At 71.9% G+C, this 56,188-nt stretch carries 57 protein-coding genes; 13 read left to right on the top strand and 44 right to left on the bottom strand.

The window, feature by feature from the left end:
* Positions 1-153: 153 nt before the first annotated feature.
* The 13 genes from AB0G28_RS35930 to pyrR all read right to left on the bottom strand — a co-directional run bounded on the left by AB0G28_RS35930 (position 154) and on the right by pyrR (position 14,803).
* Positions 154-2,253, bottom strand: coding sequence for a primosomal protein N' (locus tag AB0G28_RS35930; protein WP_361099796.1), 2,100 nt, complete (start codon positions 2,251-2,253; stop codon positions 154-156).
* Between the two features lie 105 nt (positions 2,254-2,358).
* A complete protein-coding gene (gene metK, locus AB0G28_RS35935; RefSeq protein WP_361099971.1) occupies positions 2,359-3,561 on the bottom strand; it encodes a methionine adenosyltransferase in 1,203 nt (400 codons plus the stop codon).
* A gap of 93 nt (positions 3,562-3,654) precedes the next feature.
* Complete coding sequence (gene coaBC, locus AB0G28_RS35940) at positions 3,655-4,875, bottom strand: bifunctional phosphopantothenoylcysteine decarboxylase/phosphopantothenate--cysteine ligase CoaBC (RefSeq protein WP_361099799.1); 1,221 nt, start codon at positions 4,873-4,875, stop codon at positions 3,655-3,657.
* Positions 4,868-5,137, bottom strand: a complete 270-nt coding sequence (gene rpoZ / locus AB0G28_RS35945) for a DNA-directed RNA polymerase subunit omega (protein ID WP_005152353.1) — start codon at positions 5,135-5,137, stop codon at positions 4,868-4,870. The genes coaBC and rpoZ overlap by 8 nt, the downstream gene beginning before the upstream one ends.
* Positions 5,134-5,787 carry a guanylate kinase gene (gmk, locus tag AB0G28_RS35950; RefSeq protein ID WP_361099802.1) on the bottom strand — a complete coding sequence of 218 codons (654 nt, stop codon included), beginning with the start codon at positions 5,785-5,787 and terminating at the stop codon, positions 5,134-5,136. Before gmk ends, rpoZ begins: the two co-directional genes overlap by 4 nt.
* Positions 5,784-6,101, bottom strand: coding sequence for an integration host factor, actinobacterial type (mihF, locus tag AB0G28_RS35955; RefSeq protein ID WP_003096398.1), 318 nt, complete (start codon positions 6,099-6,101; stop codon positions 5,784-5,786). The genes gmk and mihF overlap by 4 nt, the downstream gene beginning before the upstream one ends.
* 107 nt (positions 6,102-6,208) lie before the next feature.
* Positions 6,209-7,069: an orotidine-5'-phosphate decarboxylase gene (gene pyrF / locus AB0G28_RS35960; RefSeq protein WP_361099805.1), complete on the bottom strand. Its 861-nt coding sequence runs from the start codon at positions 7,067-7,069 to the stop codon at positions 6,209-6,211.
* Positions 7,066-10,380, bottom strand: coding sequence for a carbamoyl-phosphate synthase large subunit (gene carB, locus AB0G28_RS35965; protein ID WP_361099808.1), 3,315 nt, complete (start codon positions 10,378-10,380; stop codon positions 7,066-7,068). Before carB ends, pyrF begins: the two co-directional genes overlap by 4 nt.
* Entirely contained in the window at positions 10,380-11,501 is a 1,122-nt protein-coding gene (carA, locus tag AB0G28_RS35970) for a glutamine-hydrolyzing carbamoyl-phosphate synthase small subunit (RefSeq protein WP_361099811.1), read from the bottom strand. Before carA ends, carB begins: the two co-directional genes overlap by 1 nt.
* Positions 11,498-11,992 (bottom strand): transporter, encoded by a 495-nt coding sequence (locus tag AB0G28_RS35975; RefSeq protein WP_361099814.1) that lies wholly within the window; start codon positions 11,990-11,992, stop codon positions 11,498-11,500. Before AB0G28_RS35975 ends, carA begins: the two co-directional genes overlap by 4 nt.
* Positions 11,992-13,278, bottom strand: coding sequence for a dihydroorotase (locus tag AB0G28_RS35980; RefSeq protein ID WP_361099817.1), 1,287 nt, complete (start codon positions 13,276-13,278; stop codon positions 11,992-11,994). Before AB0G28_RS35980 ends, AB0G28_RS35975 begins: the two co-directional genes overlap by 1 nt.
* The gene (locus tag AB0G28_RS35985) at positions 13,275-14,207 is read right to left on the bottom strand and encodes an aspartate carbamoyltransferase catalytic subunit (RefSeq protein WP_361099820.1); all 933 of its coding nucleotides are present in this window, start codon (positions 14,205-14,207) and stop codon (positions 13,275-13,277) included. Before AB0G28_RS35985 ends, AB0G28_RS35980 begins: the two co-directional genes overlap by 4 nt.
* Positions 14,204-14,803, bottom strand: a complete 600-nt coding sequence (gene pyrR, locus AB0G28_RS35990) for a bifunctional pyr operon transcriptional regulator/uracil phosphoribosyltransferase PyrR (protein WP_361099823.1) — start codon at positions 14,801-14,803, stop codon at positions 14,204-14,206. The genes AB0G28_RS35985 and pyrR overlap by 4 nt, the downstream gene beginning before the upstream one ends.
* A gap of 246 nt (positions 14,804-15,049) precedes the next feature.
* Between pyrR and AB0G28_RS35995 the strand changes: the two genes are divergently transcribed.
* Entirely contained in the window at positions 15,050-15,538 is a 489-nt protein-coding gene (locus tag AB0G28_RS35995) for a helix-turn-helix domain-containing protein (protein ID WP_003096372.1), read from the top strand.
* A 99-nt stretch (positions 15,539-15,637) separates the two neighbouring features.
* On the opposite strand, the gene nusB is transcribed toward AB0G28_RS35995, so the two are convergent.
* From nusB to AB0G28_RS36010, 3 genes are read right to left on the bottom strand one after another with little or no spacing between them, the layout of a single operon-like run.
* Positions 15,638-16,093: a transcription antitermination factor NusB gene (nusB, locus tag AB0G28_RS36000; protein WP_091308410.1), complete on the bottom strand. Its 456-nt coding sequence runs from the start codon at positions 16,091-16,093 to the stop codon at positions 15,638-15,640.
* Positions 16,093-16,656 carry an elongation factor P gene (gene efp / locus AB0G28_RS36005; protein ID WP_310975012.1) on the bottom strand — a complete coding sequence of 188 codons (564 nt, stop codon included), beginning with the start codon at positions 16,654-16,656 and terminating at the stop codon, positions 16,093-16,095. Before efp ends, nusB begins: the two co-directional genes overlap by 1 nt.
* A 45-nt stretch (positions 16,657-16,701) precedes the next feature.
* Entirely contained in the window at positions 16,702-17,790 is a 1,089-nt protein-coding gene (locus tag AB0G28_RS36010; protein WP_361099828.1) for a Xaa-Pro peptidase family protein, read from the bottom strand.
* A 69-nt stretch (positions 17,791-17,859) separates the two neighbouring features.
* On the opposite strand from AB0G28_RS36010, the gene AB0G28_RS36015 reads away from it, so the two are divergent.
* Positions 17,860-18,375: a B-4DMT family transporter gene (locus tag AB0G28_RS36015; protein WP_361099831.1), complete on the top strand. Its 516-nt coding sequence runs from the start codon at positions 17,860-17,862 to the stop codon at positions 18,373-18,375.
* A gap of 168 nt (positions 18,376-18,543) precedes the next feature.
* Here AB0G28_RS36015 and AB0G28_RS36020 read toward each other — a convergent pair whose 3' ends face one another.
* From AB0G28_RS36020 to AB0G28_RS36060, 9 genes are all read right to left on the bottom strand, one after another.
* Positions 18,544-20,064, bottom strand: a complete 1,521-nt coding sequence (locus AB0G28_RS36020; protein ID WP_361099834.1) for a beta-xylosidase — start codon at positions 20,062-20,064, stop codon at positions 18,544-18,546.
* Between the two features lie 142 nt (positions 20,065-20,206).
* Positions 20,207-21,115 (bottom strand): GNAT family N-acetyltransferase, encoded by a 909-nt coding sequence (locus tag AB0G28_RS36025; RefSeq protein ID WP_361099837.1) that lies wholly within the window; start codon positions 21,113-21,115, stop codon positions 20,207-20,209.
* Complete coding sequence (gene aroQ, locus AB0G28_RS36030) at positions 21,112-21,543, bottom strand: type II 3-dehydroquinate dehydratase (RefSeq protein WP_361099840.1); 432 nt, start codon at positions 21,541-21,543, stop codon at positions 21,112-21,114. The genes AB0G28_RS36025 and aroQ overlap by 4 nt, the downstream gene beginning before the upstream one ends.
* A complete protein-coding gene (aroB, locus tag AB0G28_RS36035; RefSeq protein WP_361099974.1) occupies positions 21,540-22,649 on the bottom strand; it encodes a 3-dehydroquinate synthase in 1,110 nt (369 codons plus the stop codon). The genes aroQ and aroB overlap by 4 nt, the downstream gene beginning before the upstream one ends.
* A 23-nt stretch (positions 22,650-22,672) precedes the next feature.
* Complete coding sequence (locus tag AB0G28_RS36040) at positions 22,673-23,194, bottom strand: shikimate kinase (RefSeq protein ID WP_361099843.1); 522 nt, start codon at positions 23,192-23,194, stop codon at positions 22,673-22,675.
* Complete coding sequence (aroC, locus tag AB0G28_RS36045; protein WP_361099846.1) at positions 23,191-24,378, bottom strand: chorismate synthase; 1,188 nt, start codon at positions 24,376-24,378, stop codon at positions 23,191-23,193. The genes AB0G28_RS36040 and aroC overlap by 4 nt, the downstream gene beginning before the upstream one ends.
* Positions 24,379-24,686: 308 nt before the next feature.
* A complete protein-coding gene (locus tag AB0G28_RS36050; protein WP_361099849.1) occupies positions 24,687-25,328 on the bottom strand; it encodes a zf-HC2 domain-containing protein in 642 nt (213 codons plus the stop codon).
* Positions 25,325-25,837: a sigma-70 family RNA polymerase sigma factor gene (locus AB0G28_RS36055; protein ID WP_361099852.1), complete on the bottom strand. Its 513-nt coding sequence runs from the start codon at positions 25,835-25,837 to the stop codon at positions 25,325-25,327. The genes AB0G28_RS36050 and AB0G28_RS36055 overlap by 4 nt, the downstream gene beginning before the upstream one ends.
* A gap of 10 nt (positions 25,838-25,847) precedes the next feature.
* Positions 25,848-26,216 carry a hypothetical protein gene (locus AB0G28_RS36060; RefSeq protein ID WP_361099855.1) on the bottom strand — a complete coding sequence of 123 codons (369 nt, stop codon included), beginning with the start codon at positions 26,214-26,216 and terminating at the stop codon, positions 25,848-25,850.
* A 105-nt stretch (positions 26,217-26,321) separates the two neighbouring features.
* On the opposite strand from AB0G28_RS36060, the gene AB0G28_RS36065 reads away from it, so the two are divergent.
* On the top strand, positions 26,322-26,759 hold the full coding sequence (locus AB0G28_RS36065) for a Rieske (2Fe-2S) protein (protein ID WP_361099858.1): 438 nt from the start codon (positions 26,322-26,324) through the stop codon (positions 26,757-26,759).
* Positions 26,760-26,886: 127 nt separating this feature from the next.
* Here the strand turns inward: AB0G28_RS36065 and AB0G28_RS36070 are convergent, their stop codons facing one another.
* Entirely contained in the window at positions 26,887-27,342 is a 456-nt protein-coding gene (locus AB0G28_RS36070) for a PTS glucose transporter subunit IIA (RefSeq protein WP_361099861.1), read from the bottom strand.
* Positions 27,339-27,578: a PTS glucose/sucrose transporter subunit IIB gene (locus AB0G28_RS36075; protein WP_072482356.1), complete on the bottom strand. Its 240-nt coding sequence runs from the start codon at positions 27,576-27,578 to the stop codon at positions 27,339-27,341. Before AB0G28_RS36075 ends, AB0G28_RS36070 begins: the two co-directional genes overlap by 4 nt.
* A gap of 243 nt (positions 27,579-27,821) precedes the next feature.
* Between AB0G28_RS36075 and AB0G28_RS36080 the strand changes: the two genes are divergently transcribed.
* The 4 genes from AB0G28_RS36080 to AB0G28_RS36095 all read left to right on the top strand — a co-directional run bounded on the left by AB0G28_RS36080 (position 27,822) and on the right by AB0G28_RS36095 (position 31,035).
* Positions 27,822-28,610, top strand: a complete 789-nt coding sequence (locus AB0G28_RS36080) for a GntR family transcriptional regulator (RefSeq protein WP_361099864.1) — start codon at positions 27,822-27,824, stop codon at positions 28,608-28,610.
* Positions 28,607-29,839 (top strand): PTS transporter subunit EIIC, encoded by a 1,233-nt coding sequence (locus AB0G28_RS36085; protein ID WP_361099867.1) that lies wholly within the window; start codon positions 28,607-28,609, stop codon positions 29,837-29,839. Before AB0G28_RS36080 ends, AB0G28_RS36085 begins: the two co-directional genes overlap by 4 nt.
* A gap of 40 nt (positions 29,840-29,879) precedes the next feature.
* Positions 29,880-30,146 (top strand): HPr family phosphocarrier protein, encoded by a 267-nt coding sequence (locus tag AB0G28_RS36090; RefSeq protein ID WP_013224593.1) that lies wholly within the window; start codon positions 29,880-29,882, stop codon positions 30,144-30,146.
* Between the two features lie 73 nt (positions 30,147-30,219).
* Entirely contained in the window at positions 30,220-31,035 is an 816-nt protein-coding gene (locus AB0G28_RS36095) for a serine hydrolase domain-containing protein (protein ID WP_361099871.1), read from the top strand.
* A 173-nt stretch (positions 31,036-31,208) separates the two neighbouring features.
* On the opposite strand, the gene AB0G28_RS36100 is transcribed toward AB0G28_RS36095, so the two are convergent.
* The gene (locus tag AB0G28_RS36100) at positions 31,209-32,141 is read right to left on the bottom strand and encodes a D-2-hydroxyacid dehydrogenase family protein (protein ID WP_361099874.1); all 933 of its coding nucleotides are present in this window, start codon (positions 32,139-32,141) and stop codon (positions 31,209-31,211) included.
* A gap of 124 nt (positions 32,142-32,265) precedes the next feature.
* Here AB0G28_RS36100 and AB0G28_RS36105 point away from each other — a divergent pair, with 124 nt between their 5' ends.
* Together AB0G28_RS36105 and AB0G28_RS36110 are read left to right on the top strand one after the other, a co-directional pair.
* Positions 32,266-32,685 carry a hypothetical protein gene (locus AB0G28_RS36105; protein ID WP_361099877.1) on the top strand — a complete coding sequence of 140 codons (420 nt, stop codon included), beginning with the start codon at positions 32,266-32,268 and terminating at the stop codon, positions 32,683-32,685.
* Between the two features lie 26 nt (positions 32,686-32,711).
* Positions 32,712-33,371 (top strand): TetR family transcriptional regulator, encoded by a 660-nt coding sequence (locus AB0G28_RS36110; protein ID WP_361099880.1) that lies wholly within the window; start codon positions 32,712-32,714, stop codon positions 33,369-33,371.
* On the opposite strand, the gene AB0G28_RS36115 is transcribed toward AB0G28_RS36110, so the two are convergent.
* The 7 genes from AB0G28_RS36115 to AB0G28_RS36145 all read right to left on the bottom strand — a co-directional run bounded on the left by AB0G28_RS36115 (position 33,343) and on the right by AB0G28_RS36145 (position 41,642).
* A complete protein-coding gene (locus AB0G28_RS36115) occupies positions 33,343-34,602 on the bottom strand; it encodes a GrpB family protein (RefSeq protein WP_361099977.1) in 1,260 nt (419 codons plus the stop codon). The genes AB0G28_RS36110 and AB0G28_RS36115 overlap by 29 nt on opposite strands.
* A gap of 64 nt (positions 34,603-34,666) precedes the next feature.
* Positions 34,667-35,521, bottom strand: coding sequence for a shikimate dehydrogenase (locus AB0G28_RS36120; RefSeq protein WP_361099883.1), 855 nt, complete (start codon positions 35,519-35,521; stop codon positions 34,667-34,669).
* Positions 35,511-37,733 carry an endolytic transglycosylase MltG gene (gene mltG, locus AB0G28_RS36125; protein ID WP_361099886.1) on the bottom strand — a complete coding sequence of 741 codons (2,223 nt, stop codon included), beginning with the start codon at positions 37,731-37,733 and terminating at the stop codon, positions 35,511-35,513. The genes AB0G28_RS36120 and mltG overlap by 11 nt, the downstream gene beginning before the upstream one ends.
* Positions 37,730-38,191 carry a Holliday junction resolvase RuvX gene (gene ruvX, locus AB0G28_RS36130; RefSeq protein WP_361099889.1) on the bottom strand — a complete coding sequence of 154 codons (462 nt, stop codon included), beginning with the start codon at positions 38,189-38,191 and terminating at the stop codon, positions 37,730-37,732. The genes mltG and ruvX overlap by 4 nt, the downstream gene beginning before the upstream one ends.
* Before the next feature lie 31 nt (positions 38,192-38,222).
* Positions 38,223-40,883 carry an alanine--tRNA ligase gene (gene alaS / locus AB0G28_RS36135; protein ID WP_361099892.1) on the bottom strand — a complete coding sequence of 887 codons (2,661 nt, stop codon included), beginning with the start codon at positions 40,881-40,883 and terminating at the stop codon, positions 38,223-38,225.
* 73 nt (positions 40,884-40,956) lie between these two features.
* Entirely contained in the window at positions 40,957-41,259 is a 303-nt protein-coding gene (locus tag AB0G28_RS36140) for a hypothetical protein (RefSeq protein ID WP_361099895.1), read from the bottom strand.
* Positions 41,256-41,642 (bottom strand): DUF948 domain-containing protein, encoded by a 387-nt coding sequence (locus AB0G28_RS36145; RefSeq protein ID WP_093951788.1) that lies wholly within the window; start codon positions 41,640-41,642, stop codon positions 41,256-41,258. The genes AB0G28_RS36140 and AB0G28_RS36145 overlap by 4 nt, the downstream gene beginning before the upstream one ends.
* A 129-nt stretch (positions 41,643-41,771) precedes the next feature.
* Between AB0G28_RS36145 and AB0G28_RS36150 the strand changes: the two genes are divergently transcribed.
* On the top strand, positions 41,772-42,659 hold the full coding sequence (locus AB0G28_RS36150) for a hypothetical protein (RefSeq protein ID WP_361099898.1): 888 nt from the start codon (positions 41,772-41,774) through the stop codon (positions 42,657-42,659).
* Here AB0G28_RS36150 and AB0G28_RS36155 read toward each other — a convergent pair.
* The 3 genes from AB0G28_RS36155 to AB0G28_RS36165 form a co-directional block, all read right to left on the bottom strand.
* Complete coding sequence (locus tag AB0G28_RS36155) at positions 42,646-43,491, bottom strand: NAD(P)-dependent oxidoreductase (RefSeq protein WP_361099901.1); 846 nt, start codon at positions 43,489-43,491, stop codon at positions 42,646-42,648. The two genes, AB0G28_RS36150 and AB0G28_RS36155, sit on opposite strands and share 14 nt — an antisense overlap.
* Before the next feature lie 37 nt (positions 43,492-43,528).
* The gene (locus AB0G28_RS36160) at positions 43,529-43,906 is read right to left on the bottom strand and encodes a VOC family protein (protein WP_361099904.1); all 378 of its coding nucleotides are present in this window, start codon (positions 43,904-43,906) and stop codon (positions 43,529-43,531) included.
* Between the two features lie 165 nt (positions 43,907-44,071).
* Positions 44,072-45,448 carry a replication-associated recombination protein A gene (locus AB0G28_RS36165; RefSeq protein WP_361099907.1) on the bottom strand — a complete coding sequence of 459 codons (1,377 nt, stop codon included), beginning with the start codon at positions 45,446-45,448 and terminating at the stop codon, positions 44,072-44,074.
* A 139-nt stretch (positions 45,449-45,587) separates the two neighbouring features.
* Between AB0G28_RS36165 and AB0G28_RS36170 the strand changes: the two genes are divergently transcribed.
* From AB0G28_RS36170 to AB0G28_RS36180, 3 genes are all read left to right on the top strand, one after another.
* Entirely contained in the window at positions 45,588-46,283 is a 696-nt protein-coding gene (locus AB0G28_RS36170; RefSeq protein ID WP_361099910.1) for a TetR/AcrR family transcriptional regulator, read from the top strand.
* 34 nt (positions 46,284-46,317) lie between these two features.
* A complete protein-coding gene (locus tag AB0G28_RS36175; RefSeq protein WP_361099913.1) occupies positions 46,318-47,529 on the top strand; it encodes a cytochrome P450 in 1,212 nt (403 codons plus the stop codon).
* A gap of 62 nt (positions 47,530-47,591) precedes the next feature.
* Complete coding sequence (locus AB0G28_RS36180; protein WP_361099916.1) at positions 47,592-48,320, top strand: metallophosphoesterase family protein; 729 nt, start codon at positions 47,592-47,594, stop codon at positions 48,318-48,320.
* On the opposite strand, the gene AB0G28_RS36185 is transcribed toward AB0G28_RS36180, so the two are convergent.
* The 6 genes from AB0G28_RS36185 to AB0G28_RS36210 all read right to left on the bottom strand — a co-directional run bounded on the left by AB0G28_RS36185 (position 48,292) and on the right by AB0G28_RS36210 (position 56,187).
* Positions 48,292-49,122 carry an SGNH/GDSL hydrolase family protein gene (locus AB0G28_RS36185; protein WP_361099919.1) on the bottom strand — a complete coding sequence of 277 codons (831 nt, stop codon included), beginning with the start codon at positions 49,120-49,122 and terminating at the stop codon, positions 48,292-48,294. The two genes, AB0G28_RS36180 and AB0G28_RS36185, sit on opposite strands and share 29 nt — an antisense overlap.
* 263 nt (positions 49,123-49,385) lie before the next feature.
* Positions 49,386-50,573 (bottom strand): phosphotransferase, encoded by a 1,188-nt coding sequence (locus AB0G28_RS36190; RefSeq protein WP_361099922.1) that lies wholly within the window; start codon positions 50,571-50,573, stop codon positions 49,386-49,388.
* A 79-nt stretch (positions 50,574-50,652) separates the two neighbouring features.
* Positions 50,653-51,600 (bottom strand): DUF389 domain-containing protein, encoded by a 948-nt coding sequence (locus AB0G28_RS36195; protein ID WP_361099925.1) that lies wholly within the window; start codon positions 51,598-51,600, stop codon positions 50,653-50,655.
* Positions 51,600-53,375 (bottom strand): aspartate--tRNA ligase, encoded by a 1,776-nt coding sequence (gene aspS, locus AB0G28_RS36200; protein WP_361099928.1) that lies wholly within the window; start codon positions 53,373-53,375, stop codon positions 51,600-51,602. The genes AB0G28_RS36195 and aspS overlap by 1 nt, the downstream gene beginning before the upstream one ends.
* Before the next feature lie 158 nt (positions 53,376-53,533).
* Positions 53,534-54,136, bottom strand: coding sequence for an organomercurial lyase (gene merB, locus AB0G28_RS36205; RefSeq protein WP_361099931.1), 603 nt, complete (start codon positions 54,134-54,136; stop codon positions 53,534-53,536).
* A gap of 167 nt (positions 54,137-54,303) precedes the next feature.
* The gene (locus AB0G28_RS36210; protein ID WP_361099934.1) at positions 54,304-56,187 is read right to left on the bottom strand and encodes an intein-containing Rv2578c family radical SAM protein; all 1,884 of its coding nucleotides are present in this window, start codon (positions 56,185-56,187) and stop codon (positions 54,304-54,306) included.
* Between the last annotated feature and the right edge of the window lies 1 nt (position 56,188).

Here is a 56,188-nt window from a genome sequence, read left to right on the forward strand (position 1 = left end):
AACCCGCCGCCTGAACACCACCCACCCTCGAAACCGGCTCCGCTCCGCTCCGCCGGATGCTGACGCACGCCCCCAAAGTCCCATTTTCGGATCAGGCGGGCATCATGCGTGATCGGAGGGGCATCACTCGTGATTGGGGGGACGACACGGGTTCTAGATGAGGTCCAGGGGGTCGAGCTGGATGCGGATCGGTTCCGTGGCCTTCTTCGCGTCTCGGCGGGCCGCCGCCGCGTGGATCGTGGCCGCCAGGGCTTTTCCTTCCGCTCGGGATACCCGCACCAGCGCGCGCTCGCGCTCCGCGTTGCCCTCCTCGTCCACCTCGCCGATCGGGACCGGGCCCAGGACCTCGCCCGACTCCGGCAGGGGGAGGTCGTCGAGGAAGGCCGCCACCGCGTCCGGGGTGCCCTCCACGCTCGCCATGCGCATTGCCGGGGGGAAGCCCAGCTCGCGGCGCTCCGCCAGCTCCTGGCCCGCGTGCCACGCCGGGTCCCAGCGGACCAGGGCCTGGACCACCGGCAGGCCCGCCTCGGCCCCCACGATCACGCGGCCGCCCGCGGCGGCCGGGCGGACCAGGGCCGCCGCCGCCATCCAGCGGCGCAGGGTCTCCTCCGCCGCCCTGAGGTCCTGGCGGCCCAGCAACGCCCAGCCGTCCAGGAGCAGCGCTGCGCCGTAGCCGCCCTCCGCCACCGGTTCCGCGCCCGGGGTGCACACCACCAGCGCCGGCTTGCCCGGCACCGATGACAGGACCTCCGCCGCTCCGGACGTGCGGACCGGGACACCCGGGAACGCGCGGCCGAGCTCCTCCGCCGTCCGCTTCGCGCCGACGATCACCGCGCGCAGGCGGACCGAGCCGCACGCCGTGCAGCGGAACGCCGTTTCCGGGACGCCGCACCAGCGGCACGCCGGGGGCTTCGGCTGCCCGTCGAGCGAGCCGCCGGGCAGGGCCAGCGGGCCCGCGCAACGGCGGCAGTGCGCCGGTGTCCGGCAGTTTCCGCAGGCCAGGCCGGGTACGTATCCGCGCCGTGGCACCTGGACCAAGGCCGGGAAGCCGGCCGCGAACGCCTGCCGCGCCGCTTCGAACGCCACCGCCGGCAGGCGCGCCACGCGGGCGGCCTCGTCGCGGGCGACGTCGAAGTCCTCGCCGACCGGCGTGACGCGGGGAGCCGAAGAGCGCAGCGTCGCGCGGTCCGCCAGTACCGGCGCGGCCCAGCCCGACTCGACCAGCAGCTGTGCCTCCGCCGTCCGCGCGAACCCGCCGGCCAGCAGCGACGCCTTCGCCGCGTGCGCGCGGTCCATCAGCACGTCCCGGACGTGCGGGTACGGCGCGTGCTGGTCGAGGTGCAGGTCGTCGCCGTCGTCCCAGACCACGAACAGGCCCGGGTCGTGGACCGGCGCGAACATCGCCGCCCGCGTCCCGACCACCACCCGCACCGCGCCACGCAGCACGGCCAGCCAGCGCCGGTACCGCTCGGCGGGCCCGAGCCCGGCGATGAGCGCCACCACGGCCTCTTCGCCGACGACCGCGGCGCACGCCTCGTGCACCCGGGTCAGGTCGCGGTGGTCCGGCACCACCAGCACCGCGCCGCGCCCCTGGGCGGCCACCGTCCCGGCCACCTCGGCCAGCCGGCGCGGCCAGTCCTCGCCCGGCAGGGCCTGCCAGACAGCGTTCGCGGGCTTCCCCTCGGCGAGAGCCTCCAGGAACGCCGGGCCACGCTGGTAGCGCGCCCACGCCGTGGTGCCGGGCGCGGGAGGGACGGCCGCGGGCAGCAGCGGTGGTTCGCCCTCGGCCTTGGCGTGCCGGGGCGGGATCGCGAGCCGCAGGACGTCCGACAGCGTGCCGCCGTAGCGGTCGGCGACCGCCCGGCAGACCGCGTGCAACGACGGCGGCAGCACCGGCTCGGACGAAGTCACGCGGTCCAGGAACGCCAGCTTGCTGCCGTAGTCGCTCGTCTCGCCGCGCTCGATCAGGTAGCCGTCGACCAGCTGCCCGGCGAACCGGACGCGCACCCGGCAGCCGGGCACGGCCGTCTCGTGCAGTTTCTCCGGCACCAGGTAGTCGAAGGTGCGGTCGAGGTGGGCCAGCGGGATGTCGACGACGATCCGCGCGACCGGCCGCTCCGGCGCGGGCGACTGGGCACCCTTCGCCTTCTCCCCCGGCTTCGGCGCCTTCTTCCGGGCACGCGACGGCGCCGCCTTCGGCGAAGGCGGCTTCTCCGGGAGCTCCCAGAGGGCGGCGGGCTCGGAACTACTCACGCCGTGATCTCTACCAGACCCCACCGACAGCCCCGACGCCAGAAGCCGTGAAGGCCTCCTTACCGGCCGTAAGAGCCGGTAAGGAGGCCTTCACGGACTTGCGGATCAGGCGCCCGCGGCCGACTTCAGGGCCTCGGCGCGGGCCGTGCTCTCCCAGGGGAGGTTCAGCTCCGGGCGGCCGAAGTGGCCGTACGCCGCCGTCGGGGCGTAGATCGGGCGCAGCAGGTCGAGGTCGCGGATGATCGCGGCCGGGCGCAGGTCGAAGACCTCGGTGATGGCCTGCTGGATCTTCGACGGGTCGACCGTCTCGGTGCCGAACGTCTCGACGAACAGGCCGACCGGGGCCGCCTTGCCGATCGCGTACGCGACCTGCACCTCGACGCGGCCGGCGAGCCCCGCGGCGACGACGTTCTTCGCCACCCAGCGCATCGCGTACGCCGCGGAACGGTCGACCTTGGACGGGTCCTTGCCCGAGAACGCGCCGCCGCCGTGGCGGGCCATGCCGCCGTAGGTGTCGACGATGATCTTGCGCCCGGTCAGCCCGGCGTCGCCCATCGGGCCGCCGATGACGAACCGGCCGGTCGGGTTGACCAGCAGGCGCGCGTTCGCGGTGTCGATGCCCAGGCCCTCGAGCTCGGGGCCGACGACGTGCTCCTTGACGTCGACGCTGAGCATCTTCTCCAGGTCGATGCCGTCGGCGTGCTGGGAGGAGACCACGACGGTGTCGAGGCGGACCGGCTGGTCGCCGGCGTACTCGATGGTCACCTGGGTCTTGCCGTCCGGGCGCAGGTACGGCAGCACGCCGTCCTTGCGGACCGCGGTCAGCCGCTTCGACAGCCGGTGGGCCAGCGCGATCGGCAGCGGCATCAGCTCGGGGGTGTCCGAGCAGGCGTAGCCGAACATCAGGCCCTGGTCGCCGGCGCCCTGGCGGTTGATCTCGTCCTCGTCCGACTCGACGCGCGACTCGTACGCGGTGTCGACGCCCTGCGCGATGTCGGGCGACTGCGAGCCGATCGCGACGTTGACGCCGCAGGAGTTGCCGTCGAAGCCCTTGGCCGAGGAGTCGTAGCCGATCTTGAGGATGACGTCGCGGACGATCGTCGGGATGTCGGCGTACGCCTCGGTGGTCACCTCGCCCGCCACGTGCACCTGGCCGGTGGTGATCAGGGTTTCGACGGCGACGCGGCTGCGCGGGTCCTTCGACAGCAGGCCGTCGAGGATCGAGTCGCTGATGGCGTCGCAGATCTTGTCGGGGTGTCCTTCGGTCACCGACTCCGAGGTGAACAATCTGCTGCTAGACGCGGTCACGGTGGCCGTCACTTCCTCACCTAGTCGTCGGATGCCCTGTAAGTTAGGGACCCCTTACCTGTGCAAGCGTACTGACTATCGCTCGGGAGGCGGTCAACGCTTCATGAAGCTCACAACAGCGTCCCACAGTGTGGACGCGAGCTCGGCCTTCGCGCCGAGCGGGATGGCGAGCTCGGTGCCGTCGGACCCGAGCAGCCAGCCCGAATTGTCCTCCGTGCCGAACGCCTTGCCGTCGCCGACCGCGTTGACCATCAGCAGGTCGGCGCCCTTGCGCTTGAGCTTGACGCGGGCGTGGTCGAGGACGCTTCCGTGCTCGTCACCGGTTTCCGCGGCGAAGCCGACGACGACCTGCCCGGGACGCCGGTTCCGCACCAGCTCGGCCAGGATGTCCGCGTTGCGGTCCAGGGTGATCACGGGGTCCGGCTGGTCGTCGGACTTCTTGATCTTGTGCTCGGCCCGGTTCGCCGGCCGGAAGTCGGCGACGGCGGCGGCCATCACGACGACGTCCGCGGTCTGAGACGCCGCGTGCACCGCCTGCCGCAGTTCCTCGGCGGTCGAGACGTGCTGCACGGCCGCGCCCGCCGGGTCCGGCAGCGCGACGGTGTGGGCGGTGACCAGCGTGACTTCGGCGCCGCGCTGGGCGGCGACGCGGGCCAGCGCGTAGCCCTGCTTGCCGGACGAGCGGTTGCCCAGGTAGCGGACCGGGTCCAGCGGCTCGCGCGTGCCGCCCGCGGACACGACCACGCGAACGCCCTCGAGGTCGCGCGGCAGGGCGTCCGGGCGGGCCAGCAGCAGCCGGGCGAGGTCGACGATCTCGGCCGGGTTCGCGAGGCGTCCCTTGCCGGTGTCGGCGCCGGTCAACCGGCCCGAGTCGGGCTCGGTGACGATCATGCCGCGCGAGCGCAGCAGGGCGACGTTGTCGCGGGTCGCCGGGTGCTCCCACATCTCCGTGTGCATCGCCGGGAAGAAGGCGACCGGGCACCGGGCGGTGAGCAGGGTGTTGGTCAGCAGGTCGTCGGCGAGGCCGTGGGCGGCCTTCGCGAGGAGGTTCGCCGTGGCCGGGACGACCAGGACGAGGTCGGCCTCCTTGCCGACGCGGACGTGCTGGACCTCGGGCACCTCGGTGAACACGCCCGTGTGCACCGGGTGGCCGGAGAGGGCTTCGAAGGTCGCCGCGCCGACGAAGTTCAGCGCGGCTTCGGTGGGGACCACGCGGACGTCGTGACCGGATTCGGTCAGCCCGCGCAGCACCTCACACGCCTTGTAGGCGGCGATCCCGCCGCCTACGCCCAAGACGACGCGGGGTTTACTCACCCTCGGTGTGCTCGAGCAGGCCGCCGTGGATCTCGCGCAGCGCGATCGAGAGCGGCTTCTCGCGGGGGCCCGGCTCGACGAGCGGACCGACGTACTCGAGCAGGCCCTCGCCCAGCTGGGCGTAGTAGTCGTTGATCTGGCGGGCACGCTTGGCCGAGTAGATCACCAGCGCGTACTTCGAGCTGACCTTCTCGAGCAGGTCGTCGATCGGCGGGTTGGTGATGCCCTCGAGCTCTTCGTGCAGGGTGGCCTGGGTGGTCACGCGTGGTGCTCCGAATCTTCGGCAGACTGATCAGTAATCAAGTTTAGCAAGTGCTCGGCGGCCTCTCGCACGTCGGCGTTGACGACGCGGTGGTCGAACTCCCCCGCCGCGGCCAGCTCGCGCTCCGCCTCGGCCAGCCTGGCCTGCACGGCGGCCTCGTTTTCGGTGCCGCGCCCGGTGAGCCTGCCGACCAGTTCGTCCCACGACGGCGGCATCAGCATCACCAGCCGGGCCTCGGGCATGGCCGCGCGGACCTGGCGGGCGCCCTGCAGTTCGATCTCCAGGACGGCCGGGCGGCCCTCGGCGAGGGCCTTCTCGACCGGCTCGCGCGGGGTGCCGTAGCGGTTGCCCGCGAACTCGGCCCACTCCAGCAGCCTGCCTTCGGCGACCATCGCGTCGAACTCGACGCGGTCGACGAAGTGGTAGTGCGCCCCGTCGACTTCGCCGGGGCGCGGCTTGCGCGTGGTGACCGAGACGCTGAAGTAGATCTCCGGCTCCAGCTTCCGCAGCTCGCCCACCACACTCGACTTCCCGACCCCCGAAGGCCCCGAGACGACGGTGAGCCGGTGGCGGGAGAGGTCCCCCGCCACCGGCTCACTGCCGCGGTCGGTGCCCGGGTTCACCGGGTAGTCACGACCGGCGCCGTTCACTCGCCGCTGAACTCGGCCAGCAGCGCCTTGCGCTGCCGGTCGCCGAGGCCGCGAAGGCGACGGCTGGGGGCGATCTCCAGTCGCTCCATGGTCTGCTGGGCGCGGACCTTGCCGACGCCGGGCAGAGCCTCGAGCAGAGCCGAAACCTTCATCTTGCCGAGGACTTCGTTCTCCTCGGCCTGCTTCAGCACGTCGACCAGAGTGGTACCGCCCCGCTTCAGCCGCTCCTTCAGCTCAGCACGGATGCGGCGGGCGGCGGCGGCCTTCTCCAGCGCCGCAGCGCGCTGTTCCTCTGTCAGCTGGGGAAGTGCCACGTTTTCCTCCGGTAGTTCTCAAAACTGGGTGGGTGACGCGACGGTACCCACCCGTGAGCACCGGCCACAATGCGGGGGTGCCTGGTGGGGGCCTGTTCCGACCCCTGCTATTGGCCGTTTTCCTGCGGGTCGGCCAGCACTTCGGCGACTCGTTCGACCGCTTGGCGCAAAGCCGGTTGCTCCGGACCGTGCTTCAGGATGTCCCGGGACGACGCGGGCAGCACGCCCGGAAGGGACGCACCGAACAGGGCCCGTAAATCGGCCACAGTGGCTCCCTGGGCCCCGAAACCGGGTGCCAGCACCGGACCGTTCAACCGCGAGAGGTCGAGCTCTCCCGGCTTGATCGTGGCGCCGACGACGACGCCCACATCGCCGAGCGGTTCCGCGCATGCGTTGAGTGCCGCCGCGGAATCGACGATCGCCTGCGCGACGGTGCGCCCGTCGGGCAGTTTCGCGTTCTGCACCTCGCCGGCTTCGGGGTTGGACGTCCGGGCGAGCACGAAGATGCCGCGTCCCGCCGCGACGGCCGTGGCGGCGCACTGCTCCAGCGAGCCGAACCCGAGGTAGGGCGAGACGGTGATGGCGTCGGCCGCGATCGCCGCGCCGTCGGCGACGTACGCGGCGGTGTAGGCCGCCATCGTGGAGCCGATGTCGCCGCGCTTGACGTCCAGCAGCACCAGCGCGCCGGCGTCACGCGCGGTCGAGACCACCCGTTCCAGTACCCGGACACCGGCCGCGCCGAAACTTTCGAAGAACGCCGACTGGGGCTTCACGATCGCCGTGTGCGCGGCCAGGACCTCCGTGGCGGACAGCGCGAACCGTTCCAGGCCCGAGACGTCCACCGGGAGCCCCCACGCCTCGATGAGGCCGGGGTGGGGGTCGATCCCGGCGCACAGCGGGCCCCGGGCCGCGACGGCTTTCGCCAGCCGCGCCCCGAACCGCTCCGACCCGGAAAACGCCGTGCTCACGACTGCGCCTTCAGCGCCGCCTGGAGCTCCTGCAGCGACTTGACGCCGATGTCGCCCCGGATGAGCGCTTCGATGCCGTGCACGGCCGCCGCGGCGCCCTGGACGGTCGTCACGCACGGGATGTCGCGTGACACCGCGGCGGTGCGGATTTCGTAGCCGTCGACGCGGGGACCGCTGTTCCCGTAGGGCGTGTTGATCACCATGTCGACATCGCCGTTCAGGATCACGTCCACGATGTTCGGTTCGGCTTCGGTCGAGCCCTCGTAGTGCTTGCGCACCACCGTGCAGACGACTCCGTTGCGCCGCAGCACTTCCGCGGTGCCGGACGTGGCGAGGATCTCGAACCCGAGGTCCGCCAGCCGCTTCACCGGGAACACCAGCGAGCGCTTGTCGCGGTTGGCCACCGAGACGAACACCCGCCCGGACGTCGGCAGCGAGCCGTACGCGCCGCTCTGGGACTTCGCGAACGCCTTGCCGAAGGAGACGTCGACGCCCATCACCTCGCCGGTGGACTTCATCTCCGGGCCCAGCAAGGAATCCACGCCGTGGCCTTCGGGCGTGCGGAAGCGGTGGAAGGGCAGCACGGCCTCCTTGACCGCCACCGGCGAGTCCGCGGGCATCTGCCCGCCGTCGCCGTCGGCCGGGAGGACCCCGCTCTCCCGCAGGTCCTTGATCGTCGAGCCGGTCATGATCAGCGCGGCGGCCTTGGCCAGCGGGACCGCAGTCGCCTTCGACACGAACGGGACCGTCCGCGACGCGCGCGGGTTGGCCTCCAGGACGTACAGGACGTCGTCCTTGAGCGCGTACTGGACGTTCAGGAGTCCCCGGACGCCGACACCGCGCGCGATCGCCTCGGTGGAACGGCGGACGGCCTGCAGGTCGGTGTGGCCGAGCGTGATCGGCGGCAGCGCGCACGAGGAGTCACCGGAGTGGATGCCGGCCTCCTCGATGTGCTCCATGACGCCGCCGAGGTAGAGCTCCTCGCCGTCGAACAGCGCGTCGACGTCGATCTCGATGGCGTCGTCGAGGAACCGGTCGACCAGCACGGGGTGCTCCGGCGTGACCTCGGTGGCGCGGCGGATGTAGCCGGCCAGCGAGTCCTCGTCGTAGACGATCTCCATGCCGCGCCCGCCGAGCACGTAGGACGGCCGGACGAGCACCGGGTAGCCGATCTCGTCGGCGATCCGCTTGGCGCCCTCGAACGACGTCGCCGTGCCGTAGCGCGGCGCGGGCAGGCCGGCGTGGGTGAGCACCTCGCCGAACGCCCCGCGGTCCTCGGCCAGGTGGATGGCCTCCGGCGGCGTCCCGACCACCGGGACACCGGCGTCGGCGAGCTTCTTCGCCAGGCCCAGCGGGGTCTGGCCGCCGAGCTGGACGATCACGCCGGCGACCGTGCCGGACGCCTGCTCGGCGTGCACGACCTCGAGGACGTCCTCGAAGGACAGTGGCTCGAAGTACAGCCGGTCGGAGGTGTCGTAGTCGGTGGACACGGTTTCCGGGTTGCAGTTGACCATGACGGCCTCGAACCCGGCCTCCCGCAACGCGATCGCCGCGTGCACGCAGGAGTAGTCGAACTCGATGCCCTGGCCGATCCGGTTCGGGCCGGAGCCGAGGATGAGCACCTTCGGCTTGTCCGACTGGACGGCCACTTCGGACTGCGCCTCGGGGTCGGACTCGTAGGCCGAGTAGTGGTAGGGGGTCTTGGCCGCGAACTCGGCCGCGCAGGTGTCCACGGTCTTGAACACCGGCCGCACGCCGAGGCGGTGCCGCAGCGCGCGCACGCCGTCCTCGCCGGCCAGTTCCGGCCGCAGGGCGGCGATCTGGCGGTCGGACAGCCCCGTGCGCTTGGCGCGCCGCAGCAGGTCGCCGTCCAGCACGGGCGCGTCGCGGACTTCGGCACCGACCTCGCCGATGAGGGCGATCTGGTCGATGAACCACGGGTCGATACCGGACGCTTCGTGGACCTGCTCGACGGTGGCGCCGAGCCGCAGGGCACGCTCCACTTCGTACAGCCGTCCCTCGTGCGGCGTGCGCAGCGAGTCCAAAGTGGACTCCAGCGTGACGCCCTCGGGGTCGGGCAGCGTCCAGAAGCCGGTCGCCTTGGTCTCGATGGACCGCATCGCCTTGCCGAGCGCTTCGGGGAAGCTGCGGCCGAACGACATCGCCTCGCCGACGCTCTTCATCGTCGTGGTCAGCGTCGGGTCCGCGCCCGGGAACTTCTCGAAGGCGAACCGCGGCATCTTCACGACGACGTAGTCCAAAGTGGGCTCGAACGCCGCCGGCGTCTCGCCGGTGATGTCGTTCTGGATCTCGTCGAGGGTGTAGCCGATGGCGAGCTTCGCGGCGATCTTGGCGATCGGGAAGCCGGTGGCCTTGCTTGCGAGCGCACTGCTGCGGGACACGCGCGGGTTCATCTCGATGACGACCATCCGGCCGTCACGCGGGTTGATCGCGAACTGGATGTTGCAGCCGCCGGTGTCGACGCCGACCTCGCGCAGCACGGCGATGCCGACGTCCCGCATGACCTGGTACTCGCGGTCGGTGAGGGTCATGGTGGGCGCGACGGTGACGGAGTCGCCGGTGTGCACGCCCATCGCGTCGATGTTCTCGATCGAGCAGACGACCACGACGTTGTCGTGCTTGTCGCGCATCAGCTCGAGCTCGTACTCCTTCCAGCCGAGCACGCTCTCCTCGATGAGCACCTCGGTGACGGGAGATTCGGCGAGGCCGGTGGAGGCGAGCCGCTCGAGGTCCTCGGGCGTGTGCGCCATGCCGGAGCCGAGCCCGCCCATGGTGAAGCTCGGCCGGATGACGACGGGCAGCCCGAGTTCCTTGACGGTGTCCCGGACTTCGTCCATGTCGTGGCAGACGCGGGAGCGCGGGACGTCGGCGCCGACGGTGCGGACGATGTCCTTGAACTTCTGCCGGTCCTCACCACGCTGGATGGCGTCGATGTCGGCCCCGATCAGCTCGACGCCGTATTTGTCGAGCACGCCACGTTCGTGCAGCGCGACGGCGCAGTTGAGCGCGGTCTGCCCGCCGAGGGTGGCGAGAAGGGCATCGGGCCGCTCTTCGGCGATGACCTTCTCGACGAAGTCCGGCGTCACCGGCTCGATGTAGGTGGCGTCGGCGAACTCCGGGTCGGTCATGATGGTGGCCGGGTTCGAGTTCACCAGGGAGACGCGCAGGCCTTCGCTGCGCAGCACCCGGCAGGCCTGGGTGCCGGAGTAGTCGAACTCCGCGGCCTGCCCGATCACGATCGGCCCGGAGCCGATCACCAGCACGTGCTGGATGTCCGTCCTCTTCGGCATCAGGCCTTCTTCTCCATGAGCGAAACGAAATCGTCGAACAGGGGCGCCGCGTCGTGGGGGCCGGCCGCGGCTTCGGGGTGGTACTGGACCGAGAACGCCGGGACGTCCAGCGCCCGCACGCCCTCGACCGTGTCGTCGTTGGGGCAGTAGTGGCTGATCTGCGCCGCACCGAACGGCGATTCGAAGCGCTGTCCCGGCTCGCCTTCCAAAGCGAACCCGTGGTTCTGCGCCGTGATGGCCACGGACCGGGTGGCCACGTCGATCACCGGGATGTTGATGCCGCGGTGGCCGTAGCGCATCTTGTACGTGCCCAGGCCCAGCGCGCGGCCGAGGACCTGGTTGCCGAAGCAGATGCCGAACAGCGGGATCTCGCGCTCCAGGACCTGCTTGGTCAGCTCGGTCGCGTGCGTCGTCGTGGCCGGGTCGCCTGGGCCGTTGGACAGGAAGACCCCGTCCGGTTCCAGAGCCAGCAGCTCGTCCAGAGAAGACGTGGACGGCAGCACGTGCACCTCGATGCCGCGCTTCACCATCTGCCGCGGGGTGTTGGACTTGATGCCCAGGTCCAGCGCGGCCACGCGGAAGCGAACCTCACCCGAAGGAGAAACGACGTACGGCGCACGCGTCGACACCTGGCCCGCCAGGTCGGCGCCTTCCATCTTCGGGCTCGCCAGCACCGAAGCGACCATGTCGTCGACCGTGCCCAGCGCGTCGCCGGAGAACACCCCGGCGCGCATCGCGCCGAGCTCGCGCAGGTGCCGGGTCAGCGACCGCGTGTCGACCTCGGCGATGCCGACGATCCCCTGGCGCTCCAGTTCCTCGTCCAGCGACCGGCGGGAGCGCCAGTTCGACGGCGTGCGGGCGGGGTCGCGGACCACGTAGCCGTTGACCCAGATCTTCGAGGACTCGTCGTCCTCGTCGTTCCAGCCGGTGTTGCCGATCTGCGGCGCCGTCTGGACCACGATCTGGCCGTGGTAGGACGGGTCCGTCAGGGTCTCCTGGTAGCCGGTCATGCCGGTGCAGAACACCGCCTCGCCGAGGGTTCGCCCCTGCGCGCCGTAGGCAGCGCCGCGGAACACCCGGCCGTCTTCGAGTACCAGTGCGGCCTGAGCGCGCGCGTTCACTGGGCACCTCCCTTGATCTTGAGCTGTTCGATCCACTGTGGATAGTCGTCGAGGTCGTCGCCCCGGAAGCCGGTGTCGAGCTCGGTGTCGCCGAGCCGCCAGGTGACGACCAGCAGCGCGTCCGTGCCCATCACCTTCCCGGCGATCTTCGTGTCGCGCCGGACGCCGGTGACCGCCTCCCGCGGGATCCAGAAGTCCGGCGCTCCCCCGCGTTCGACGGCGACGCCGCCGTCGTGCAGCCGCCAGACCGCGGACGTCCGCAGCCCGGCACCGCGGGTGACGATCCGGTTCTGCCACTCCCCCGCGATCGTCGTCGCCAGGTAGACGCCGGTGGACTCCAGCAGGGCATCCCCCAAACCAGCGGGGATCGCGGGGAACGGCGGCACCTGGGCGCTCTGCGAGCGGGACTTGCGCCGCCAGCCCACGTACATGCCCCAGAGGCAGAGCAGGAAGAAGGCGACGATCGCCAGCACCAGCCAGAGGCGTTCCATCAGCAGATCTTCCCGTCCCGCGCGGTGATCCGCCCGCGCAGCAGCGTCGCGGTCACCACGCCGGGCAGCCGCATTCCCTCGTACGGGGTGTTGGCCGCGATGCTGGCCAGCTCCGCCCCCCGGACCGTCCACTCGGCATCCGGGTCGACGAGTGTCAGGTTCGCCGGCTCGCCGACCTCGATCGGACGGCCCTGGCCGGCCAGGTTGCCGATCTCGGCGGGCCGCTCGCTCATGACGCGGGCGACGCCGCGCCAGTCGAGCAGGCCGGTGCGGACCATCGTCTCGGCCACGATGGACAGTGCCGTCTGCAGCCCGAGCATGCCCGGCCGGGCCGCGCTCCACTCGACGTCCTTGTCCTGCACCGCGTGCGGCGCGTGGTCGGTGGCGACGCAGTCGATCGTCCCGTCCGCCAGTGCCGCCCGCAGCTTCTCCGCGTCCGACGACGTGCGCAGCGGCGGGTTCACCTTGTTCACCGGGTCGTAGGTGGCCAGGCGCTCGTCGGTGAGCAGCAGGTGGTGCGGCGTGACCTCCGCCGACACCTTCGTGCCGCGGTCCTTCGCCCAGCGCAGCACATCCGCCGTGCCCGCCGTCGAGACGTGGCAGACGTGCAGCCGGGCGTTCGCGTGCAACGCCAGCAGGCAGTCGCGGGCCACGATGGACTCTTCCGCCGCGGCGGGCCAGCCGGTGTAGCCGAGCCGGGCCGCGCGCTCGCCCTCGTGGGCCTGGGCGCCGACGGTCAGCCGCGGCTCCTCCGCGTGCTGCGCGATGACGACGTCCAGCGCGGTCGAGTACTCCAGCGCCCGGCGCATCAGCAGCGGGTCGGCGACGCAGAGGCCGTCGTCGGAGAACACCTTCACCCGGGCCTGCGAGTTCGCCATCGTGCCCAGCTCGGCGAGCTTCTCGCCCTTGAGCCCGACGGTGACCGCGCCGACCGGGTGGACGTCGACCAGGCCGGCCTCCTGCCCGCGCCGCCACACGTGGTCGACGACGACGGCGTTGTCGGCGACCGGGTCGGTGTTGGCCATGGCGAAGACCGCGGTGTAGCCGCCGAGCGCCGCCGCGGCCGAGCCGGTCTCGATCGTCTCGGTGTCCTCGCGGCCGGGTTCGCGCAGGTGGGTGTGCAGGTCGACGAAGCCCGGCAGCAGCACCTGGCCGTTCGCCTCGATGACTTCGGCGTCCTCGGGGACGTCGACGGCGCCGATCGCGGTGATCACGCCGTCCTCGATCAGGACGTCGACCGGGTCACCTTCGCCGTACGGGCGGGCGCCCTTGATCACGGTGCTCACGCGGCGGCTCCTTCGCTGGCCAGGAGGTGGTAGAGGACCGCCATGCGCACGTGGACGCCGTTGCGGACCTGTTCGGTGATGGCCGACGCCGGGGAGTCGGCGACCGCGGAAGCGATCTCCATCCCGCGCAGCATCGGGCCGGGGTGCAGGACGACCGCGTGGTCCGGCAGCAGCTTCTGCCGCCGTTCCGACAGGCCGTACGCGATGGAGTACTCACGCGCGCTCGGAAAGAAACCTCCGTGCATCCGTTCCGCCTGGACCCGCAGCATCATGACGGCGTCGACCGCGGGCAGCTCGGCGTCGAGGTCGTGCGAGACGGTGACCGGCAGGCTCTCGACGCCGTAGGGCAGCAGCGTCGGCGGCGCGACCAGCACCACCTCCGCGCCGAGGGCCGAGAGCAGGTGGATGTTCGAGCGGGCGACCCGGCTGTGCAGGACGTCCCCGACGATGGCGATCCGGCGGTCCTTGAGCGAGCCGAGGCGCTCGCGCAGCGTCGCCGCGTCGAGCAGGGCCTGCGTGGGGTGCTCGTGGGTACCGTCGCCGGCGTTGACCACCGACGTGCCGGGCTCGGCCAGCCAGCCCGCGAGGCGCTGGGCGGCACCGCTGGCCGGGTGGCGGACGATCACGCAGTCGGCGCCCGCGGCGGCCAGCGTCAGCGCCGTGTCCCGCAGCGACTCGCCCTTGTTGACCGAGGAGCTGGACGCGGAGACGTTGATCACGTCCGCGCTCATCCACTTCCCGGCGATCTCGAACGACACCCGGGTGCGGGTCGAGTTCTCGTAGAACAGGGTGATCACCGTGCGGCCGCGCAGCGTCGGCAGCTTCTTGACCTCGCGGCCGAGCAGGGTGTGCTTCAGCTCGTCGGCGGTGTCCAGGACGGCCGTGGCGACCGCCGGGTCCAGGCCGTCGGTGGCGAGCAGGTGCTTCACGAGTCCTCTCCAGGGGAGTCCGCGGGACGCAGCAGCACCGCGTCGCGGCCGTCGATCTCGGCCAGCAGGACGATCACGTCCTCGGCCCGGGCGGTCGGCACGTTCTTGCCCACGTAGTCGGCGCGGATCGGCAGCTCCCGGTGACCGCGGTCGACCAGCACGGCCAGCTGCACCGCACGGGGACGGCCGTGATCACGGAGGGCATCGAGCGCGGCCCGGATCGTCCGGCCGGAGAAGAGCACATCGTCGACCAGGATCACCACGCGGTCGTCGATGCCGTCGGCGGGCAGCTGCGTCTGTTCGAGCGCGCGCGGCGGGCGGCGGCGGAGGTCGTCCCGGTAGAGGGTGACGTCGAGGGCGCCGGTGGGCGGGCGGACCCCGGAGAACTCGCCGATCTTGTCGGCCAGGCGGACCGCCAGCGGCGTGCCCCGGGACGGGATGCCGAGCAACACGGGCGGGGTAGTGCTCTCCGCACCGTTCGCGGTCTTTTCGATGACCTGATGGGCCATTCGGGCGATCGTGCGCGCGACATCGCCGGCCGACAGGAGCTCGCGCTCCCCGGCCGAACCAGCCGCGCCACGCGGACGTGACGACAAACCGGACTCCTTCCCCGCCTCACCGGACGGGTCCTTAAAGGACGTCTGTTCCCCTGCTGGTCGGGGCTTTCGCACCGACAGTAGCAGGGACTTTGCTCAGCCTTACGGGTGGTGTGGCGTGATTCGCGGCAAGCTCCTGCTTGACCTGGTGACAACAATGCGTAACCATTACTCTGAGTATTCGACTCGAAGAGTCCCCGACCGGTCACCCCGACCGGGAGGGGGTGAAGAACGGAGAACGACCAGATGGGCGATTACGCCAAGGCGCTCGGGGCCAAGCTCCGCGGGATCCGCCAGCAGCAGGGCCTGTCCCTGCACGGGGTCGAGCAGAAGTCCGGTGGGCGCTGGAAGGCCGTCGTCGTCGGCTCGTACGAGCGTGGCGACCGTGCCGTCACCGTGCAGAAGCTGGCCGAGCTGGCCGACTTCTACGGTGTACCGGTGGTCGAGCTGCTGCCCGAGGGCCGGGTCCCCTCCGGTGCCGAGCCCGCCACCAAGATCGTGATCAACCTCGAGCGCCTGCAGCAGCTGCCGGCCGAAAAGGTGGGCCCGCTGGCCCGCTACGCCGCGACGATCCAGAGCCAGCGCGGCGACTACAACGGCAAGGTGCTCTCGATCCGCACCGAAGACCTGCGGTCCCTGGCGATCATCTACGACATGACCCCGGGCGAGCTCACCGAGCAGCTCATCGACTGGGGCGTCCTGCCGCCGGAGGCGCGTCCTTCCAAGGAGGACTGATAGCCGGTGCGCGAAGCCGACGCAGTGAGCGTTCCCCGGTGGGGCACCGGAGACGCTCACTGACTCGTCGGGGGGCTCGCAGCACCCGGATGTTTCTCGTCAGAGCACGGCGCGGAGGCGGTCGGCGATCGTGCCGATCCGGCCCAGGACGCCGTTGACGAACCGCGGCGAGTCGTCCGTGGACAGTTCCTTCGCCAGGCCGACGGCCTCGTCGATCGCGACCGGGTCCGGCACGTCCTCGGCCCAGAGCAGCTCGTAGACCCCGACCCGCAGCACCGCGAGGTCGACCTTCGGCATTCGCTCCAGGGTCCAGCCCTGCGCGTGCTCGGCCAGCAGCTCGTCGATCTGCGTCTTCCGGCCCGTCACGCCCTCGACCAGGCTGATCGTGTAGTCCGCGATCGGGTCGACGTCCGTCGCGCCGACGCGGTCGGCCAGCAGCGTCACCGCGTCGGTGTCACGCTGCGCGGCCTCGTACAGCATCTCCACCGCCCGGCGGCGCGCCTGCCTGCGGCTGATCGCGCCGCCGCGGTTCGGGTGGGGTTTCGAAGTCGGCATCAGCTGGAGACGCGGCCCAGGTAACGGCCGTCGCGGGTGTCGACCTTGATCTTCTCGCCGGTGGACAGGAACAGCGGGACCTGGATCTCCGCGCCGGTCTCCAGCGTCGCCGGCTTGGTGCCGCCGGTCGAGCGGTCGCCCTGCAGGCCCGGGTCGGTGTGCTGGACGACCAGCTCGACCGACGTCGGCAGCTCCACGTACAGCGGCTCGTTCTCGTGCACCGCGACCTGGACCTCGGTGTTCTCGAGCATGTAGTTGGCGTTGTCGCCGACGACCTCGGCCGGGACCGTGATCTGGTCGTAGGTGTCGCCGTCCATGAACACGAAGTCCTGGCCCTCCTTGTAGAGGTAGGTCATGTTCCGGCGGTCCACCGTGGCCGTCTCGACCTTCGTGCCCGCGTTGAACGTCTTGTCGACCACCTTGCCGGTGAGCACGTGCTTGAGCGTCGTGCGCACGAAGGCGCCGCCCTTGCCCGGCTTGACGTGCTGGAACGCGGTGACGGTCCACAGCTGGCCCTCGAGGTTGAGGACGAGCCCGTTCTTCAGGTCGTTGGTCGTGGCCACGAGCTTGCAGTCTCCTGTGTCGAATCTTCGGGTTCGGGGCCGCTGTCAGACGACCACGAGGTTCTTGGTGCTCAGGGTGAGGAGTTCGGGCTCCCCAGCCCGCACGACGAGCGTGTCCTCGATGCGCACGCCACCGTGCCCCGCGAGGTAGACGCCGGGCTCGACGGTGACCGCCATACCGGCGGACAGTGTACCGACGCCCGTGGCGGCGAAGCTGGGCGCCTCGTGAATCTGCAGGCCGACGCCGTGCCCGAGGCCGTGCGCGAAGTGTTCGCCGTGCCCGGCGTCCGCGATCACCTTCCGCGCCGCGGCGTCCACTTCGGACACTTCGGCGCCGGGCACGACGGCGTCGACGCCGGCCGCCTGGGCGGCGTGCACGAGGTCGTAGATCTCCCGCTGCCAGTCCGCGGGCTCGCCGAGGACGAAGGTGCGCGTCATGTCGGAGTGGTAGCCGTCGACGGTCGCGCCGAAGTCCATCTTCACGAAGTCGCCGCGCTTCAGCTCGGCATGCGTGGGCTGGTGGTGCGGGATGGCCGAGTGCGCCCCGGCGGCGATGATGGAGGCGAAACTGGGGGCGCTGGAGCCGTGCTCCAGCATGCGGTTCTCCAGGTCACGGGCGATTTCCAGCTCGGTCCGCCCGGGCCGCAGCCCGCCGGCGGCGACGAGGTCGTCCAGCGCCCGGTCCGCGGCGGCGCACGCCTGGCGCAGCGCCTCGATCTCCGCTTCGTCCTTCACCACGCGGAGCCGCTCGACCAGCCCGGGAGTCCTGGTCAGGGGCACTTCCTCCGTGAGCGCTTCGTACTCCTCCACGCTCACGTGCTGGCTCTCGAAGCCGACCCGCCCGTAGGTCTTCGCGTCCTTCGCGGCGCGGCTGACGAGGGCGGCGGCGCTGGCCCGGTCGACGACCTTGTCGAGGTCGGGCACCTCGGCGGCCGACTGGGTGGTGTAGCGGCCGTCGGTGCAGAAGAGCGTCTTCTCGTCGCCGCCGGCGTGCAGCAGCACGGCGGCGTTCGAGCCGGTGAACCCGGTCAGGTAGCGGATGTTCAGCAGATCGGTGACCAGCAGCGCGTCGACACCGGCTTCGGTCAGAAGCCCGCGCAGCGCGGCACGGCGTCGTCCATGGGTTTCAGGCACGGCTCCCACCCTAGTGCGCGGCCTTCCCGGGGGAAGCGACTCGCCAGTAGGCCGCCTACACTCCGCAGGATGAGCGCCTGGGTGATTCGCGGACTCGGGATGGCGGTGCTGCACGGCGCGGCCATCACCCTGCTGGCCAAGTACGCCGTCTACCACCCGACCGAGCAGACCGCGGTGGTGGCGCTGGCGCTGGCGGTGCTCGTCGGAGCCGCGGCGCTCTGGAGCGCGGTCGACGCGTGGCGCGGCCTGCCCGACCGCGGCCGCGTGTGGTTCATCGCGGCGCTGATCGCCGGGCCGGTGGCGGGGATCCTGTACGTGGTGGGCCGCGCGGTCTTCGTCGACCAGACGGGGGTGTCGGAGCTGGGCGGAGCACTCACCGGCGGAGCGGCGTTCTCGGCCCTGCTGGTGCTGATCCCGGCCGGGCTCGGGTTGTTCGTCGGCGGGCGGATCGGGCGGTCCCGGCCGTCGGACGAGGAACCGGCGGCCGACGGTCCCGCCGAGCCCCCGCGGCCGCAGCCTCGACCCCGGCCTCGCCCGCGCCCGGCTCGCCGCGGTCAGCCGGCCGGTGAGGAACCCCGCGGCTAGCGTCGCGAGCTGTTTGACGTTCGGGCCGAGCGCCCCAATGTGGCGTTCGGTGCGTCCAACGCACCCAATGTGGCGTTCGGTGCGTCCAACGCACCCAATGTGGCGTTCGGTGCGTCCAACGCAACCAACGCCACATTGGGGCGCTCGTTCAGCTCCGCCCTGCCGGACTCAGCCCAGCAGGGCACCCCGCGGATAGGCGTTCCACTGCTCGGCCGTCACCGGGTGCGCCGCCGAGCCGTTGGCCGCGACGACCCCCGCGTCCGGTACCCGCCACAGGCGCCGGTCGTCGAGGATCAAGCCGAGGCCGCCGCCCGGGGCCTGGACCGCCTCCGCTCCCGGGCGCAGCCGGGCCGCCACCGGGAGCTCCGCCACCGCCGGCGGCGCCTTCTCCAGCAGCTCGCCGGCCAGCACCGCCGCGACCGAGCGCCGGTCGATCCGCACCCGCTTGCCGGACCGGACCAGGTCCATCGTCCGCTCCGGCGACGGCATCGTCACGCCGTCGAACGTCGCGGCGACCCGGCCGGGGTTGCCGCAGGCCTGGCTGCCCAGCAGGTCCAGCCCGAAGTGCCGCAGGTCGGTCGGCGCGCCGGCCCCGCCGAGCGTGGTCGCGCGCACGACGTCGAACGGCACCCGGTCACACGGGTCAGCCGACGACAGCGGCGCGTGCCCGTCGGCCCGCCGCACCAGCCCCGGCCCTTCCTTCCACGGCCCCGGGATCACCACCGGCTGGAACGGGTGCTCGGTGAAGTCCGCCGTCCAGAACGTGAGGGTCGTCCCGCCGTCGGTCTCGTGCGCGACGACGAACGCGGCGAGCGCCCCGACCCACATCAGGTCCGCGCTGAAGCCGTCGACGATCGACCGGGCGCGCGGCGCCGACGTCGACGCCACCGGCACGAACCCGCCGACGTCCAGGGCCTGCACGCCGGACCCGAACGCCGGGTCGCGCGAGCGGAGCAGGAACTGGCCCGCGCCGTTCCCGCCCGCCGCGCGGCCGGTGGTGTCGGTGAACATCAGGTAGAACCAGCCGTCGAGATAGACCACCGACGGCTGGCCCGCGCCGTAGACGTTCGCGCGGTGCACGTCGTGCGACGGCCCGAGGATCGGCCGCCCGCCGGCCGCGCGGGTCCAGTGGACGCCGTCGGGGCTGGTCGCGAGCCCGATGGCGTTGCCGAGCGCGTGGTCGCCGGCCGCGCCGGTGTAGTACAGGTAGTACGTCGAGCCGACCCGCAGCACGGACGGATCGCAGGTGTGCATGCCGTCGAACTGCCCGGGCGCGCCGGAGAACACGGCCGCCGGGATGCCGCCGCCCGGCCCGGTGAACGGCCCGTCGAGGGACTGCGCCTGGGCGTAGAGGATGTCGTCGCCCGCCGGCCCGGCGCCGCCGTACTGGCTGCACCACCACATCCGGGTCTGCCCGTGGTCGAGCATCACCGACGGCCCGTAGTTGTAGACGGCGTCCGCCCCACCGGCGGCGATCACGCCACCACTCTGCCGGGGGTCACCCGAAGCGAGTTTGACGTCGGTGGGCCGCGACGGCCCGGCGGTCTTCCCGCCGGCGATCGCCGGCTGCTCCCCCGCCGCCTGCGGCTGGGCGTACCCCTGGGTGCAGCCCGCGACCAGAAGCCCCGCCAGGACACCGGCGAAGAAGGCACGAGCGGGTCGCCGACCCCCACGACGAAACGGCTGCACGACATCGGAGTGTAGCGAGACCCGACTCGTCCGAGTGGCGGACACCCGGTCGACGGACACTCGGTCCAGCGAGGGTGCCCGCGCGTCGGGTGTCTTGAACGACTCGTTCATGTCTTCGGACGACATGAACGAGTCGTTCAAGTCACTTCCCTGCCGCGGGACCTTCCGCCGCGACCAGCTCGACCTCGAAACCGGCGTCGTTCTCCAGGTACGCCGCGTAGTGGGCGGGGCCGCCCGCGTGCGGGTACCGGTCGGCGAACAGCGGCCGCCAGCCGTGCTCGGGTGCCCGGGCGGCCAGGTCGTCGATCTGGGCGCGGGTCGCCACGTGCAGCGCCAGGTGGTTCAAGCCCGGGCGCAGGCGGTCGTGCTCCGGCGCGCTCAGCGCGGGCGACGCTTCGACCACGACGTACGTCCCGCCGAGGCGCCAGCTGACTCCGGCGGGCCAGCGCTGGAACTCGCGCCAGCCGAGCTCGCCGAGCAGCCAGCCCCAGCTCCGCTCGGCTTCGGCGAGGTCCGGCACCCACAGCTCGACGTGGTGCGGCCGCCCGTGGACGGCCGGCAGCGCGACCAGCACCCGGTGCAGGTCGCCGTAGTGGATGCCGCCGCCGACGTCGAGGAAGCCCAGGCGCGCGGCCACCTTCCGGCTCGCGGCGTTGTTTTCGTGCACCAGTGCCCAGACCGCGGGCAGGCCGAGTGCGTGGAGCCCGTGGTCCAGCACCGCCCGCGCGGCCTCCGTGGCCAAGCCCTGCCCGGCGTGCGCGGACGCGACGTAGTAGCCCAGCTCGGGCACCCCGCCCGGCAGTTCCGACGAGGGCCGCAGGTGCGCGACGCCGGCGACCTCGCCGTCGCGCTCGATCACCCAGTGGCCCTGGCCGACCGGGCCGCGGTAGGCGAGGCGCCGGTCGACCATCGCGCTCGCCGCCGCCGGGTCGGAGAAGTCCGCGGCGAAGAACCGGCTCATCTCCGGGTCGGCGAACACCTTCACGACGGCTTCGCGGTCCGCCTCGGTCAGCGGCCGCAGCGTCAGCCGTGGCGTAGTGAGCAGCGTCATCCCGGGTGCGCGGCGAGCCAGCGCAGCGCCAGCGGGTAGCCGTCGACGCCGAGGCCCGCGATCACCGCCGTCGCGATGTCCGAAAGCACGCTGTGGTGCCGGAACTCCTCCCGCTTGTGCACGTTCGAGATGTGCAGCTCGATCAGCGGTGCGGACAGCTGCGCAGCGGCGTCGCGCACCGCGATCGAGTAGTGCGTCCACGCGCCGGCGTTGAGGACGACCGGGTGGCCGCCGTCGGCGGCTTCGTGCAGCCAGCCGACCATCTCGCCCTCGTGGTCGGTCTGCCGGACCTCGACCTCGATCCCCAGCTCGTCGCCGGTCTTGACGCACAGCGCCGCGAGGTCGTCGTGGGTGGTCGAGCCGTAGACCGACGGCTCGCGCTTGCCGAGCCGTCCGAGGTTGGGGCCGTTGAACACGAACACCTTCACAGCAGCACGCTCCCGCCGCTCTTGGTGTCGTCCGCCGCGATCGCCGAATACGCGGCGGCGAGCAGCGCCGGGTCCGGGCCCTCGAGCCGGCCGGGCTTGCCGAGCCCGTCGAGGACGACGAACCGCAGCACCCCGGAGCGGGTCTTCTTGTCGCCCTTCATGGTTTCCAGCAGCTGGGGCAGCGCGTCGGCGTCGTAGGTCGTCGGCAGGCCCAGCAGCTTGAGCACGGCGGCGTGCCGCTCGGCCGTGGCGTCGTCGAGCCGCCCGGCCAGCCGCGCCAGCTCGGCGGCGAACACCAGGCCGACACTGACCGCGGCGCCGTGGCGCCACCGGTACCGCTCCCGGCGCTCGATCGCGTGGCCGAGGGTGTGGCCGTAGTTGAGGATCTCCCGCAGGTCGGACTCGCGCAGGTCGGCGGCCACGACGTCGGCCTTCACCCGGATCGACCGCCGGACCAGCTCGGCCAGCACGTCACCGGTCGCGTCGAGCGCGACGGCCGGATCGGCCTCGATCAGCTCGAGGATCCGCGGGTCGGCGATGAAGCCCGTCTTGACGACCTCGGCCATCCCGGCGACGAGCTCGTTCGGCGGCAGCGTCTCCAGCGTCGCGAGGTCGGCGAACACCGCGCTCGGCTCGTGGAACACGCCGACGAGGTTCTTGCCCGCCTCGGTGTTGATGCCGGTCTTGCCGCCGACCGCGGCGTCGACCATGCCGAGCAGCGTGGTCGGCACGTTGACCAGCCGGACCCCGCGCATCCAGGTGCCCGCGACGAACCCGGCGAGGTCGGTGACGGCGCCGCCGCCGAGGCCGACCACGACACCGCGGCGGTCGAGCCCGATCCGGCCGAGCACCTCCCAGCAGAAGCTCGCGACGGTCAGCGCCTTGCCGTCCTCGGCGTCCGGGATCTCGACGCGGTGGGCGTCGAGCCCGGCCGCGTTCAGCTCGTCCCGGATGGCCTCGGCCGTGGTCGTCAGCGTGGGCGGGTGGATCAGCGCGATCTTCGAGGCGTCGGCCAGCTGCGCGGTCAGGTCGCCGAGCAGGCCGCGCCCGACCACGACGTCGTAGGGGTGGGCGGTGGCGACCGGGATGCGCACCGGGTCGGACAGCGCCGAATCAGACACTGGGACGATCACTCCTTGGCTTCGGCGGGGGCGAGCCGCGCGGTGAGGTCCGCGACGATCTCGGGGGGCGTCCGGTCGTCGGTGACGACCTCGACGGTGGCGACCTCGCGGTAGACGGGCACCCGCTCGTCGAGCAGTTTCTTGAAGGTGGCGCGGGGATTCACGCCGGCCAGCAGCGGCCGCGCGCTCGAAAGGCCGGTGCGCTGCACGCCGGCCGCCAGGCCGACGTTGAGGAACACGACGACGTGCCCGGCCAGCCGGGCACGCGTGGCGGGGGTGAGCGGCGCGCCGCCGCCGAGGGACAGCACGCCGTCGTGCTCCGCCAGCGCGGTGGCGACGGCTTCTGCTTCGAGCGCGCGGAAGGCGGGTTCACCGTCCTCGGCGAAGATGTCGGCGATGCTGCGCCCGGCACGTGCGACGATGTCGTCGTCGCTGTCCCGGAACGCGACGCCGAGCGCCGCCGCCAGCAGCGGCCCGACCGTGCTCTTGCCCGAGCCCGGCGGGCCGATGACCACCGCGCGAGGGCTCACCACCGCTCCTCGAGGGCCTTGAGGTACGCCTCGGCGTTGCGCTTGCTCTCGGCCAGGGAGTCGCCGCCGAACTTCTCCAGCGCGGCGTCGGCGAGGACGAGCGCCACGACCGACTCCAGCACGACCCCGGCACGGGGCACCGCGCAGACGTCGGAGCGCTGGTGGATCGCGACCGCGGACTCGCCGGTCTTGACGTCTACTGTGGACAGTGCTTTCGGGACGGTCGAGATCGGCTTCATGGCAACGCGAACCCGCAGCGGTTCACCGTTGGTGATCCCGCCTTCGAGGCCGCCCGCGCGGTTGGACCGGCGGGTGACGCCGACCGGGCCGGAGCCGCGGTCGATCTCGTCGTGCGCCTGGCTGCCCCAGCGACGGGCGGTCGTGAAGCCGTCACCGACCTCGACGCCCTTCATCGCCTGGACGCCCATCAGCGCGCCGGCCAGCCGCGCGTCGAGCCGGCGGTCCCAGTGGACGTGGGAGCCGAGGCCCGGCGGGAGCCCGTAGGCGAGGACCTCGATGACGCCGCCGACGGTGTCGCCCGCCTTCCGCACGGCGTCGACCTCGGCGACCATGGCGTCGGTGCCCTCCTGGCTGAAGGAGCGCACCGGGCTCTCGTCGATGGCGGCCAGATCCCCGGGCTGCGGGAGGGCACCCTCGGGCGCGTCCGCGCCGCCGATCGAGACGACGTGGCTGAGGATCTCGACGCCGAGCAGCTGCTTGAGGAAGTTCCGGGCGACCGTGCCGAGCGCGGTCCGTGACGCCGTCTCGCGGGCGCTGGCCCGCTCCAGGACGGGACGGGCCTCCTCGAAGCCGTACTTCTGCATGCCGGGCAGGTCGGCGTGGCCCGGACGGGGCCGGGTGAGCGGTTCGTTGCGCGCGAGGCCTTCGAGCACGTTCGGGTCGACCGGGTCGGCCGCCATGACCTGCTCCCACTTGGGCCACTCGGCGTTCTCGATCTGCACAGCGACGGGGCCGCCCTGGGTGAGGCCGTGGCGCACGCCGCCGAGGAACTCGATGTGGTCGGTCTCGAAGCCCATCCGGGGGCTGCGGCCGAAGCCGAGGCGGCGCCGGGCCAGCTGTTCGGTGACGTCGGCGGTGGTGACGGCGACACCGGCGGGCATCCCTTCGAGCACGGCGGCCAGCGCGGGTCCGTGCGATTCACCTGCGGTGATCCAGCGCAACATGGGCTCAATCCTGTCACGGATGCCGGGCGGAGCGGAAAGGTGTTCCGGTCAGGGCGCACCCGGGAAGATCGCGCCGAGCCGGGTGGCCGTGAGCAGTGCGGGACCGTGTGGCACGCGCCTGCGGCGTGACTGAAAGCGGAACTCGCGTGATTGGGAGGGCATCACCTGTGATTGGGAGGGCATCACCTGTGATTGGGAGGGCATCACCTGTGATTGGGAGGGCATCACCTGTGATTCAAGGGGCATCACGGCGGGTGAGGGCGGGTGGGCTCATCCGGGACCCCCTGCGGCCCGGATGAGCCCTGCCCTCACAACGTCAGCCGGAGCAGGGGTAGTCCGCTGCCCAGGCGGACTTCCAGCGCCGCCAGGTCCGACTGCCGCAAGGCCGTGCCGATCGAGAGGCGGGCCGTGTTGTCCGGGACCGCCTTCCACGTCGCCAGCTGCGTCTCCTCGCCCGAACGCGCGATCGCGACCAGGACGTACTCGCCGCCGCTGCGGCCGCCCGTGTAGCTGCACGTCATGTCGACCTGCGTGCCCCACGAGAACGCCGCCAAGCGGGCGTCCGCGCGGACCGGGAACCGCCCCAGTGCCGTCAGCTCCGTCGACGGCGGCGGAGCGGGCTCGGGCCACGCCGCCACGACGCCCAGCGCCACGCACGCCGACACCGCCACCGCGGCCGAGACCGCCGTCACCGCGGTGCGGACGCGGCGGCCGCGCCGCACCCGCTTGAGCACCGTGGGCAGCAGGTCGGGAGGCGGTGGGCCGGCGTCGGGCACGACCGCGGGCGCGTCGACCCTGGCCAGCAGGCCGGGCAGGCCGGCCAGTTCGCGGACCGAGGCCGCGCACCGGTCGCAGGTGCGGAGGTGCTGCTCGAAGCGCTGCCGGTCCTCGGGGGCGAGCGCCCCGAGGACGTACGCGGCGTCGAACGTCGCGAACGGGTCTTCGCTCACTGGGTCACCCCCCTTTCCTCGAGTACCAGCCGCAGTGCGCGCAACGCGTAGTGCGTGCGCGACTTGACGGTCCCTTCGGCCACGCCCAGCCGCAGCGCGGCGTCCGCCACGGAATAGCCCTGGAAGTAACACAGCAGCAGGACCTCGCGGTGCCGTTCCGACAGCTCGGCCAGCGCCTCGGCGACCAGCCAGCCCTGCACCGCGCGGTCGGTGCCGTCGGCGACCGCGCGTTCCGGCGGCCGGTCGGTCACCACTTCCGACCGGGCCGACGCGGACCGCCAGCCGTCGATCGCGATCCGCCGCGCCACCGTGAACAACCAGGCCCGTGCCGACCCCTGCGACTGGTCCAGCACCGCCGTCGAGCGCCAGGCCCGCAGCAGCGTCTCCTGGACGACGTCCTCGGCCCGGACCCGGTCCCCGGAGGTCAGCTGGAGCGCGTAGGACCACAGCGCGGCCGCGTGCTCCTCGTGCAGCGCGCGCATCAGCGCCTCTTCGGCGACGTCCTTCACCGGTGCGGACCTAGACCGTCGCGCGGCGCCGGTCCTTCACGAACAGCAGCGCCAGACCGCCCACGATGCAGACGGCTTCGGTGATCACGCCCCAGTACTCCGGCTGGCTGTTGAACTGGTCGTGGTTGCCCATGAACCCGACCGTCGCGGCCAGGACGTACGCCCCGAGCGTCAGCGCGCCGAAGCCGAACGCGCCCAGCGCGGGCAGCCAGTGCCGCCAGGCCAGGACGGCGATCGCGAGCACCAGCCCGGCGATCGCGTCGAGCAGGAACAGCGTGCCGGTGATGCCCGAGTAACCCTGCGTCCACAAGAAGTAGTGCACACCCGCCGAGCCGAGCAATGCGGCCGCCACGACGATGCGTAGAACCCAACTCACCATGATCGTTCCTCCACTCCACACCCACTCCGCTACATACACGGAACAGGGGCCGATCCGGTTCACCGCGGATTGAACCGATCGGGTGGCGATCTCGTTTAGGAGGGCATGACAGCCGAACTGCACTCCCGCCGCACCGTCTTGACCACGGGTGCCACTGTCGCCGGTGCCGCCGTCGGCGCCGTCGCGCTCACCGCCTGCGGGACGGACTCCGGACCGAAGGCCGGCACCGCCCAGGCCCCGATCGCCGCCGGGACGCCGCTGGTCGCGCTCGCCGACGTCCCGGTCGGGCAGGCGAAGGCGGCGAAGGCCCCGGACGGCTCCGACGTGATCGTGGCCCGGACGTCCGAGTCGGCCGCCGCGGCGTTCAGCGCCGTCTGCACGCACCAGGGCTGCACGGTCGCCCCGAAGGGCGCCGACCTGGTCTGCCCGTGCCACGGCTCGGTCTTCAACGCGCTCACCGGCGAGGTCAAGCAGGGCCCGGCGAACAAGCCGCTGCCGTCGGTGCCGGTCAAGGTCGAGAACGGGAAGGTCGTCACCGGCTGACGGGCCGGTCGCGCGAACGGGCCCTTGTGGACGCACAAGGGCCCGTTCGCGCGCTTTCCGGGGGTCGGGGTGGCGAAGCCCCCGGCCCGGGGCGAAGCCCCGGTTGTTACCGCGTTACAAGAGCTGCTCAGGCGTCCCAGGCGAACAGCCGATCGCCGGCCGCGACGTCGCGCTCCGTGTCCAAACCGGACAAAACCTCCGCCGCCGCGTCCAGCGCGACGACCGGGACGATGGCCGAGTAGCCCGCCGCGGTCACCGCCTCCGGGTCCCAGCTGACGATCGGCTGGCCGGCCCGCACCTGCTCGCCCTTGACGACGTGCAGCGTGAAGCCCTCGCCCTTCTCCTTGACCGTGTCGATGCCCAGGTGGACCAGCACGGCCTTGCCGTCCTCGGTCGCCACGACGAAGGCGTGCGGGTGCAGCGTCGCGATCGTGCCGTCGACCGGCGCGACCGCGTCCGACCGCCCGCCCGAGGGCTGCACCGCGATGCCTGGGCCCACCATGGCCTGCGCGAACACCGGGTCGGGGACCTCGGTGATCGGCACCACGCGCCCGGCGACCGGGCTGAGGACCTCGAGGCTCACAGCAGGTCCTCGATGTCGCTGGCGATCGTGTCCGCCTCCGGCCCGACGATCACCTGCAGGGCCGTCGACCCCATCTTGACCACGCCCATCGCGCCGGCCTTCTTGAGCGCCGCCTCGTCGACGAGGCTCATGTCCTCGACCTCGCAGCGCAGCCGCGTGATGCAGCCCTCGACCTCGGTGAGATTGTCCGCGCCGCCGAGTGCCGCGAGGATCTTTTCGGGCCTGTCATCCGCCATCGCGGTCTCCTTGATCACTGTTTGTTCCCAACCTGACGCGAACCGCGCATCCACCTGTACTACGCCGTTCGTCGGCATGCACCCCGCCGCGGGCCACGAACGGATAACGGTGGTTGACACCCGTCCGCACGGCGGAGCATCCTGCCCCATCAGATCATTGGTCTAGACCGGAACGTACCAATGTTCCGGGCCGGACGCGAGCACCGGTCTCCGGTGAACGCCAGAACGAGGAGGGTGACGCCGATGAGCGCGGCAGCGCACGTCCCGCCACCCGACCGGGTCGTCAACGGGCCCACGCCCAAGCACGCCCAGCTGCGGGAGATCCTCCGCCGCACGGTGGAGCGCGAGCTCCCGCCGGGTGCGCCGATCCCGTCGGAACGCGAGCTGGCCCAGCGCTACGGCGTGTCGCGGCTCACGGTCCGGTCGGCGATCGGCAAGCTGGTCGAGGAGGGCCTGCTCGCCCGGGTCCGCGGCAAGGGCACGTTCACCGCGGCCCGGCGGATGGAGCTGCAGCTCTACCTGATGTCGTTCACCGACGACATGCGGAGGCGGGGGCTGACCCCGACGACCGAGGTGGTCTCGGCGGCCACCGAGGTGCCGCCCACCGCCTCGGCGCACGCTCTCGGCCTGGCCGAGGGTGCTCGCGCGCACCACCTGGTGCGCTTGCGCCACGCCGACGGCGTGCCCCTGGCCGTCGAACGTGGCTGGTACCACGCGGGCCGGGCCCCCGGCCTGCTCGAGCTCGATCTGACCCAGTCGATCTACGCGCAGCTGGCCGAGACGTACTCCGTGCGTCCCGACCGGGCGTGGCAGACGGTCTGGGCCGAAGGCGCGGACCGCGAGACGGCCCGGCTGCTCGGCATGCGCGCCGGCAGCCCGCTGCTCGTGTTCCGGCGGGTCTCCAGCGCGAACGGCGACCCCATCGAAGACATCACGTCCTGGTACCGGGGAGATCACTACCAGGTGACCATGCAGTTGGACCGGAACACCCCGGAGCCCGGTCAACCACCCCACTATGGAGGATCCAGATGAGCACCACCACCGCGGAGGGGGCGAAGAAGGGCGGCGGAGGTCTCGCCGGCCTGCAGCGCTTCGGCCGCAGCCTCATGCTCCCCATCGCCACACTCCCGGCGGCCGGCCTGCTGAGCCGGCTGGGCCAGCCGGACGTCCTCGGTTCGGACGGCCTGGGCTGGGACAAGGTCGCCGACGTAGTCGGTGCGGCAGGCGGTGGCCTGTTCGACTGGCTCCCGCTGCTGTTCGCGATCGGTATCGCCGTCGGCTTCGCCCGCAAGGGCGACGGCTCCACGGCGGTCGCCGCGGCCGTCGGCTGGGTCGTGTTCAACAAGGTCATCCAGGCCATCGCGCCGATCAAGAGCCAGGAAGGCTACAAGGCCGGCTGGGACCTGGCCCCGATCCACTGGCCGTACAGCGTCCTGACCGGCATCGTGTCCGGCATCGTCGCGGCGCTGCTGTGGCAGCGCTACTACCGCATCAAGCTGCCCGCCTGGCTGGCGTTCTTCGGCGGCCGCCGGTTCGTGCCGATCATCACCGCGTTCGCGATGATCATCCTGGGTGTCGTCTTCGGCATCGTCTTCAAGTGGGTCGACGCGGGCATCCACAACATCGGCGAGGTCGTCGTCGGTTCCCCGGTCGTCGGTGGCGGGATCTACGGCTTCCTGAACCGCCTGCTCATCCCGGTCGGTCTGCACCAGCTGCTGAACGTCCCGGTGTGGTTCATCTTCGGCGGCGGCGACCTGACCAACTTCTTCAACCACGTGCAGGGCTCCGGCACCTTCATGACCGGCTTCTTCCCGGTGTTCATGTTCGCCCTGCCCGCCGCCGCGCTGGCGATCTGGCAGACCGCGCGCCCGGCGCAGAAGAAGGTCGTCGGCGGTGTGATGATCGCGGCCGCGCTGACCTCGTTCATCACCGGTGTCACCGAGCCGATCGAGTTCTCGTTCATGTTCGTCGCGTGGCCGCTGTACATCTTCCACGCGGTCATGACCGGCATCACGCTGGCCGTCGTGAACGCCCTGGGCATCAAGCTGGGCTTCTCGTTCTCCGGCGGCGCGATCGACTTCGCGCTCAACTCGAGCCTGGACACCGCGCACAAGGCGTGGCTGCTCATCCCGATCGGCCTGATCCTGGCGGTCATCTACTACTTCGTGTTCCGGATCGTCATCACGAAGTGGAACCTGCGCACGCCGGGCCGTGAGGACGACTCGATCGAGGCGGACCTCGAGCGGTCCGCCGCGAAGTAACATCCGTACCGACGTAAAACCTTGTAGCGAGAGGACGAACATGCCGGAGAAACGCGTCGCCGTGGCCAGCAAGGTGGGGCTGCACGCCCGGCCGGCCGCGCTGGTGGCGAAGGCGGCCGCGGCGCAGCCCGTCGCGGTGCAGATCGCCAAGGCCGGCGGGAGCCCGGTGGCCGCCGGCAGCGTGCTCAACCTGATGACGCTGGCCGCCGGGTACGGCGACGAGGTCGTCATCAGCGCCGAGGGCGAGGGCGCCGAGGAGGCCGTGGAAGCGGTCGCCCAGCTCGTCGCCACCGACCTCGACGCCTGACGAACACCCCGCGAAGGCCTTCGCACCGGTCCCCGACACCGGTGCGGAGGCCTTCGTTTCGTAGGGTGGGCGCATGGAGAGCGTGCGCCTGATCGACGAGTGGCCGGTGGACAACGCCGCGACGGCCGTGGTGACGGCGGACGGCAGCGTCGTGGGCAGCCACGGCGACACCGCGCGGAAGTTCCGGCTGGCCTCGGTCACCAAGCCGCTCACCGCCTACGCCGCGCTCATCGCGGTCGAAGAGGGCGTCGTCGAACTCGACACGCCGGCCGGGCCCGAGGGCTCGACCGTGCGGCACCTGCTGGCCCACACCTCCGGGCTCGCCTTCGACGCGCACAAGGCGATGGCCGCGCCGGGCACGCGGCGGCTCTACTCCAACGCCGGGTTCGAGCAGCTGGCCGACGCGCTCGCCGAGCACTCCGGCATCCCCTTCGCGCAGTACCAGGCCGAGGCGCTGTTCGGCCCGCTCGGCATGGCGAACACGACCCTCGACGGCTCGCCCGCGTCCGGCGCGGTGTCCACTGTGGACGACCTGGCCGCGTTCGCCGCCGAGCTGCAGGCCCCCAAGCTGCTGGACCCGGCCACCGTCGCCGAGGCGACGAACGTCGTGTTCCCCGGCCTTTCCGGCGTGCTGCCCGGGTTCGGCCACCAGAAGCCCAACGACTGGGGCCTCGGCTTCGAAATCCGCGACCACAAGAGCCCGCACTGGACCGGCGCGAACAGTTCGCCGCGGACCTTCGGGCACTTCGGCCAGTCGGGCACGTTCCTCTGGACCGACCCGGACGCCGGCGCGGCCTGCGTCGCCCTGACCGACCGCGCGTTCGGCCCGTGGGCCGCCGAGGTCTGGCCACGCTACACCGACGCCGTGCTGGCGGAACTGCGCGCGTGAACGCGCTTTCCCGGCCGAGGGAAATTCGCCGACCGGCGGTGATGGCCAACGGCCCGGGCGGGACAGGGTCCAAAGACCCTGCCCTCACCACCGTGCCGGGTGATGTCATCTAAGGGTGCAGGCCCGCCGCCGGGCTGGTGCGGGGACCTCGAGCCCCGGCGGGCCGCACACCTTCACTCCATCAGGCGGATCGGCTTCCCGGCCTGGTAGGCGGCGATGTCCTCGACCGCGTCGCCGTAGAAGATCTCGTAGGTCTCCTGCGCGACGAACCCGATGTGCGGCGTCAGCACCGCGTTGTCGAGTGTCCTCAGTGGATGGTCGGCGGGGAACGGCTCGATGTCGTAGACGTCGAGCGCCGCGGCGCGGATCTCCTTGCGCCGCAAGGCGTTCACCAGCGCGGCCTCGTCGACGATCGGGCCACGGGAGGTGTTCACCAGCAACGCGGTGGGCTTCATCGCGGCGAGCTCGGCCGCCCCGACCAGGCCGCGGGTGCGCTCGCTGAGCACCAGGTGGACCGACAGCACGTCGGAGCGGGCGAACAGCTCCTCCTTGGACACCGCGGTGACGCCGTGCGGATCGGCCTTCTCCTGCGTCAGGTTCTGGCTCCAGGCGATGGTCTCCATGCCGAAGACCTGCCCGATCTTCGCCGCGCCCGCGCCGAGCCTGCCGAGGCCGAGCAGGCCGAGCGTCTTGCCGTGCAGCATGGTGCCGACGGTCGTCTGCCAGCCGCCCTCGCGCATGGACCGGAACTCCTGCGGCAGGTTCCGCGACGCGGCGAGGATCAGCGCCCAGGTGTGCTCGGCGGTCGGCGCCCCGAGGTAGCCGGTGGCCGACACGACGACGCCGTTGCGCCGTGCCGCCGCGACGTCGATCGCCGCGTTCCGCTTGCCCGTGCTGACCAGCAGCTTCAGGTCGGGCAGCCGGTCGAGCACCTCGGCCGGGAAGCGGGTGCGCTCGCGCATCGCGACGATCGCCTCGAAGCCCTGCAGCTGCCCGACGACGTCGTCCAAGGGCTTGGTGAAGACCGTGATGTCGGCCTTGAGCGAGTCCCAGTCGCCGAAGGTGAGGGCGACGTTCTGGTAGTCGTCGAGAATCGCGATCCGCATGGCCTCACCGTAGCCAGCCGCGGCCGCCCCCGCGGACCAGGGGCGACGTGACGCCCAGCACTCTTGAACACGTTCAGAAACGGCGCTACCGTCATCCTGAACACGTTCAAAACCTGGAGGAACCATGGATCCGATCGTCGTCGCCTATGCGCTCTACCTGCTCATCAGCGTCCCGCTGACCGTGCTCGTGGCCCGGACGCTGAGCAAGCACGGCCGCGTCTTCCTCACTGAGGTCTTCGCCGACAGTCCCGGCCTGGCCACCGCCGTCAACCAGCTCCTGGTCGTCGGCTTCTACCTGATCAGCCTCGGTTTCGTGACGCTGTTCCTGACCAGCAGCGCCGAGGTGCCCACCGCCCGGGAGGTGTTCGAGCTGATCTCGGTGAAGGTCGGCACGGTCGCGCTCGTCCTCGGCTTCATGCACCTGACGAACGTGCTGGTCTTCAACGGCATCCGGCGCCGTCACCTGGCCCCGAAGCCCCCCTCGGTCCCGGTGCCGGTTCCGGTGCCCTTCGCCGGCCAGGTCCCGCCCTACCCCGCGCGGTGACGCACCCCGGCGCTAACGTGCTGCGCGTGGCCAAGAGCGAGGAAACGCGGTCCCTGATCGTCACGACCGCGATGCGGCTGTTCACCGAGAACGGCTACGACCGCACGACGATGCGGGCGATCGCCGCGGAAGCGGGCGTCTCCGTCGGGAACGCCTACTACTACTTCTCCTCGAAGGAACAGCTGGTCCAGGGCTTCTACGACGAGATCGCCCGGCAGCACCTGGCCGCGGCCCGATCGCTGCTGGACGGCGAAACCGGCTTCGCGGCGCGCCTGCGTGCGGTGCTGCTGTGCTGGCTCGACATCGCCGAGCCCTACCACCGGTTCGGCACGCAGTTCTTCGTCAACGCGGCCGACCCGGAGTCGCCGCTGAGCCCGTTCAGCGACGACTCCTCGGCCGCCCGCGAAGCGTCGATCGGCCTCATGCGCGAGGTCGTCGACGGCTCCGACGTCAAGCTCGACCCGGAACTGCGGGACCAGCTGCCCGAGTTGCTCTGGCTCGGTCAGATGGGCGTGGTGCTGTTCTGGGTCCACGACCGCTCGCCCGGCACGAAACGCAGCCGGATGCTCGTCGAGCGCAGCGTCCCGCTGATCGCCCGGCTCGCCGCGCTCTCCCGGCTGCGGGTGTTCCGCCCGGTCAGCCGGGAGGTCGTCGACCTCATCCGCGAGCTGGCGAAGCGGGACTGACCGCCCGGAAGTACAGGAACCGCGGCTTGGTGCGCAGGTTCGCGGCCCACTTCGGGTCGGCCTCGCCGGCTTCCGGCACCGGCATCGGCTCGACCAGGCGGTCGACCTCGAACCCGGCGTCGCGCACCGCCTGGAACGTCCAGCTCAGCGGACGCCGGTAGAAGCGCACTTGCTGACCGGGCGGGAACTCGTCTTCGAGCAGCTCGACCTCGAAGTAGTTCTCCTTGCCGAACCACCGCCAGTCCTCGCCCGGGTGGTGCACCGAGAACACCAGCACCCCGCCGGGCTTCAGGACCCGGCGGAACTCCGCCAGCGTCGGCCCCCAGTCCTCCAGGTAGTGCAGCACGAGCGACGCCGTGATCACGTCGATCGAGCCGTCCCCGACGTCGAGCGGGCGGGCGAGGTCCGCCTGCTCGAACCGGGCGACGTCGCCGAACTTCCGCCGCGCGACGGCGACCATGCCGGCACTCGCGTCGACGCCGAGGACGTCCGCGCCCCGCCCGGCCAGCAACGCGCTCAGGTGCCCGGCCGCGCAGCCGGCGTCGAGCACGCGCTTGCCCTCGACGTCCCCGGCCAGGTCCACGATCGCGGGCCGGTCGTACAGGGCGTTGGTGACGGACTTCTCCGCGTGCTCGGCGTAGTCCTCGCTGAACGCGTCGTACTGCTCGGCCCGGGCGCGGCCGAGGATCTCCTCGATCACGTCCGTCTTGGCGTCGGCGTAGTTCTGGATGTACTTCCACTCCTTCGCGGCCAGCTCGCGCTTCTTCGCCGCGTAGAGGTCACGCTCCTCCGGGTGCGCCCGCATCCGCTCGCGCAGGAGCCGGTAGCGCTCGGTCTGGCCGTTGCCGGGCGAGTACACGTGCAGGTTGACGTTCGTGTCCGGGCCCTTGAACATCCGGTGCCGCTCCCAATCCGGCTCCCGGATCGTCAGCCGGTAGCCCGCCGCCTCCAGCGGCGGGACGTAGGCGTCTTCGTCGTCGGAATCCGGCACCACCAGGAGGATGTCGATGATCGGCTTGGCGCACAGGCCCGGCACCGACGTCGACCCGACGTGCTCGAGGACGAGCACCCGCTCCCCCAGCACACCCCGGATCCGCTCGGCTTCGCGCTCGTAGAGCTTCGGCCACTCCGGGTCGTAGTCGACGAGCGTGACGGTCGAGTTGAGCTTCGGCGCTTCGCCGACCCACGCTCCCTGGATCTCGTCGTCGTCCAGCGCTTCTTGACTGGTCATCTCGGTGAAGACCCCCTTCATTTGGGCAGTCCACCAGAATATCGGATCTTGTCCAGCGGTTTTTTCAGTCGATCGGCAGCGGCAGCAGGTCGCCCGTCGCCGCGCGCAGCGCGTCCCGCATCGCCGCGCGCGGGGCGGGCCGGCCGGTGAAGTGCTCGGCCTGGCCGAACGCCTGGTGCAGCAGCATGTCCAGCCCGGTCGCGAGCCGGCCCCCGTGCGCCGCGACCGCTTCGGCCAGCGGCGTCGGCCACGGGTGGTAGATGACGTCGAGGACGTGCGCGACCGGCGCCAGGTCGGCCACGTGCGGCACGACCGCGTCCGGCGGGACGGTGTTCACCAGCACCGCCGCCGAACCCAGCTTCGCGAAGTCCGTTTCGGCCCAGCGAAGCACTTCGACGTCGAGCGAAGCCCGCCTCGCCGCGTCGAGGGTTTCCGTGGCCCGGGCGGGTTCCCGGACGACCAGGCGCACCTGCCGCACCCCCAGCGCCGCGAGTCCGACGACGGCCGCGGCCGCGGTGCCGCCCGCGCCGAGCACGACCGCGGTGTCGGTGGGCGACGGCTCGTAGCCACCCGCCGCGCGCAGGGCGCCGGTGACGCCGTCGACGTCGGTGCAGTCCGCGAGCCAGCCCTTCGCGGTGCGGACCAGGGTGTTGGCCGCGCCGACGGCGGCCGCGCGCGGCGTCACCTCGTCCGCGTGGTCCAGCGCCGCGCGCTTGCCCGGCATGGTGACCGAGAGCCCGGCCCACTCCGGGCCGAGGCCGTCGACGAGCCCCGGGAGCTCCTCGGCGCCCGTCTCGATCCGCTCGTACGTCCAGCCGGTCAGGCCGAGCGCGGCGAACGCGGCGCCGTGCAGCACCGGGGACAACGAGTGCGCCACCGGCTTGCCCAGCACAGCGGCGCGGCGCGGCTCAGATGGCACCGCGTTGCCTGGCCAGCTCGACGTTCTTCTTGTGGTCGTCGAACGACACCGCGAAGCAGGACAGGCCGTTCTTCTCGCACTTGACGACGTACACCCAGTCCCCCGCCGGCGGGTGCACCGCGGCCTGGATGGCGTCGGGGCTCGGGACCGAGATCGGGGTCGGGGGCAGCCCGGTGTTCTTGTACGTGTTGTACACCCCGGACTTCGCGCGGTCGTCGTCGTTGGTCGCCAGCGTCGGCCGGTCCAGCACGTAGTTGACCGTGGAGTCCATCTGCAGCCGCATGTTGATCGCCAACCGGTTGTAGATCACCCGCGAGAGCTTGCCGAAGTCGGTTTTCACGGCTTCACGTTCGACGATCGAGGCGATGATCAGCGTCTGGTACGGAGTCATGCCCGGACCGGTCGACTGCGGGCTGAGCCCGGAGTTCTGGATCGCCTCGGCCGAGGACTTCACCAGCTGGGTGATGATCTCCTGCGCGCTCGCCCCGGGCCGGACGTCGTAGACACCCGGGGCGATCAGGCCTTCCAGCCTGCGGTCCTTGCGGTCGGTCTTGTTCGCGGGCTCGATCGCCCAGTCCGGCACGCCCAGCTGCTTCAGGTCCGCGCCGTCGACGACCTTGCGCAGGTCGTCGGTCGAGACGCAGGTGCTCTTGCCGTTGAGCTGCGCGCACGACGCCTTCGCCATCAGGCTGAACACGCCGGGCGTGACCTTGCCGTCGGGCTGGGTGATGTCGTCGAACTGCGTGTACGGCCGGATCTCCAGCTGCCCGACCCTGGCCTCCGGGGCCACGATGCGCTCGACCGCGCTGGCCCCGGACATGTGCGACTTCATCACGTAGAAGCCGTGCTGGATCTTGGCCAGCTTCGGGTTGTCCTCGCCCGCCTTGACGAACGCCTTGCCGCTGGCGACGACGCCCGCCGTGGCGAGCTTCGCGCCGATCGCCGACGTCGAGTCGCCGTCGTCGACCTGGAACAGCACGTCGCCGTCGCCGGCCCCTTCGAAGTCCTCGTAGCCGAAGATCTTGTTGAAGCCGTAGTAGGCGCCGCCGGCGAGCAGCACGATCACCACGAGGGCGGCGACCCAGCCGAGGGCGCGCTTGCCCTTCTTCTTCCGCGGCTTCTCCGGCTCGTCCTCGTAGTCGTCGTACTCGTCGTCGTATTCGGCTTCGTCGTAGTCCGCGTACTCGTCTTCGTACTCGTCGTAGTCCGCGTACTCGTCGTCCTCGGCGAAGAGCTCGGGCTCCTCGCGCGGCGGGCGCGGGGGCTCGGCCGGGGGCGGCGGAGCCAGCGCGGGCAGGACGTCGGTCTCGGGCTCCTCGCGCACCGGAGGAGGCGGCGGACGGCGGCGCCGAGGTGGCTCGGCGCCGGGTTCGGACACGACGGCAGAACGGTCACCCGGCTGGACGGACCGCCGCGTGGGTTCCGGGGCCCCGCGGCGGGGGTCGGAAACGGCGTCGGGGTCGAGGGCCGCGCGGCGTCGCCGCGACTCGGCGGCTTCGGCCGGGTCGGGAGCCGCCCGGCGACGGCCCGGCGAGGGCTCGGCGGCCTCCACCGGCTCCGGGGCACGTCCCCGGCGGCCCGGCGGCGGCTCAGCGGCCTCCACCGGCTCCGGAGCACGGCCCCGGCGGCCCGGCGGCGGCTCAGCGGCCTCCACCGGCTCCGAGGCACGGCCCCGGCGGCCCGGCGGCGGCTCAGCGGCCTCCACCGGCTCCGAGGCGCGGCCTCGCCGGCCTGGTGGGGGTTCGGCCGCGCGGCGCCTCGAGGGCGGGTCGGCCGGTTCTCCGGCGGTGCGCCGCCGGGGTGGTCTGCTCGCGGCCTCGCCGGGGTCCGGGGCCGCACGGCGACGGCGGGGGGCCGGGGACTCGATCTCGGAGCCCTCGTCGAGGCCGTGGCGGGCACGCGCGGCCCGGGCCGGGGCGGCCTGCTGGGCCTGCGGGTCGAACTCGTCGTCGGCCGGAGGCAGCGTGCCCGGCGGCTCGAGCCGCCGACGGCGGCCGCCCGCCGGGTCGTAGCCCGGCTCGGGCCGCGCCCGGCGTGACGGCTGCGGCAGCTCGTACTGCCCGCTGTGCCGGGACGGCGGAAGCTCCTGGTAGCCGCTCGCGCGGGGGTCGCGCGGGTCGGCGCGGCGGGGCGCCGGCCGGGACGGCGGCGGGGTGGCCGCGTCCGGTTCGCGCAGGCGACGGCGCCCGCGCTCGGGTGGCTGCTCGTTCATCGGTCTCCCTCCCGGGCGCGGTGCGCAGCGACGGCGTCGATCCAGGCCTGCAGGATCTCCACGGCGGCGGCCTGGTCGACCACCGCGCGCTGCTTGCGGCCCTTGACCCCGCGCTGGGAGAGGATGCGGGATGCGGTGACCGTGGTCAGCCGCTCGTCGCCCAGCCGGACCGGCACGGGCGCTATCCGCCCGGCCAGGCGTTCAGAATACGCGATGGCCAGCTCGGCCGCCGGTCCCTGCCGGTTGGCGAGCGTTCTCGGCAGGCCCACGATCACCTCGACCACCTCGTGTTCGGTGACGAGGGCGGCCAGCTGGTCCAGATCACTGTCGTCGGTCGCATCGCGGGAGAGGGTAACCAATGGCGAAGCGAGCAGGGGGGCCGGATCGCTCAGCGCCACTCCGACCCGGACGGATCCGACATCCACGCCGAGCCGGCGGCCCCGGCCCGGATCGCCCACGCCGGGACGGTCCGGGCCGCGGTTTCCGCGGTTAACCAATGCCGGCAATCGCCGAGCGCAGGGCCGTCACGGCTTCGGCCGCGCCGGCCGGGTTCGTGCCGCCGCCCTGGGCCATGTCGGGCTTGCCGCCGCCCCGGCCGCCGATCTTCTCGGCGAAAGACGGCACGAGCTTGCCCGCGGCGATGCCCTTGTCCTGGGCCGCCTTGGTCGTCGCGACGACGAAGCTCAGCTTCTCGCCGGCCGGCGAGAACAGCGCCACCACGCCGGGCCGCGAGCCGAGCCGGCCGCGGATGTCCGACGCGAGCGCGCGCAGGCCGTTGCCGTCGACGTCCGGGACGACCTCGGCCACGACCGTGACCCCGCCGATCTCTTGCGCCTTGTCGACGAGCGCGCCCGCCGAGCCGAGGACCTGCTGGGTCTTCAGCTGGGCGATCTCCTTCTCGGCGTTCTTCAGCCGGGTCAGGACGTCGTCGATGCGGCCCGGCAGCTGGTCCGACGGCACCTTGAAGGTGTTCGCCAGCTGCGAGACCAGCAGCTGCTCCTTGCGGACGTACTTCAGCGCGTCGGTGCCGACCAGCGCCTCGACGCGGTGCACACCCGAGCCGATGGAGGCGTCGGAGACCAGCTTGACCAGGCCGAGCTGGCCGATCCGCTCGACGTGCGTGCCACCGCAGAGCTCGCGGGAGTAGTCACCCATGTCGACCACGCGGACGTCGTTGCCGTACTTCTCGCCGAACAGCGCGACCGCGCCCAGCTCGAGGGCCTTGTCCTTGGTCGTGGTGTAGCTCTGCACCTCGACGTTGGTCTGGAGGTAGTCGTTGACCTCCTCCTCGACCTCGGTCAGCACGTCCGACGACACCGAGCCGGGCGTGGTGAAGTCGAACCGCATGCGGCCCGGCGAGTTCAGCGAGCCCGCCTGCGCCGCGCGCTTGCCGTACGCGCCGCGGACGGCCGCGTGCACCAGGTGCGTCGCGGAGTGCGAGCGCTCGATGGACAAGCGGCGGTGCGCGTCGACCGAGCCGGTGAGCCTGGTGTCCAAGCCGACCTCGCCCTGCTCCACCTCGACACGGTGCACGTACAGGCCCGGCACGATCTTCTGGACGTCCAGGACCTTCAGCTCGACGCCGTCGCCGACCAGCACGCCGGTGTCGGCGACCTGGCCGCCGCTCTCGGCGTAGAACGGCGTCCGGTCGAGGACCAGCTCCGCCTTCTTGCCCGCGGAGACGCTGCGGACCGGCTGCCCGTCCTCGAGCAGCGCGACGACCTTCGCCTCCGCCTGCAGGTCGGTGTAGCCGAGGAACTCGGTCTCGCCGTGCTGCTCCAGGACCTTCCGGTACTCCGAGAGGTCGCCGTGGCCGGTCTTGCGGGCCGCCGCGTCCGCCTTCGCGCGGGTCCGCTGCTCGTTCATGAGCGTGCGGAAGCCCTCTTCGTCGACGGTCAGGCCCTGCTCGGCCGCCATCTCGAGGGTGAGGTCGATCGGGAAGCCGTAGGTGTCGTGCAGCTGGAACGCCTTGTCGCCGGCGAGCACGTCCCCGCCGCCGCGCTTGGTCTCCTCGGCCGCGAGGTCGAAGATGCGCGAACCGGACGTCAGGGTCGAGAGGAACGCCTCCTCCTCGATCCGGACGACCTCGCTGATCCGGTCGAAGCCGTCGACGAGCTCGGGGTAGGTCGGGCCCATCGTGTCGCGGACGACCTTCGCGAACTCCTGCAGCACCGGCTCCTGCACGCCCAGCAGCCGCGTGGAGCGGACGATGCGGCGCAGGAGGCGGCGCAGCACGTAGCCGCGGCCGTCGTTGCCCGGGGTGACGCCGTCGCCGATGAGCAGGACGCCGGTGCGGGCGTGGTCGGCGATCACGCGGAAGCGGACGTCGTCGGCGTGGTTCGCGCCGTAACGGCGGCCCGAGAACTCCTCCGCGCGGCCGATGACCGGGCGCACGAGATCGGTCTCGTAGACGTTCTCGACGCCCTGCAGGATCGTCGCGACCCGCTCGACGCCCATGCCGGTGTCGATGTTCTTCGCGGGCAGCTCGCCGAGGATCGGGAAGTCCTTCTTGCCGCTGCCCTCGCCCCGGATGTTCTGCATGAACACCAGGTTCCAGATCTCGATGTAGCGGTCCTCGTCGACGACCGGGCCGCCCTCGCGGCCGTACTCCGGGCCGCGGTCGTAGTAGATCTCCGAGCACGGACCGCACGGGCCGGGGATGCCCATCGACCAGAAGTTGTCGACCATGTCGCGCGCCTGGATGCGCTCGCCGGGCAGGCCGGTGATCTTCTTCCACAGCCCCGCCGCTTCGGCGTCCTCTTCGTAGACGGTCGCCCACAGGCGGTCGGGGTCGAGGCCGTAGCCGCCTTCGCTCTGGGGCTTGGTGATCAGCTCCCAGGCGTACTCGATGGCGCCTTCCTTGAAGTAGTCGCCGAAAGAGAAGTTGCCGGCCATCTGGAAGAACGTGTTGTGCCGGGTGGTCTTGCCGACCTCGTCGATGTCCGGCGTGCGCACGCACTTCTGCACGGAGGTCGCCCGCGGGTACGGCGGCGGCGCCTCACCGAGGAAGTACGGCTTGAACTGCACCATGCCGGCGTTGACGAACAGCAGGTTCGGGTCGTCGAGGATCAGCGGCGCGCTGGGCACGCGCGTGTGCCCCTTGCCCTCGAAATGGCGCAGGAAACGATCGGTGATTTCGTGTGTGTCCACGGGTCAGTCCTTGTAGCTGGTGGCGAAGAACGGGGTCGGCGGCGACGGCGAAGGGGTTCCGGGCAGGCCCGGATCAGCCCTCCGCCCGGCGAGCTCGCCGGACCGGGCGCCGGGCGGCCGCGTGCCGTCCGCCGGCGCTGGGCGCCGTGACGCCCGTCCGCTCCTCGACCATGTCGTGCAGCTCCTGTTCCCGCTCGTTCATGCCCGCGCGCACCTCGGCGCCGAACGATCCGACGGCGCCGGCCAGCTCGCGCACGGCGTCCCCCAGGTTCGATGCTAACCCGGCGGGAGTGGCCTGACGAGCGGTTTCGGCGGCCTTGCGGGACAGCGCGACACCGGCGACCACGCCGACGCCCAGCCAGAACAGCCGCCTCATTTGCCGGCCTTCCGCGCGGCCTTCAAGGCGCTCTTCTTCTTGCGCGCCCTGATCGCCTTGCTCAGCCCGTAGGACAGCGCCGCGGTCTTGACCAGCGGGCCGCCGAGGGTCGCGGTGAACACGGAAGTCAGCGCGGAGACGTTGCCGGTGACCGCCTGCGCGTTCGCGGTGATCCCGTCGACCCGCTCGAGCTGGGTGTTGACGTGCGTGATCGTCTCGTTCGCGCCGATCAGCAGCGGATCGGTGTTGCTGTTGGTGCGCTCGATCGCCTCGGTGGCCGCGTCCAGCGTCTTGCCGAGCTTGATCAGCGGGATCGCCAGCAGGACGACCAGCACCACGAATGCTCCTGCGGCGATCAGCGCGGCGATCTGCCCTGCCGACACGGGCCCTCCTCGGTTCGGGGGTCGGGATTGCCGACTGAGGTTACCGCCTGGCCGGGTCCCCGACCGTGTCACCCCGCCCGGCCCGGAAAACGGCTCGCCCGGGCCGTCGCGGGGCGGTACACCTGGGCGATGGGACACGACGACGGACCCGGTGGCCGGGTGCTCGCCGGGCCGGCCGGCGCGGCGGCCGACGTGCTGGCCGAGCTGCCCGGTGCCGACTTGACGACGGTCCAGCTGGAGGTGGCGCGCCGCCGCGCGGCGCGGCTGTCCGGGCCCGACGTGCTGCGCCGGCACCGCGACGACCGGTTCGTCGCGCCGAGCCCGCTGCCGTTCGCCGCGCTGCGGCGGGTCGAGGACGCGCTCTTGGGCGCGGCTTCCGCGTTCGACCTGGTCACGCTCGCGCCGCTGGTGCCGCTGGGCACGCACTCGGCGGTGGCCGGGCTGGCGCAGCACCGGGTGGTGCCGACCGGCCGCGGCACCGAGGTCGCCGCGGATCCGACGACCGGGCTGGCGTTCGAAGCGGCGGTCCGGCGCACGGGTCCCGCTCCGGTCCGGCTGGCGACGGTCCAGCGCGTGGTGCGCGCCCAGCACTTCGACCGGCCCGGGCGGTACGCGCACTTCTCGATGTTCGGCGCGGTGACGGCGGGCCGGGACACCGGCAACCTGGAGTTCGAGCGGCAGCACGCCGCCGAGCACGTCAGGCTGATCGTGGCGGGCTGCCGGGCGCTGGGCGCGTCTGCCGTCGAGCTGGCCGTGACCGTGCTCGACCCGCGGTTCGAGGGACTGCTCGACACGGTGGACGTGCCCGCCCGCCCGTTCCCGGAGCGCCAAGGCGGCCGAGGCGGGTACTACGAGGGACTCTGCTTCACGGTGTACGCGTCCTTCGGCGGCGAACTCGCCGAAGTCGGCGACGGCGGCTTCACGCCGTGGACGCGCAAGCTGCTGGGCAACGCGAAGGAACGCCTCATGACGAGCGGCGTCGGCGTCGACCGGCTCGCGACGCTCATCGCTCCTTGACGACCGCGCGGTAGAGCGCTGCCATGTCTTCGTCGCCGTGGCCCGCTTCCACCGCGGCTTCCAGGTGCGCCAGGACCGCCTTCGCCCCCGCGACGTCGACGTCGTCGGCCGCCGCTTCGACCACCAGGCGGGCGTCCTTCGCCGCCAGCCCGGCCGGGAACGCCGCCGGGTAGTCGCCGGACAGCATCGCGCTGCCCTTCACGTGCGCGTAGCCGACGTCCAGGCCGCCGCCCTTGATCGTCTCCAGGAACAGCGCCGGGTCGATGCCCAGCGCCCCGGCGAGGGCGAGGCTTTCGGCGGTGCCGTTGGTCAGCGCCAGCACCCACGCGTTCATCACCAGCTTCAGGCGGCTGCCCCGGCCGGCCGGGCCGAGCCACTGCGTCTTCATGCCGACCGCGTCGAACACCGGCGTCGCCTTCGGGCGCGCCTCTTCCGGGCCGGACGCCAGGACCTGCAGCTGCGCCTGCTCGGCGGGCTGCCGGGTGCCGAGCACCGGCGCGTCGACGAACACCACGCCCGCCTTCTCGGCCGTCGCGGCCAGGCGGTCGGTCCAGTCGAGGCCGACCGTGCTCATCTGCAGCCACAACGTCCCCGAAGCCGGCGAAGCGCCTTCGAAGGCTTCGGCGACCGCGGGGCCGTCGGCCAGCATCGTCACGAGGATGTCCGCGCCTTCGGCCGCCGACGCCGCCGACTCGGCCACCGTCGCGACGTCGGCGAGGGGCTCGGCCTTTTCGCGGGTCCGGTTCCAGACCCGGACGTCGAGGCCCGCCTTGGCGATGTTGGCCGCCATCGGGGCGCCCATGATCCCGGTTCCGAGAAACGCGACAGTCATGCGGCCATCGTGCCGAAGGCGAGCCGCGCCTGCAGGCTCAGTAGTCGCCGAGGAGGCAGAACGGGTGGCCCGCCGGGTCGGCGTAGACGCGCCAGCCGCGGCCGCCGAGGTCGGGGTCGAGCAGGCGGCCGCCGTTCGCCAGGACCACGTGGTGGGACTCCCGGAAGTCGTCGACCTCGAAGTCGAGGTGGAACTGCTGGGGGAAGGCCGGGTCGGGCCAGCTCGGCGGCCGGTGGTCCGGCGCTCGCTGGAACCCCAGGACCAGCTCGTCCACGTGCAGGGTCGACCAGTCCTCGTCGACCCGCCAGCGCGGGTCGGGCCGGTCCACCTCGCCGCCGAGCAGCGCCTGGTAGAAGCGGGCGAGCACGAGCGGTTCCGGACAGTCCAAGACGATGCACTGCAACGTCGCGGGCACGGGTACGCCTCCTGCCGTCGCGGGGGCCCTTCCGGCGTTCCGGGCCGCCTCAGTGCGCGAGCTTACGAAACGCGAGGCCGCCCGGCGCCCGCACCCGGGATCCGGGCGAACAGTGTTCAACCCGGCGTGAAGCCTCCTTCACGCAGAGATCCCTTCACCGGAAGATCACTGTCCGCGGATCGTCCGGCGCAGCTTCGGGACGCGCTCGGCGAGCGTGCGCTCGGCGCCGCGCTGCGTCGGCTCGTAGTAGTCGCGGCCGACCAGCTCGTCCGGCGGGTACTGCTGCGCCAGCACGCCTTCCGGCACGTTGTGCGGATACCGGTAGCCCTGCGCGTTGCCCAGTTTCTTGGCTCCGGCGTAGTGCCCGTCGCGCAGGTGCGGCGGGACGGTGCCGGCCAGGCCGGCGCGGACGTCGGCCAGCGCGGCGTCGATGCCGGTGACCACGGCGTTGGACTTCGGCGCGGTCGCCAGGTGGATCGTGGCCTGGGCCAGTGCCAGCCGCCCCTCCGGCATGCCGATGAACTGCACCGCGTGCGCGGCCGCGACCGCCGCCTGCAGAGCCGTCGGGTCGGCCAGGCCGACGTCCTCGCTGGCGTGCACGACCAGCCGCCGGGCGAGGAACCGCGGGTCCTCCCCCGCTTCGATCATCCGGGCCAGGTAGTGCAGCGCGGCGTCCACATCGGACCCGCGGATCGACTTGATGAACGCGCTGATCACGTCGTAGTGCTGGTCGCCGTCGCGGTCGTAGCGCACCGCCGCCTTGTCCACAGTGGACTCTACGATGGCCAGGTCGATCGTCTTCGCCTCGGTGGCCGAAGCCGCGTCGGCCGCCGCTTCCAGTGCGGTGAGCGCGCGGCGCGCGTCCCCGCCCGCGAGCCGGACGAGGTGGGCGCGCGCGTCCTCGGTCAGCGTCAGCTCACCGCCGAGGCCGCGCTCGTCGGCCAGCGCGCGGTCGATCAGCTCGGTGATGTCGGCATCGGTCAGCGGGCGCAGCTGCAGCACCAGCGACCGCGACAGCAGCGGGGACACGACCGAGAACGACGGGTTCTCCGTCGTCGCCGCGACGAGCAGCACGGTGCGGTCCTCGACCGCGCCGAGCAGCGCGTCCTGCTGGGTCTTGGAGAACCGGTGCACCTCGTCGATGAACAGCACGGTGTTCTCGGCGTTGTACTGACGCCGCCGCCGCGCCTCTTCGATGACGCCGCGCACTTCCTTGACCCCGGCCGAAAGCGCGGACATCGCGACGAACCGGCGGCCGGTGGCGATCGAGACCAGGTTGGCCAGCGTCGTCTTGCCCGTGCCCGGCGGGCCGTAGAGGAGCACCGACGCCGGCGCGGCGCCCTCGACCAGCCGCCGCAGCGGCGCGCCTTCGCGCAGCAGGTGCTGCTGGCCGACGACCTCGCCGAGCGAGCGCGGCCGCATCCGCACGGCCAGCGGGGAGCTGGCCGGGTCCGCCTGCGGTTCCGCGCCCGCGTTCGACCCCGTGCGCTCCGGCGGCGGCGCGATGTCGGCGTTCACGGTGAAGAGCTCGTCCTGTGCCACACCGATGACGTTAACCGACCCCACCGACAGAACCACTTGCCGTGGTCCCCTGCTCGGCGCTACCGTCGTGATGACTGGCTGACCGAAAGTGCGATTCCGGTCAACAGGTCAAACGCTCAACGAACCGCAGGTGGAACGCATGAGTCATCCCAACCGCGAACGCGCCGACCGCATCCTGGACGCGGCGGGCGAGCTGCTGCTGCGCATGGGCTACCGCAAGGTGGCGATCGACGACATCGCGCGCGCGGTCGGCATCGGCAAGGGCACCGTCTACCTGCACTGGCGCAACAAGGAGCTGCTGTTCCAGGCGCTGATGATGCGCGAATCGGCCGACCTCACCGACGAGATCCTGGCCGCGATCAAGGCGGACCCGGCGATGATCCTCCCGCACCGGATGATCCCGGCGTCGTTCCTCACCACCCATCGCCGGCCGCTGGTCATGGCCATGCTGCGCGGCAACGCCGAGATGTTCGGCTCGATGGGCGACCTCGCCCTGCGCAAGCAGCAGGACGAGCTGCGCGCGCAGTTCGAGGACACGATGCTGCGGCACGGCCTGGTCCGGACGGACGTGCCGAACCTGTCCTTCGCGCTCAACGCCGCGACGGTCGGCTTCTACTTCGGCGGAACGCTCACCGACGAGTTCGACGGCATCCCGCTGGAGGCGAGGGCGGAAGCCCTCGCGCACGTCATCCGCGCCGCGTTCGAACCACCCGGCGAGCCCGATCCCGCGGCGGTCGTGGAAGTGGCGGCGGAACTGGGCGCGTCGCTCGAGGAGCTCGTCTCGGGCTACCGGAACGGGATCTACGCACACGATCCCGCCAAGGCACCCGGCTGATCCCGGGGCCACACAGGGGAAAGAAGGGGCGGAAATGACCACCACACTGGCGGACACCTGGGGACTCCACGCCTCCCAGTTCTGGCTGCGGGGGAAGCAGCCGGAAAACCGCGTCGAGTTCGCCGCGGAACTGGGGATGTGGAACGTCTACGGGCACCCGGAGATCGAGGAGATCCTCCGCGACCCGGCGACGTTCTCCTCCGACACGACCCGGCTGGTGCCGAAGGAGATGATGCCGGACGCCGACCTCGAAGCGATGACGGCGGGCAACCTCCTGCAGCTGGACCCGCCGTTGCACAACAAGATGCGCAAGCTCGTCAGCCGGGCCTTCACGCCGAAGGTGGTGGCCGACCTCGAGCCGCGGATCGCCGCGATCACCCACGAGATGCTCGACGCCGTCGGCACTCCCGGACGGCTGGAGCTGGTGGAGGACCTCGCCTACCCGCTGCCGGTGATCGTGATCGCCGAGCTGCTGGGCGTCCCGGCGAGCGACCGGCACCTGTTCAAGGGCTGGGTGGACAAGATGTTCGAGTCCTCCGAGCAGCTTTCGCTGGTGAAGAAGGACGAGAAGCAGGACGAGGCGATCAAGAAGTCCCTGGAGGGCCAGAAGTCGCTCACGGACTACCTCGGCGTGCACGTCGACGAGCGGCGGAAGCAGCCGCGCGAAGACCTGCTGACGAAGCTGGTCGAGGCGGAGGTGGACGGCGAACGGCTGTCCCGCAACGAGGTCGTCAACTTCGCCAACATCCTGCTGCTGGCCGGGCACATCACCACCACGATGCTGCTCGGGAACTCGGTGCTGTGCCTGGACACGCACCGGGAGTGGGACGAGCGGGTCCGCGCGGACCGGTCGCTCGTGCCGCCGGCGATCGAGGAATCGCTGCGGTTCCTCACGCCGTTCGCGGCGGTGGCCCGCACGACCAACCGGGAGGTCGAGGTGGGTGGCGTCACCGTGCCCGCCGACCAGCTGCTGATGATCTGGGTGGCGGCGGCCAACCGGGACGAGCGGGTGTTCACCGATCCGGGCGACTTCAACCCGTTGCGCGACCCGAACCCGCACCTGGCGTTCGGCCGCGGGATCCACTTCTGCATCGGCGCGCCGCTCGCGCGGCTGGAGGGCCGGGTGGCGCTGAACATCCTGTTCGACCGCTACCCGGCGTTGCGCACGATCCCGGGTGAGCCGCCGAAGTTCCAGGTCAACCCGAACATGACGGGGGTGCGGGAGCTGCCGCTCACCACGGCGTAGGCCGGTTGCGCCCTGGGCGAACACCCTCGCCCGGGGCGCCCGCCGTGCCCGAAGGTGGGGCGATGAAGGTGGCGGTGCTGTCGGACATCCACGGGGTCCTCCCGGCGCTGGAGGCGGTCCTGGCGGAGCCGGACGTGCGCTCCGCCGACCGGATCGTGCTCCTCGGCGACATGCTGGCGGGCCCGATGCCGGTGGAGACCTTCGAACGGCTTCGGGCGCTGGGTTCGCGGGCGGACTGGGTGCGGGGCAACGCCGACCGCGAACTGGCCGAGTCAGCCCGCGGCTCGGGGACGTTCGTCCCGGACCCGATCTTCCCGTGGGCGGCACAGCAGTTGCGGCCCGAGCACCTGCCCGTACTGGACGCGCTGCCGCTGACGGTGACGCTCGACGGCGTCCTGTTCTGCCACGCGACTCCGCGCGACGACACGGAGATCGTGCTGGTGGACTCGCCTCCGGAGCGTTGGGCGGAGGTCCTGGACGGCATTTCGGCGTCGACGATCGTCTGCGGGCACACGCACATGCCGTTCGTGCGGCTCGCGGACCGGCGGCTGGTGGTGAACCCCGGAAGTGTCGGAATGCCTTACGGGGCAAGGGGTGCGCACTGGGCGTTGCTCGACGGCGGCGTCCAGCTGCGGCGGACGGAGTACGACGCCGAGGCGGCGTGCCGCTTCCTCGTCTCCCGGTCGGCCTATCCCGGCATCGAGGAGTGGGCGGACTTCTTCGTCCGCAACCCGGCTTCGGACGTCGAAGCGCTGCGGGTGTTCAGCGGGCGCGGAACGAGTTCCACATGATGACGGCGGCGTAGGGCAGGAACTCGCGGCCGCGGCGCCAGAGCCACGGGATTCCCTTCAGCACCAGCCACCCCAGGTGTCCCGTGGTGCTCGGTTCGACGCCGCCACCGCAGGCGAGGCTCACCGGTTCCGGCACGGCGAACCCGGCGTCGGCGAGCAGCCCGGTGAAGCCGCTCGCGAGCATGCGGTGGCCCAGCTCGGAGGGGTGCAGCCGGTCGACGCTCCAGGAGGCCAGGTCGTAGGCGCCGGGCAGCCGCTCGAGATCGAGGCACGGCACGCCTTCGCGGGCGACGACGTCGTCGATGGCCGCGTTGAGTTCGGCGACGCGGGCGCTGAGAGCGCGCTTGAGCGACGGCGGGAGGCGGAACACCTTGCTGTGGTCGTGGAACCGGACGGGCAGCACGGTGGTCCCGATCTCGCGCAGCCGCCGGATCACTTCGGTGAGGTCGGCGGCGATGCGGGTGGCATCGAAATCGGGGCGAAGGGTGTCGTTCATGCCGGCGACGAGCAGGGCGACGTCGGGCCGGTGGGCGACGGCGGCGGGAACCTGTTCGGTGAGCACGCACCGCATCCGTGCCCCGGCGAAGGAGGGATTGAGGTAGCCGCCCGTTTCGATGCCGAGCGCGGCGGCGACGAAGGGGCCGACGCCGCGCCAGCCACCCCGCCGCGGCAGGGGATCACCGAGCCCGACGGCGGTGGAATCGCCGAGGACGACCAGGCGCCGGGCTCGCTTGAGCGGCGGTTCGGGGTACTCGGGCCGGGGAGTGACATCGACGCTCATCACGGTCACGTCCAAGACCATCGGCCACGGAGACTCACACCCGGTGAGGACGAGGTAACGCGCCCCCGACACCGGGCCTAATTCTTGACACTCACCTCACGGCCGCCGGACACATCCGGTTCGTGGCGCCCGAAGCGCCCCAATGTGGCGTTGGGTGCGTTGAATCAGCACTGCGGCGCGAAGCGCCTCCGTTGAGGGTGGCGGTGGGGGCATGGATGGAGCACCCAATGTGGCGTTCGGTGCGTCCAACGCAACGAACGCCACATTGGGGCGCATGGGGCCGGTCAGCGGAACGCGGGGTAGAACGCCAGGTCGGCGTGCGGCCCCAGCCGTGCCGCCAGTGCCGCCGCCACCTTGGCCGCGAACTCGGCCACCGCCGTCATCCGGACGTACCCCGCGTGCTTGGCCAGATCCCGCCACCAGGTCACGAACGCCGCCTCGCGGCTCACCGGGGCCGCCTGGCGGGACAAGTCCAGCGAGCCCAGCTCCTCGCCCGTGATCAGCCAGACCCGCAGCAGCTCGCTGGCCGTCAGGTGGCCGGCGAGGACGTCGTCGTCGGCGAAGGCCGGCCACACTCCCACCACCTCCGCTCGCCACGCCGCGATCATCGCCTCGCTCATCCCGGCCGGCAGGGCCAGCGCGTCCGGCCAGCTCGCGAACGGCAGCCGCAGGTGGGCGGCGTCGACCAGGGCCGATCGGACGCAGCCGTACTCGAAGTCGAGGAACCGGACGCCCTCGCCGGTGACCAGGTTGTTGTCCGGGCTCAGCTCGACCGGGCTGAACGCCCGGAAGCCCGGCGCCCGGGACTGCTCCAGCGCCGCCGTCACCTGGGCGCGGACCGCGTCCGGCACTCCGAGGCCGAGCCGCTCCTCGAGCAGCGAAGGCACCCGTTCGCACAGCTCGTCGACGCCACCGGAGCCGGCCCGAGCCGGGCCGCCGAGGCGGCGCAGCAGCGCGTTGAAGTCCGGTTCGCGCCCGGCCGTGCTCGCGTGCAGCCGGCCCAGCGACCGCGCCCACGACAACAGGGCGCGCTCGGCCGCGCGGGAGTCACGCGCGTAGAGCTTGTCCTCCAGCGTCGGCGTGCGGCCGAGGTCCTCCAGCACCAGCACGCGGTCGCGGCCGTCGTGGGCCAGCAGCTCCGGGCACATCCGCTCCTCCGGCGAGAGCGCGGTGAACAGCTGGTAGCTGACCGCCTCCTGCGCGAACGGGTCGGCCTCGCCCGGCTCCGGCGGATCCGGGTAGTGCTTGATCACCAGCGTGCGCGGCAGCGCGAACGACGACGACACCACCCTCGCGCGGACCACCGTGGCGGGCCCGCTCCCCGCGAGGTCCTCCGGCGCGACCAGGGTGATCGCACTGCCGAACCGGCGCGAAAGAACCGACTCGCCCGCCGTGACCGCCGCCGCGACGGCGGGGTGCTCGGCTCCTGCCCCGACCCCAGCGTCGCCGGTGGAGGAGGTGTCGACTGTCATTGGCACCGACCCTACTCGTGACTGAGCAACCATGACTACTGACATCCGGACAAGAAGACGCATCCCGCCCGGACACGGGTCATCCGCGTGAAAGCGGACGCATTCCCGCGGGTGAACGTTGCCCATTCCGGCGCACGATCAACACAATGGCCGCAGCTGCAACGATTCCGAGAAGGTTGACCAGCAGCTGCCCGACGGACTGGAGGCACCGGCTCCACTCCCCCGCCACGGCCGCGACGACCGCGTAACCGGCGGCGGGCACCGTGGTCACGGAGATGAACACGCCCACCAGCGCGGCCGACTTCGACGACGTCATGGCGAGCATCCCGGCCGCGCCGGCGAGCATCGCGACGACCAGCGACGGCGCCCCGACGGAAAACACGAAGTCGACTTCGTTGTGCTGCCGCAGCTCGAACGCGCGCTCGCCGAGGACGTCGGTCGCCCGGAAGAGCAGCGCCGCGCCCAGCGTGACGACCATCGCCAGCGGGAAGCCGACGCCGAGGGCCGCGCCCGCCTGCCGGACCAGGTCCCACCGGCGCAGCACCGTCCCGACGGCGAGCGCGGCCAGCGGCCCGAACTCCGGCCCCACGACCATCGCGCCGACGATCGTCACCGAGGAGTCGGTGAGCACGCCGACGGCGGCGAGCAGGCAGGCGATGGTGAGGAACGCCAGGAACGTCACGTTCAGCCGCGACTCCTCACCCGTCCGGCCGAGCAGCTCCTGCCAGACGACGGCGTCGGCCGCTTCGCCCGGCGCCGCCTCCTCCGCGTTGTCGGCGGCGTCGGACAGCGCGGTGTCGAGCGCTTCGAGCGTGATGCCGCCGGTGTGGTCGAGGTCGAGCCCGCACAGCGCGTCGACGATCTCGTCCGCCGCCTCGCGCGCGACGTCGGCCTCGACCAGGTCGCCCGCGGGTTCCACGGCGGCACCGCGGTGCACGATGAGGTGCGCCGTCCCGGCGTGGGCCCGCAGGATTTCGAGCGCCTCGGCGGTCTTGTCCGGCGGGCACACGGCCCTCAGGTGCAGCACTAGTTCTGCGGGGCGGGGGCCGGCTTCGCGTCGATGCCGGCCTCCTTGCGCTGCTGCGCGGTGATCGGCGCGGGCGCCGCGGTCAGCGGGTCGTAGCCGCCGCCGGTCTTCGGGAACGCGATGACGTCACGCAGCGAGTCGGCCTTGGCCAGCAGCATGACGATCCGGTCCCAGCCGAACGCGATGCCGCCGTGCGGCGGGGGGCCGAACTGGAAGGCGTCGAGCAGGAAGCCGAACTTCTCCTGCGCCTCCTCCTCGCCGAGGCCCATCAGCTGGAAGACGCGCTTCTGGACGTCGCCGCGGTGGATACGGATCGAGCCGCCGCCGATCTCGTTGCCGTTGCAGACGATGTCGTAGGCGTAGGCCAGTGCGTTGCCCGGGTCCTGCTCGAACTTGTCGATCCACTCCGGCGTCGGCGAGGTGAACGCGTGGTGCACCGCGGTCCACTTGCCCGAGCCGACGGCGACGTCGTCGCCGATGTCCTCGACCGGCGCGAACAGCGGCGCGTCGACGACCCACACGAACGACCAGGCGTTCTCGTCGATCAGGCCGAGCCGCTTGCCGATCTCGTCGCGGGCCGCGCCGAGCAGCGGCTGGGTGCTCGACGCCTTGCCGGCCGAGAAGAAGATGCAGTCGCCGGGCTTGGCGCCCGCGGCGGCGGCGACGTTCTCGCGCTCGGTCTCCGACAGGTTCTTGGCGACCGGGCCGCCGAGCGTGCCGTCCTCGTTGACGAGGATGTACGCGAGGCCCTTCGCGCCGCGCTGCTTCGCCCACTCCTGCCACGCGTCGAGCTGGCGGCGCGGCTGGTCGGCGCCGCCCGCCATGACGACCGCGCCGACGTACGGGGCCTGGAACACGCGGAACGGCGTGTCGGCGAAGAACTCCGTCATGTCGGTGATCTCGAGGTCGAAGCGCAGGTCCGGCTTGTCGGAGCCGTACTTGGCCATGGCCTCGTGGTAGGTGATGCGCGGGATGGGCCGCGGGATCTCGTGCCCGATCAGCTTCCACAGCGCCGAGACGATGTCCTCGCCGAGCTTGATGACGTCGTCCTGCTCGACGAAGCTCATCTCGATGTCGAGCTGGGTGAACTCGGGCTGCCGGTCGGCGCGGAAGTCTTCGTCGCGGTAGCAACGGGCGATCTGGTAGTACCGCTCCATGCCGCCGACCATGAGCAGCTGCTTGAACAGCTGCGGCGACTGCGGCAGCGCGTACCAGGAGCCGGGCTTGAGCCGGGCCGGGACCAGGAAGTCGCGGGCGCCTTCGGGCGTCGAGCGGGTCATCGTCGGGGTCTCGATCTCGACGAAGTCCTGGGCGTGCAGCACCTCGCGGGCGGCGCGGCTGACCTCGCTGCGCAGCCGCATGGCGGCGGCCGGGCCGCTGCGGCGCAGGTCCAGGTAGCGGTGCTTGAGCCGGACCTCTTCGCCGACGTCGACGCGGTCGTCGATCGGGAACGGCAGGGGCGCGGACTCGGACAGCACCTCGAGCGCGGTCGCGAGGACCTCGATCTCGCCGGTGGGGATCTCGGCGTTGGCGTTGCCCTCGGGGCGCTTCGCGACCTCGCCGACGATCTTGACGCAGAACTCGGACCGCAGCGCGTGCGCGCGCTCGGCCATCTCGCCCTCGCGGAAGACGACCTGGGCGACGCCGCTGGCGTCGCGGAGGTCGATGAAGATGACGCCGCCGTGATCGCGCCGCCGGGCCACCCATCCGGTGAGGGTGACGGTCTGTCCGGCTTGTCCGGCACGCAGGGTGCCGGCTTGGTGGGTGCGGAGCACTGCGACTGCTCTCCTTCGACATGGGTGGTTCGCCACTGGAAAGGCTAACGAACAGCCCAGCCTACGACGTCGGCAGGCTCGCCCGGCGTCCCGGCCCCGGAGCTTTCACGTGAAAGCTCAGCCTGGGCACTTTCACGGGAAAGTGCCCCTTGGGGGTGTCAGAGGACGAACTTCGGGCGGATCTCCAGCGCCGCCACCAGCCGGTGGGCCTGGGCGAGGTAGGCGGCGACCTGGTAGATGCGGCCCCCGGGGTGCGAGACGAGCCAGTTCGCCGCCGCCGACGCGGAGGCGAAGAACGGCTGGCCCGCGCAGGCCATCGCCTCGACGTGCTCCAGCCCGAAGCCGAGGTCGACCGCGGCGACCACCGCCGTCGGCGGGTCGGCCTGGAGGATCGCGTGGGGCGTGAGCTCGATGCGGATGTGCGTCCCGGTGACCGGGCAGGTCGCGGTCGCGTGCACCCGCTCCCCCGTCGCGATGGCCAGCAGGAACATGTCGACCGTCCCGTCCGGGCCCGCGCCGAGGGTGCCTTCGGCCGGCTCGAGGCGGTGGTGCGCGCCGCGCGGCGCCGGGCCGGTCGAGACGAGGTCGTTGCGCAGGGTGAACCCGATCAGCTCGACCAGCCGCCGGGCTTCGGCCGGGGCGACGCCGACGGTCGCGGCCAGCCGGTCGACGCCCACCGGGTGCCGTCCGGCCCGGGTCAGCTTCAGCGCGGCCCAAGCGAGCCGGGCGGCCGCGACCCGGTCGGTCTGCGAGGTCGTCAACGTCCGGCTCCCTTCGGGATCGATCCCCTCGACGTTAAGCGCCGGTGACACAGGACGACAACGACACGATCGGACATTCTCCCGCAAGCCCGCGACAACGCGCCTCTAAAGCGCTCGAATTAACGCGAACGGCCCAGTACGTCACCCGGTGAGTCCACAAAGGACCTTCACAGCAGCCGGAGCTGTTCGGCGGCGGGCTCCTCCTCCCGGGGAGCGGGCGCCGGGTCGTTCCCCGTCCTGGGTGCCAGTCCGTGCCGCCGCAGCAAGGGCGCGACCCGCCGCGCCAGCCGCTCCCGGTACTCCTTGTGGACGTAGCTGCCGCGCGCGTACAGCTCCCGGTACCGCGGGACGAGCGCCGGGTACGAACCGGCCAGCCAGCGGCCGAACCACTCGCGGGCGCCGGGGCGCAGGTGCAGCGCGAACGCCGTCACGCTCGACGCGCCGGCGTCGGCGAGCCGCGCGAACAGCGCGTCGAGGGCCTCGGGCGAATCGGTCAGGTACGGCAGGACCGGCGCCACGAGCACCGAGCACGGCAACCCGGCTTCACGCGCCTTGCGGACCAGCTCCAGTCGCGCCCGCGGGCTCGGCGTCCCCGGTTCGAGGCGGTGCTGCAGCTCTTCGTCGAGGAGCGCGATCGACACGGCGAGGCCCACCGGCACGTCGCGGGCGACGTCCTGGAGCAGCGGCAGGTCCCGGGCCAGCACCGTGCCCTTCGTCAGGATCGACAGCGGCGTCCCCGAGCGGGCCAGGGCCGTGATGATCCCCGGCATCAGCCGGTAGCGGCCCTCGGCACGCTGGTACGGGTCGGTGTTGGTGCCCATCGCGACGTGCTCGCGCCGCCACGACGGCTTCTTCAGCTGCGCCGCCAGCACCTGCGGGGCGTTGATCTTCACGACCACCTGGGTGTCGAAGTCGCGGCCGGCGTCGAAGTCGAGGTAGGTGTGGGTGTTCCGGGCGAAGCAGTTGTGGGACACCATGCCGTCGGCCACGAAGTCGCCGGTGCCGGTGGTGATGTCGAACAGCGGCAGCTGCAGGCCCAGCGGCTCGATCGCCTCGACCCGGCGGCGGCTCGCGCCGATCACCGCGCCGTCGAGCGACCGCTTCCAGCCCACGGCGGGGTTGCTCACGTGCAGGAAGCGCAGCACCTCGCCGATCCCGCCGAGCAGCCGGACCTCCTGGCGGGTCGGGAACTTCGGGACCTCGTCGAGCTGGTGGGCGAAGCCGAAGCGGGCGAGCGCGGCGACGAACGCGTCGGCGATCTCGGGCTCGTCGTGCGCCACGGCGAGCTGCCCGCGGCCGTAGCCGCCCGCGAGGTCGAAGACGCCGGCCAGGAACCCGCGCTGCCAGTGCGCGTCCGGATCGGGCGGCACCTGCAGGAACGCGACCGACGCCCCGAAGTCCGGCAGGTACCGCAGCGCGCGCGTCGCGGCGTCGGTCTCGGCGGCGAACCCGCCGGAGCGCAGCATCCCGCACAGGTAACCGGCCCGGTAGCCGAGCGTCTCGTCCGGCGTCGGCTCGAACCGGCCGACGCCGATCAGCTCGGTGCCGGGCTCCAGGTGCGGCCGCTGCGCGGCGCCGAACTTGCTGCCGGTGACGTGCTTCCAGCCCTTGGCCGTGAGGAACCGGTGGTCGCCGCCGGCGACGAGCCGGGTGCCGTCCTCCAGGGTGACGCGGTAGGCGTCGCGCAGGGTCGTCCAGTGGGCCAGGACCCGGGTGGGCACCAGCCGCCGGGACGCGCCGTGGCCGCGCGTGCCGTAGATCTCGTCGCCCGCCTTCAGCTCGGACAGCGCCTTCGTCCGGCCGTCGGCCATCAGGATCCGGGTGCCGCCTTCGAGGCAGTAGGTGCAGGCGTGGGAGCAGCCGCGGTAGGGGTTGACGGTCCAGCCGAACGGCACCCCGGACCCCGCGGGCACCTTGTTCAGCACCGACCGCGCGTGCACCTCGTGAAAGGTGACGCCGTCGAATTCCGGTGACCGCACCGAACGCACCAGGCCCTCCAGCCCGGGCAGTGCCGGCTCACCCTCCCCTGCTCGCTGCCGATCCCATCGCACG

Origin of the sequence: Amycolatopsis sp. NPDC021455, from assembly GCF_040640995.1 — a bacterium.
GTDB lineage: Bacteria > Actinomycetota > Actinomycetes > Mycobacteriales > Pseudonocardiaceae > Amycolatopsis.

Coding starts and splice junctions, on each gene's coding strand:
- carB (WP_361099808.1), bottom strand. CDS start 10,380: ATGCCGAAGAGGACGGACATCCAGCACGTGCTGGTGATCGGCTCCGGG.
- AB0G28_RS35975 (WP_361099814.1), bottom strand. CDS start 11,992: ATGGAACGCCTCTGGCTGGTGCTGGCGATCGTCGCCTTCTTCCTGCTC.
- AB0G28_RS35995 (WP_003096372.1), top strand. CDS start 15,050: ATGGGCGATTACGCCAAGGCGCTCGGGGCCAAGCTCCGCGGGATCCGC.
- nusB (WP_091308410.1), bottom strand. CDS start 16,093: ATGCCGACTTCGAAACCCCACCCGAACCGCGGCGGCGCGATCAGCCGC.
- AB0G28_RS36015 (WP_361099831.1), top strand. CDS start 17,860: ATGAGCGCCTGGGTGATTCGCGGACTCGGGATGGCGGTGCTGCACGGC.
- AB0G28_RS36025 (WP_361099837.1), bottom strand. CDS start 21,115: ATGACGCTGCTCACTACGCCACGGCTGACGCTGCGGCCGCTGACCGAG.
- aroC (WP_361099846.1), bottom strand. CDS start 24,378: ATGTTGCGCTGGATCACCGCAGGTGAATCGCACGGACCCGCGCTGGCC.
- AB0G28_RS36060 (WP_361099855.1), bottom strand. CDS start 26,216: ATGGTGAGTTGGGTTCTACGCATCGTCGTGGCGGCCGCATTGCTCGGC.
- AB0G28_RS36065 (WP_361099858.1), top strand. CDS start 26,322: ATGACAGCCGAACTGCACTCCCGCCGCACCGTCTTGACCACGGGTGCC.
- AB0G28_RS36075 (WP_072482356.1), bottom strand. CDS start 27,578: ATGGCGGATGACAGGCCCGAAAAGATCCTCGCGGCACTCGGCGGCGCG.
- AB0G28_RS36080 (WP_361099864.1), top strand. CDS start 27,822: ATGAGCGCGGCAGCGCACGTCCCGCCACCCGACCGGGTCGTCAACGGG.
- AB0G28_RS36085 (WP_361099867.1), top strand. CDS start 28,607: ATGAGCACCACCACCGCGGAGGGGGCGAAGAAGGGCGGCGGAGGTCTC.
- AB0G28_RS36090 (WP_013224593.1), top strand. CDS start 29,880: ATGCCGGAGAAACGCGTCGCCGTGGCCAGCAAGGTGGGGCTGCACGCC.
- AB0G28_RS36095 (WP_361099871.1), top strand. CDS start 30,220: ATGGAGAGCGTGCGCCTGATCGACGAGTGGCCGGTGGACAACGCCGCG.
- AB0G28_RS36100 (WP_361099874.1), bottom strand. CDS start 32,141: ATGCGGATCGCGATTCTCGACGACTACCAGAACGTCGCCCTCACCTTC.
- AB0G28_RS36105 (WP_361099877.1), top strand. CDS start 32,266: ATGGATCCGATCGTCGTCGCCTATGCGCTCTACCTGCTCATCAGCGTC.
- AB0G28_RS36115 (WP_361099977.1), bottom strand. CDS start 34,602: ATGACCAGTCAAGAAGCGCTGGACGACGACGAGATCCAGGGAGCGTGG.
- mltG (WP_361099886.1), bottom strand. CDS start 37,733: ATGAACGAGCAGCCACCCGAGCGCGGGCGCCGTCGCCTGCGCGAACCG.
- AB0G28_RS36140 (WP_361099895.1), bottom strand. CDS start 41,259: ATGAGGCGGCTGTTCTGGCTGGGCGTCGGCGTGGTCGCCGGTGTCGCG.
- AB0G28_RS36150 (WP_361099898.1), top strand. CDS start 41,772: ATGGGACACGACGACGGACCCGGTGGCCGGGTGCTCGCCGGGCCGGCC.
- AB0G28_RS36155 (WP_361099901.1), bottom strand. CDS start 43,491: ATGACTGTCGCGTTTCTCGGAACCGGGATCATGGGCGCCCCGATGGCG.
- AB0G28_RS36170 (WP_361099910.1), top strand. CDS start 45,588: ATGAGTCATCCCAACCGCGAACGCGCCGACCGCATCCTGGACGCGGCG.
- AB0G28_RS36175 (WP_361099913.1), top strand. CDS start 46,318: ATGACCACCACACTGGCGGACACCTGGGGACTCCACGCCTCCCAGTTC.
- AB0G28_RS36180 (WP_361099916.1), top strand. CDS start 47,592: ATGAAGGTGGCGGTGCTGTCGGACATCCACGGGGTCCTCCCGGCGCTG.
- AB0G28_RS36185 (WP_361099919.1), bottom strand. CDS start 49,122: ATGGTCTTGGACGTGACCGTGATGAGCGTCGATGTCACTCCCCGGCCC.
- AB0G28_RS36190 (WP_361099922.1), bottom strand. CDS start 50,573: ATGACAGTCGACACCTCCTCCACCGGCGACGCTGGGGTCGGGGCAGGA.